This window comes from Aeromonas sobria, assembly GCF_006243315.1.
Taxonomy (GTDB): Bacteria; Pseudomonadota; Gammaproteobacteria; order Enterobacterales; family Aeromonadaceae; genus Aeromonas; species Aeromonas sobria_A.
In genome coordinates, this window is sequence record NZ_NKWE01000045.1 from 113,069 (window position 1) to 169,552 (window position 56,484).

Consider the following 56,484-nt stretch of genomic DNA (forward strand, 5'->3'; position numbering starts at 1 on the left):
CACTTGAGCCAGTCGGCCACGTCGCGGGTCGCATCGTCGGCACGGCGCTCGGTCATGGAGCAGTGTTCACCCATCGGGTCCACTTCTTCCAGCTGGTAGTGATAACCACCGCTCGGGGTCCACTTGTTGCGCAGGTTACCCTGTTGCTCCTTGGCCGTCTGATACTTGATCGCCCGGTGCAGGATCAGGTCTGGATAACGACGGATTGGCGAGGTGAAGTGCGCGTAGGACTTCAATGCCAGCCCGAAATGGCCGATGTTGTCAGCCTGATAGATGGCTTGACGCATGGAGCGCAGCAGCATGGTGGAGAGCAGCTCTGCATCCGGGCGCCCTTCAAACTTGGCGGCCAGCTCAGCAAAGTCTTTCGGCTCTGGCTCGAGGCCACCTTTGAGCTCCAGACCCAGTTCGGCCAGAAAATCACGGAAACCGGTCAGGCGCTCTTCGCCCGGACGATCGTGCACCCGGAACAGGGCTGAGGCTTCGTTCTTTTCGATGTAACGGGCAGCGGCAACGTTCGCCTGGATCATGCACTCTTCGATGATCTTGTGAGCATCGTTACGCACCAGTGGCACTATCTGGTCGATCTTGCGCTGGGCGTTGAAGATAAAGCGAGTCTCTTCGCTCTCGAACTCCACCGCTCCGCGCTGATGACGGGCATGCTTGAGCGCCTTGTAGAGCGTGTTGAGCTCTTCGATATGACCCACCAGCGGATCATATTGCTGACGCAGTTTCGCATCGCCATCCAAAATCGCGGCGACCTTGCTGTAAGTCAGCCGCGCGTGGGAGTTCATCACCGCTTCATAGAACTTGTAACCGGACATACGGCCAGATGCGGAGATAGTCATCTCGCACACCATGCACAGACGGTCAACTTGCGGGTTCAGGGAGCACAGACCGTTGGAGAGCACCTCCGGCAACATGGGCACCACGAACTCGGGGAAATAGACGGAGTTGCCGCGCTGATAGGCTTCGGCATCCAGCGCTGTGCCAGGCTTCACATACGCAGAGACATCGGCAATGGCAACCCACAGGCGCCAGCCGCCACTGCGTTTGGCTTTACAGAAGACCGCATCATCGAAGTCGCGGGCATCTTCACCATCTATGGTCACCAGCGGCAATGCACGCAGATCGATACGGCCCTCTTTGGCTTTCTCTGGCACCTGCTCGCCCAAGCCAGCAACCTCTTTGGTCACCTCTTCAGGCCAGGTATGCGGGATGCTGTGAGTGCGCAAGGCGATCTCAATCTCCATCCCCGGAGCCATATTTTCGCCCAGCACATCCAATACAGAACCGACTGCATTGCTGCGGGAGGTAGCGCGCTGGTTGATGCGCACCACCACCACCTGGCTCTGGCGAGCACCTTTATTCTCACCTTCCGGGATGATGATGTCCTGACCGATACGGCTGTCATCCGGCACCACGAAACCAACGCCATTCTCGACGAAGTAACGGCCGACAATGTCTGCCTCACGGGACTTGAGCAGACGCACCAGACGCGCTTCCTGACGACCCTTGCGGTCAATCTCGGTCGGTTGCACCAGCACATAGTCGCCATGCATCAGGCGCTGCATCTCGCGGTTGTTCAAAAAGAGATCAGGTCCACCACCTTCCGGGCGCAGAAAACCGAAACCATCTTTGTGGCCAAGTACAGTACCTTTGACCAGATTCAGACGATCCGGCAAGGCGTAGCATTGGTTACGAGTGAATACCAGTTGTCCATCACGCTCCATGGCACGCAGACGACGGCGCAACGCTTCCAGCGGCTCTTCATCGGTCAGTTTGAGGGCCTTGGCCAACTCTTCCCGAGACATGGGCTTTTCGTGGCCCTTGATGAGTTCCAGCAGCATCTCGCGACTGGCGATGGGATTTTCGTATTTTTCGGCCTCGCGTTGGAGGAAAGGATCTTTTTGAGACATAAGCAGGCCTTAGGGTAGGTAGTAACCCAGACATTATATCGAAGGGGGGGGCGAATGGCATCCATCGACTGCCTTTTGGCCAATCTCTCTGTCATACTGAATCAAGTTTGCTGGCATGATGAGACCAATAACTCATGAGTAAGGATACTTTTGCCCAATCAGCCGCCTATCTCAAACAGGCGGTTCCCTTGATGATCAAGTACCAGATACCCACGACACCGGACAATTACCACCTGTGGTACAGCTATGTTTCGGCCAGCATGCCCGAGCTAAATAAAGCCATTGATCTCGCCGTCAAACAGCAGGGTACCTGCTCTCTGGTCACCTGTGAGCGGCTCTATCATCAGCATCTCGCCGATCAGGATGAGAAACAAATCGAGGCGATAAAGCTCAATCTGGCTGCCATGACCAATGAAATCGGTCACTCCATGCAGGATGCCATCTCCGATACCGGGATGTTTCAGGAGATGCTCGACAAGAGTTTTGGCCGACTCAGCCAGATCGATGAGCAAGGGTTGAGCCTGGAAGACACCATGGCTATCCTGCGGGATCTGGTGCGCGAATCACGGGATGTGCGGATGTCGACCATGCACTTTCGCAACCAGATCAGTAATGCTGAAAAAGAGATCAAAGAGCTGCGCGAGGCACTCAACGAAACCCGCAAGCTGGCCAATGAAGATGCTCTGACCTCCCTGCTGAATCGGCGTGCTTTCGATCTCGAGATTGAGGGACTGATCCGCAGCCAGCAGCCTTTCTCGCTGATCCTCGCCGATATCGACCGCTTCAAAAATTTCAATGACGAATATGGCCACCTGCTGGGTGATCAGGTACTGCGTGCGTTTAGCAAGCGACTGCGAGATGCCTGCCAGGAGGGGGTTAGCGCTTATCGGATCGGCGGGGAGGAGTTTGCCATGCTGGTCCCCCATCGCACTCTTGCTCTGGCCAGACAGATGGCTGAGAGCATGCGCCGCGCCGTCGAGCGGATGTCGATCCTCGATCGTAAATCGGGCCGCCGCATCGATCACATTACAGCGTCATTCGGGGTAGGTGAGTTTAATCGCCAAGAGAACGCAGACTGTCTGGTGGAGCGCACCGATAAATTGCTCTACAAGGCCAAGGAGCTGGGGCGCAACCGGGTGATGCCGCTCCCCTCCTGATTTCATCCCCAGTCCGGCCACCATGCCGACGTAAAAAAGCCAGTCAGATCAACTGACTGGCTTTTTCGTATTCCCTGATCCAGCAGGGGCTGTTCATATCAGCCCCTGAGAAAATCAGCTCAGTACGAAGGATTACTGCTGTACCTCGCTGACACCTTCCACCTTCACATCCACGCGACGATCCGGTGCCAGGCAGACAATCAGCTCACGCTTAGACTTGCTGACGCAGCTGTCGCCGGTAACAGGTGAGGATTTACCACGCCCTTCAACATTGATCTTGGCTGCGGGGATCCCTTTACCAACCAGATAGTTGGCAACGGTCTGGGCACGCTGCTCGGACAATTTCTGGTTGTAGGCGTCAGAGCCGATACGGTCAGTGTGACCAATCACGGTTGCCACACCATCCTTGGGTCGCGCTTCTTCAATCTGGCTGTAAAGGGTATCCAGCGCCTGACTGGCCTGTGGCTTGAGGGTTGCCTTATTGAAATCGAACAGCACATCGGAGCTCAGGGTGAACTGCTTCTCAACCACCACCGGCTCGGGGGCCGGTACCGGAGCAGGCACAGCAGCAACCGGCGCGACCTGGCCAAAACGATAGACTGCAGCCAGTGACAGCAGGCCGTTATCCATTCTCACGCCGGTATCTTCACGGCTGCCGTACGGCGTTGAATACTGGTACTCAAAGCGAGCGGCCCAGTCGCGATTAAAGGCATACTCGGCACCCAGTGCGCCCACCACCACGAAACGACTGTCATCTTTGTAAGCATCGCTCTTGGTGTCAGCCCAGCCATAGCCGCCACCGACACGACCATAAAGATCCAGGCTCTCGGTAACCGGGAAACCCAGTTTCAGGGTCAATTGTGCCAGCTGTGCTTTCACTTCATCACTGAAAGCGCCTGCCGCCGTAGTCGCATCGTATTTGTAATTGCCTAGGTAGTCGTAACCCAGCTCCAGGCCCAGATTCTTGTTGATCTGATAGCCACCAAACACACCTGCGCCCAAGGCATCGTTGGTCTCATTGCCAAGGGTCAGCGCATTGCTTTCATCTACGCCATAAAAATTGGACCAACCCAGTTTGGCACCGCCATACCAGGTGTTATCTTGGCCGGCTGCCTGAGCATTGGCCGCCAGCAGACCGGTAACCAGCAAGGTAATCAATGATTTTTTCATATCTGAGCCTCTGCAATTTTTTATGTAGGAGGAAGTGAGTTGATACCACTTCGTCTTATAGCCACGACCACCAAACGCCATAGTGGCTTATCAAGATTAGCTTGCCTTCAAGCCAATGATATCAATTAACAAAAAACACTCTAACGCAACTTTATTGCAAAGGCAGCAATAAAAAGCCTGTTATTTGAACTGGCAGCGATTAAAAAACGGACACCAAAGGGGGTTGGATCGGGATTAGGGCCAGCGCAAGCTGGCCCTGAATGCTATCAGCGACGGATAAACTCGTAGTGCTGATCGATGAAATCAGCAACTCGCTGGCCCAATGCCTTATGCACCGTCCTGGTCGGATGCACCTGATCCCAGAACATATGCTCATCACAATTGAGCGCAGCTGCGTTGCGTATTGCCTGCGGGCTCACCACTGCCTGTGCCAGGATCGGGTTGCCAGCAATGGCCACCCGCTCGGACAGGCTCAGGGCGGGATCGGCTGCGATACCCGGAGCGCTACCAGAAAACGGCTTCCAGATATAACTGCCGCTATAACATGCTTGTTCTGTATTACTCAGGGCAAATTTCTGTGGCTCTTTCACCATTTCGTCAAACTGCTTGTCTACCTCGAACAACTTCACAATACCGAGGGGGGCCAGCTCACGAGTAAGGCTTTGCAGGCGCTGGTTGTGATAGCTGGCGACATGGCGCACCTTCTCGACGACCTTCATGCTGCGGGCTGACGGGGTCTGCCCCAAATCCGGAATGTTAAACAGCAGGATCTGCCGGGCACCGTTGAGCACCAAGCGGTTCGATGCCAGCCGGACGGTATCGATCACCCGATCCGCATCCCGCTCGGTATTCCAGCCATAGGCCAGATAGTCATTGGCGCCGACCCAGATCACCACCAGGTCATCGGGGCGGAACCTGTCTTTTTTCAGGAACTGATCGATCTCGTAATCGAGGTTGTTGATCACCTGATATTTGGGATCCCAGGACCAGAAACCGAGCCAGCCGTTCAGAGCGCCCTGATGGTTATAGGCCACCGCTGTCGCACCGCCTTCCGCCTCGTTGGCCAATACCAGCCCGGGAAAATGCTGGTCACGCAGCAGCTCCAGCCAGACCGGCCCGTTGCTGAAACGCCCATTGAAGTAGGGCGGGCTGGAGGGGAGATACCCCCTCATCTTCTTGTACATCTTGCCGGTGTCGGAGAGGCTGTCACCAAACATCACGATCCGGGAAAAAGGCTGACGCCCATCTGCCGCCTGAACGGTCAGCGCCATCAACCCCAATAAACAAACAAGCCATTTTTTCATATTGTTATTCTCTTCGATTAAGCAGGTTTGACCTGCGGACTTCCCCTCGAATGACGGCAAGCACGGGAAGAGTCTGCCGCCACTGACTTCTGGTGAAGGCGACAGATTACAGAGCCTGATAAAGTCCCACATGCCTCATCGGCGATGAAATCGCTTGCGCTCACAAAACAGACAATCACACCTGCGCATTTCTTTCACGCTTGTTTCACACCCATCCCTGCACAATGCCATCATACCAACGACAGGAGTATGAAATGAACAAGGCAAGCGCAAGCGTAATCGGACTGTTGACCCTGATGTCTGTCTCTTCTTTCGCCATGGCGGCCTATACCGGCCCGCAAGAGCAGAACAAGGTCTCGGTTGCTCAACTGAAAGATCTGGCCGATGACAGCTGGGCCACGCTGGAAGGAAAACTGGTCAAGCATCTTGGCGGCGAGAACTACCTGTTCCGTGATGCCAGTGGTGAAGTGGAGGTCGAAGTGGATCAGGATGTGTGGCGCGGTACCGAAGTCGGCCCGGATGATCAGATCCGCATCCGTGGTGAAGTGGACCACAGCTGGAACAAGACCGAAGTGGAAGTGAAAACTCTGGAGAAAGTGGGCGCAGCCCCGCAGAGCAAGGGTGGCTTTATCGCCAAATAAGGCGCAACAACCTGCAATTTGGCCAGACGTAAAAAGGGCGCTTGATATCAAGCGCCCTTTTGCATTGGCTCTGGTTAACCCGCACGTCCAACATAGGAGCGTTTGAAGCCTTTCTCGGCCTGATCAACCTTGTAAAGATAACGCCGCGCTTCTGCTTTCGGATGCTGCTCGGTCAGCACCTGGTAGACAGCTTCTGGCGAGAGCCGGTTTATCTTGCCAGGCGCAGCCTTGCGATCCCGCGAGAAGGTGTTGAGCACCCCGCCCGCCCCACCGTTGTAGGCTGAAATCACCGCATAGCGACGGGAACGGGGATCCTCGATATCCACCAGATAGACCGTCTGCAACAAATGCAGATAAGCGGTGCCGACATCAATGTTGTAGGCCGGATTAAACAAGTTCTCCCGGGTCGGTTGACCACTCTTGCCCTTGACCCGCTGGTAGACATCTCGTCCTGCTGTGGCAGGAATGACCTGCATCAGGCCATAGGCGTTAGCGTGGCTCACCGCATAGGGGTTGAAGCTGCTCTCTGTTTTGATCACCGCATAGATCAGGCTCTCGGGCACCTTATATTTACGGGATGCGTCACGAATGATGTTTGCATACTTGTAGCCCCGCTTATCCTCATGGTTTGCCACCATCGGAATATCCACGAAGAAGATGGTGCGGATCCCCAAGGTACGCTTTTTCATTGCCGTACTCAGCAGGTAGTCGGCATAACGCTCGGCACGCCAGTCAAAACGGATCGGCTGACCCAGATTGTCCAGCACCTGACCATACAGGAACGGCTCGCCACCGGGGACGATTTCACGGTCAGAGTAGAGATCCACTTCCGCCGGGTCATCCGGTGTCAGCAAGGTCTCAATGATGGCGCGGCGTAAATGAGCCCGCGGATCCACACTGGATACCGTCTCCACCATGATATGACCACTGGAAAAATCGATATGCGCCCGGCTTTTGTACTGATCCGTGTATTTGACGTAGTCAAACTTGCCGGCAAACAGCGCCTCCCGCCCCCATATTTCGTTCACGTTATGGGAGAGTGCACTAATCATGTGTTCAAAACCGCGAATGTCCTTGCCGTTGACCAGATCGTCATCCTCGCTCCCGTTGGGCTTGGGAGAAGACGAACAGGCAGAGAGAAACAACAAGGTACACAGCAGCCAAAAAATTCGGCCCATAAAATCCTCAAAACGGGCGGACATGCCGCCCATCATTCATTTGTTGCAAACAGGAAGAAGTGTCATCGCCAACAGTAACATCGGGCAATGCCTGCCCCTGTTCACATGTAGCACAGCTGGACGGCTTACTGGCTGGGAGGGGTATAACCGTCGATCTCTACTTCACCCGCATCAAACAGGTAGCTGACCATCTCTTTTTCCAGCAACTGACGATGCTCAAGATTCATCATGTTGAGCTTCTTCTCGTTGATCAGCATCACCTGCTTCTTCTGCCATTCGGCCCAGGCTTCCTTGCTGACGTTGTCAAAAATACGCTTGCCGAGCTCACCAGGATAGAGTTGAAAATCCAGGCCCGGGCCCTCTTTTTTCAAGCGTTGGCAAAATACAGTACGGCTCATGTTGACCTCTATTGTTGTAAGTCCGGATAGGCGAGCAGGCGGGCAGTGGCGGCCGCCAGCCCCACCTCGGCAGGATGGCGTAAGTTATACCAGAGTCGGTGATCGCCTTCCATGAGCCGCAGCGCCGGTGCGCTATCTATCTCGATCAGTAAAGGCTGAATATCGAGGTGGAAGTGACTGAACGTGTGGCGAAAACCGGCCAGTTCCCGATAACCGTGGTGCGCCAGCCCGAGATTTGCCAGCAGACCATCCACCTCGGCCAGCGAGGCCACCTGCGGGAAGCAGTAGAGCCCGCCCCAGATCCCCTGTGGCGGCCGCTTCTCCAGCAGCAGCTCATCGCCATGGCGGATCAGCAGCATGATGCCGTCGCGGGCAGGGATACTCTTCTTGGGCTTGCTGTTGGGATAGGCGGTGGGATTGCCTTGCGACAAGCCCTGGCAATCGGCCCGCACCGGACAGCGATCGCAAGCAGGCTTGCTGCGGGTGCAGATGGTGGCGCCGATATCCATCATCGCCTGGTTGTAGTGCGCCACGCCCAGCTTGGGAGTTAACCGGATGGCGATCTCCCACAGCTCGTTTTCTACCGGTTTCTGACCGGGCCAGCCCGGCAGGGCCAACCAACGAGTGAGCACCCGCTTCACGTTACCATCGAGAATGGCGTGGGGCTGACCGAGGGAGAGCGACAGCACGGCACCAGCGGTGGAGCGGCCAATCCCCGGCAAGGCCATCACCTCGTCAAAGCGCTCGGGGAAGAGGCCGTGGTGGTGATCGCGGATCTGCTGGGCCGCTTTGTGCAGGTTGCGGGCGCGGGCGTAGTAGCCAAGGCCGGTCCAGTGGTGCAGCACCTCGTCGACAGGGGCATCGGCCAGCGCCACCACATCAGGGAAGCGCGCCATAAAACGCTGGTAATAGGGGATCACGGTGGCGACCTGGGTCTGCTGCAGCATGATCTCTGAGACCCAGACTCGGTAAGGAGTCTTCTCCTGCTGCCAGGGCAGGCTCTTGCGACCATGGAGCTGGTACCACTCCAGCACCCGGCTGGCGAAGGTTGATTGATTCACGTTGTTCTCATGTCATTGATATAAAGGGGAACTCTGCGGTTCCTTCGATTCATGCTGGCTGTGCGCACGCCAACAGTGCCCGCAGTGCCGAGCATTGGATTGGGGGCATTGCATAGCACAATGGATTTGGAGCGGCAGCGTAAGGCCTCATCACGCCCAAGTCAAAGCCGCGCTGACCGGTACTGCGGACAGGTCGTGGTCAGGCTGCAAAGACGATATACTCGGCCCCATGATGAATGACGGGAGAGACGGTTTGCAGACTTATCTGGTTGGGGGCGCAGTGCGGGATCGCCTGTTGGGATTGCCGCAGGGCGACAGGGATCATCTGGTGGTCGGTGCCACTGTGGAACAGATGCTGGCGCTGGGTTTTACCCAGGTTGGCCGCGACTTCCCGGTGTTTCTCCACCCCAAAACCCAGCAGGAGTATGCCCTCGCCCGTACCGAACGCAAACAGGGGCAGGGCTACACCGGTTTTGTCTGTCATGCAGCCCCCGATGTGACCCTGGAGCAAGATCTGCTGCGCCGGGATCTCACCATCAACGCCATCGCCGAGGATGATCAGGGCCAGCTCCATGATCCCTACGGCGGCATTGATGACTTGAAAAAACGGCTGCTGCGCCACGTCTCCCCCGCCTTCGCCGAAGACCCGTTGCGCGTCCTGCGGGTAGCGCGCTTTGCCGCCCGCTTCCACGCCCAGGGCTTTGCCATCGCGCCACAAACCCTCACCCTGATGAGCGAGATGACGGCCGCTGGCGAGCTGGCCCACCTCACCCCGGAGCGGGTCTGGAAGGAACTGGAAAAAGTGCTGTTGGGGCCAACCCCGCAGATCTTCTTCGAGGTGCTGCGCCAGTGCGGCGCACTCAAGGCGCTGTTCCCCGAGATCGATGCCCTGTTTGGCGTCCCCGCCCCGGCCAAGTGGCACCCGGAGATCGACACCGGCATCCACACCCTGATGGTGCTGGAGCAGGCGTGCCGGATCTCCCCCGAGCTGACGGTGCGCTTTGCCGCCCTCTGCCACGACCTTGGCAAGGGGATCACCCCCAAAGAGTTCTGGCCGAGCCATCATGGGCACGGCCAGAAGGGGCTACCGCTGATCCGCGCCCTGTGCGAGCGGTTCCGGGTACCCAACGAGTGCCGGGATCTGGCGCTGCTGGTGAGCGATCTGCACACCCAACTCCATATCGCCTTTGAGCTCAAGCCAGCCACCCTGCTCAAGGTGTTCGACAAAGCCGACGCCTGGCGCAGACCGGAGCGTTTTGCGCAGTTACTTGATACCTGCCGCGCCGACTTCCATGGTCGCACCGGTTTTGAGGAGCGGGTCTACGCCGAACCCGATTATGTGGCCGAGGCGCTGGCCGCCGCTCAGGCGGTGCCGGTGAAAGAGATAGTGGCCGCCGGTTTTAAAGGGGAAGAGATCAAGGAACAGCTGGCCAAAAAACGCACCGACGCCATCAGTCGGGTCAAGGATGAGTGGACCTTTATCGAAGAGTAACATCGGCCCCAGAACAGACGGCCGCCCTGATGATGAGCTCCGCAAGGAGAACATCAACAGGGCGGCCGTTTTACATCCAGGTTTACATATCACGTTTACATATGAAGAGGCGCCCCTTGGGGCTGCCGTTATGCCGGACCAATGCGATCCAGCAGGCTCATATGAGATGAACCATCGTGGCGTTTCAGATTCTGGCGGTACTCAACCTGGCGCTGGCTCTCCTGCTTGAGCCCCAACATCAGCGAGTAACACATCGCCAGCATGATCACCGAGAACGGCAGCGCGGCGATAATACTGGCCGCCTGCAGGGCCGCCAATCCACCAGAGAGCAGCAAAATGGCGGCGACCAGCCCCTGCCCCAGACCCCAGATTGCCCGATGCAACACGGGTGGATCCTGATCACCAATGGAGAGCAAGGTGGTGATGACCAGGGTGCCCGAGTCACTGGAGGTAATGAAGTAGGTACAAATCAGCAAGGTCAGCACCCCTTTGGCAATCCAGCCCAAGGTCCCCCAGTGCAGCAACTCCACTGTCTGATAGAGCGCCAGGGTGACATCCTGATTAACCGCAGCGACCACGCCGCCACCGCCAAACAGCTCCAGATTCATCGCCGTACCACCGAATACGGTAAGCCAGAACATGCCGAGCAATGAAGGCACCAGCAACACGCCGAGCACGAACTCACGAATGGTTCGCCCCTTGGAAATGCGGGCAATAAACATGCCGACAAACGGCGCCCAGGCGATCCACCAGCCCCAATAAAAGGCGGTCCAGCTCGATTGCCAGGCCGAAGTGCCATTGGCTTCGGAGTTGGTCCAGAAGCTCAATTTGACGATGTTTTGCAGGTAATCACCGATGTTCTGCACATAGGAGTTGAGGATATAAATAGTGGGCCCCAGCACCAGAAAGAGCGCCAGGACGAACACACTCAGCCAGATGTTGAGCTCGGAGAGCAGCTTAACCCCGCGCCCCACACCAGAGACCGCCGACAGGGTAGCGATCAGACTGATCCCGCCAATCAACCAAAGCTGGTTCGACTGCGATATCGCCATGCCAAACATCTGATTCAGACCGGTATTCATCTGTGCCACGCCAAGGCCAAGAGAAGTCGCCACCCCGAATACAGTACCAAACACCGCCAGTACGTCGGCAGCATGGCCCCAGAAGCCGTAAATGCGATCGCCGAGGATCGGATAGAGCACCGAGCGGATCGCCAGCGGTAACTTGCGACGATAACTGAAGAAGGCCAGCGACAGGCCAACGATCACATAGATGGCCCAAGGGTGCAGCCCCCAATGAAAGAAGGTGAGGCGCATGGCAACCTGGGCCGCCTCGGGGGTCATTCCTTCGGTGATAAAGGGATTACCCTGCAGATGGTTCATGGGCTCGGCAATGCTCCAGAACACCAGACCGATCCCCATACCGGCACTAAAGAGCATGGAGAACCAGGCAAAGTAGCCGAACTCCGGTACCTGGTCGTCGTCACCCAACCGGATGCTGCCAAAACGGCTGAACATCAGGTAGATAGCGAAGAACAGGAACAGGGCGACCAGCAAAATGTAGTACCACTTGAACCCGGCAATAATCTGGTCCTTGGCACCGGTGAACCAGGCCGCGGCGGTCTCGGGAACAAATACGCCAAACAGCAGAAATAGAGTGATCACGGTGAGGGCCGTCATGGCCATAGTGGGGTTGAGGCCTTTCAGTAGCCCCTTGGTTGCTATCATCGAGCCTCCTTAGTCGTTGTTAAAAAACTCTTCGCCTACATGATCACCGGCACCACCAATGGCGCGATAGACCAGCTTGCCGGTGGCCAGCTCACGATGATCCACCAGGGTGACCGAAGGCTGGCCATTCACTGCGTGGCGCTTGCCAAGGAAGATGGCCATCGGCACGCCGACATTGGAGATGCCACTGGTGATCCAGAGCCGGTTGAAGTCATAAGAGCCACCGATAAACTCCAGTTGGGCCAGTCCGGTATCAAGACCGGTCAGGTAGAAGTTCATGGCACTCTCGTCAGGAAAGAGGTGAACCAGCACATAGGCATAGCGCAATTCGTTCACCAACTCCTTTAGGTTGAAATGACCTGTCTCACTACAGGAGAGCGGCAGCTCACCATCATAGTGGTGTACCTTAAGGGTGTTGGGATCTTCTTCATAAGCGGGTTGATAGCGTACAAAAGCCGAGGTATCTGGCAATTCATAGCGAACTCTTACTATTTTTAACCCATTAACCAGGGTCTTCATATCAAGCTCATTCATCATGGTCTATTCCTAAAATGTCAGGTTTCACACTGCGAAGAGTCGGCTAACCTAACACAAAATTACTTTGAACATAAACCATTAGAGTAATAACGACATTGACCTTTTGATCGGTCAGGAGCAAAATTTTGCTCCTTTCAATCCCCGCAATGATTCAGAACCCATGGAAAAACATGATGAAGTGCTGGTTGCGCTGCGCCAGATTATCCGAGCTATCGATATGCACTCCAAGCGCTTGATCAAAGAAGCTGGCCTCACCTCGCCCCAACTGTTATTGCTCAAAGGAATAAATGAGCTGGGGCAGATCTCCATGCGGCAACTGGCAGATCACACCAATATGAGCCAGGCCACCGCCACCACCATCATGGATCGACTGGAAAACCGTCAGCTGGTGCAACGCATTCGCAGCGAGACCGACAAACGCAAAGTGCATGCCACCCTGACCGATGCCGGTCGTGTGCTGCTGGCCCAGGCACCGACACCACTGCAGGAGCGTTTCGTCCAGCGTTTTCATGCTCTCGAGGCCTGGGAGCAAAGTCTGTTGCTCTCTTCACTACAGCGGATCTCCGTCATGATGAATGCCGATGAAATCGATGCAGCCCCCGTGCTGAGCGTCAGATCGCTCACCGAAGAGTAGTAAGCAGAGCACCTTTTTCAGGCACAAAAAAAGCTCCCGTTCGGGAGCTTTTTGATATCAGGTCGCGCTGAAGATTACTCTTCCAGACTGATCCCGATGTTGGAGACGCCATCCTGAGCGGCAAACACCTTGATCGCCAGGATACGATCGCTATCGCGTTCGTGGGCCACCCGCTTGAGCAGCTCAACCTGGAATTCCAGCTCGGCCTCCATGTACTCGTGTTCGTAGAGCTCCTCTTCGGTCAGATCTCGCTCTTCCAATAGCTCGATAAAACCGGCAACCGTGCCGACCGAAGCATGGCTGGCATCAAAGGCCTCTTCACCAATCCGGCAGATCACAGAGCTGTAAGCGCAACCCAGTGCGACGCAAGCGTCCAGCGCAGGGTAGGCGCCGTAGGATTCAAACTTGCGGGGATCCGGAATATGGGTTTCGAACTCTTCCAGAATGGCCCCCAGATTGACCCGGGATCCCTTGACGGTGAGGTAGGCCCACAGCTGATCCAGCGAGTGCCGGAAGGCGCCTGCATTGCCAAAGCCGGAGGCCTGACAGAACAGGGCATAGTTGGGGTACATGCGCTCTGCCAGCGCCAGGGTGTAGACGGTCTGTTGCCAAGGCTGTAGCTCGGCCAGTCGCTTATAAAACTTGTCACCAAACACTGGAGTCGGATCCTTTGCAAAATGTGGGGCAGATTGTAGCCCACGAGGGGCGCGGCGAAAACGAAAAAGCGCCCTGGTCAGCTATGTTGCGATATGAAGTCAGGTAAGATGGGGCGAGAGCGGCATCTTGTTGCGCCGCAAATTCTGATAAGGAACAAGAGTATGAGCCAACGTACCCTTCTTTTGCTCAGCCAGGATAATGCTCACTACGAACGTCTGCTCAAGGCCGCCAACCTTCCCCATCTACGTATTCTGCAGGCCAACAATCAGATCGATGCCGAAAAACTGATTGGTGAGGCTCACATTCTGATGGCAGAGCCAGCCCGCGCCAAACCGCTGCTGCCCAAGGCCAGCAAGCTGAGCTGGTTGCAGTCCACCTACGCCGGAGTCGATGTGCTGCTCGACCCTGACAGTCGCCGCGACTATCAGCTCACCAATGTGCGCGGTATCTTCGGCCCGTTGATGAGCGAGTATGTTTTTGGCCATCTGCTCAGCCTGATGCGTCAAATGCCCGTTTATCGGGAGCAGCAAAAGCAACGCCTGTGGCAAAGCCACCCCTATCAGGGACTCAAAGGCCGCACAATGTTAATCCTGGGTACCGGCAGCATTGGCCAGCATATTGCCCACACCGGCAAACATTTTGGCATGAAGGTGCTGGGCATCAGCCGTAGCGGCCGGGAACGCGCCGGTTTTGATCAGGTTTATCAGCTACCTGCGCTCAACAAAATGCTGGCCCAAGCCGATGTGATCGTCAGCGTGCTGCCTGCCACCCGCGATACCCGCCATCTGTTCAATGCCGCCCGGTTCGAACACTGCAAACCCGGCGCCATCCTGTTCAACGTCGGCCGTGGCAGCGCTGTTCACTCCGGCGATCTGCTCACCGCCCTGCGTACCGGCAAGCTGGCGATGGCAGTGCTGGATGTGTTTGAGCAAGAGCCCCTGCCTGCCGACAGCCCGCTGTGGGGCCAGCCCAACCTCATCGTCACCCCCCACAACAGTGGCTACAGCTTTCCAGAGGATGTCGCCCAGATTTTTATTCGCAATTACATCCGCTTTATCGATGGGCAACCGCTGGATAGCAAAATCGACTTCGACAAAGGTTACTGACCCTGCCGCTTGCTACCCATGTAAAAAGGCCCCGCCAGTCTGGCGGGGCCTTTCTATATCAGGATGGCTTACTCAGCATCAGCCAGCTGCCAGCTCCTTGCGATAACTCTTCACTTTAGCGAGGAACTGGCGACGCTCCTTGCCACTCAAGGGCTCAGCCATCGGCAGCTTGGCGGTCATGGCATTAACCGGACGGTTATTGATGCGCAGCTCATAGTGCAGATGTGCACCGGTAGAACGGCCAGTGTTACCGGAAAGGCCAATCTTGTCTCCCATCTTCACCCGTTGCCCCGGCTTGACCAGCAGCTTGCTCAGATGCAGATAGCGGGTCGCCAAGGTGCGGCCATGCTTGATAACAATGTAGGTACCCGCCAGCGGGTGCCTGGTCGCCTTCTGGACGACACCATCACCGGTCGCCAATACCGGCGTGCCCACCGGCAAGGCAAAGTCAGTCCCTTCATGAGGACGAATAGCGCCGGTCACCGGATGTTTGCGCGCCGGGTTGAAGTTGGAGCTGATCCGGTAGCGGCTATGAGTCGGATAACGGCGGAAACCGCGCTCCAGACTGTTGCCCTGAGCATCGTAATAGTTACCGTCTTCCGAGAGCCACGCCGAGGTACTCTGGCCCTGACTGATCACTTCCACCCCCAACAGCTGGCTATTGCCAGTGCTCTTTCCTTCTACCGTCTCTTGGCGCACCAGTACCTTGAACTTGTCGCCCTTTTGCAAATCTTTGGCAAAATTCATCCGCCACTGAAACAGGTTGGCAATTTTCTGGATATGGTTGGCCGGAATGCCTGCATTGCGGGCGCTGACATAGAAGCTGCCATTAATGACCCCGTTGTAACGCTGCGGTTGCCACTCCACCTTCTCGTTGATCATGGTGGAGCTATACGCCTCGCCCCCACGTTCCATCACCAAGGTCTGCTTGATGTTCAGGCGGATCTTCAGTTGCTGCAGGATATTGTCCTGATCAATCAACAGCTCGATATTCTGTCCCGGCTTGAGCCGCGCCAGATGGTTCTTGTTGTCTGCATCCAGCACCTTGTAGAGGGTGGTGGTAGAGAGCCCGAGGTTGTTGAAGATAGCGGTCAGGTTTTCGCCATTACGCACCCGATAATCCTGCCACTGGGGAGTGGCATCGACCGGGATATCGTCATCCGGCGCACTCTGATCAACCAGTTCGTGATCGGGGATTTCGTTAAAGTCGGTGTTGTTTTCATTGGTTGCCGTACCGGCGGTATCAATGGGCAACTCAAGACGCAGCGGCCGCTCCAGGATGTCACCTGGCGCTGGCAATAATGCCACTGCCGACAGCGTCATGGCCGTCAGCATCAGCATCGCATAAAAATGTTTGCGGGGAACCGGGGGTTCCCAATTGGCAGCCTGCACTACCAAGGGACGGAGACGTTTCATCCGCTATCCTGTATTTAGATCTAAAGAGTGTGAGTCGCGCGATCTGTTGTGACAAAACCGCATAAAACTGTTCTTTGGACAAAAACAAACACAGATAGTTCATCACAATCTGCATGAACTTCACATTTTATGCATAACCTGCCCTGATGGGCAGAAATGATCGTCTTTTTTAACTATTTTTTCCTATTTTTAAGAACCGGGTCGAATTCGACTCTGAATAGAAACCCAAAATGTTGCGATATCTTTTCCATGGAGTGGATATGACGTTATCAAAACTGTTGAGCCGGATAATTCTTGTACTGTTCTTGATCGGTGCTGTGCTGCTGTTTGCTCTGGAGGCCACGACCATCCGCCAGTCGATCCTCGATCAGATGTCCGCCAACCTGGAGACGGCAATTACCGCTCTGGGGCTGGTCTTGCAGGGCACCTTGCTCAATGACGACAAAGTGCTGGCTGAAACTATCGTCAACGCCATGTTTGATGGCGGCTTCGTCAGCTCGGTCACCCTGATCGACCCCGATGGCCAATTACTGTTTCAGAAAGTATTCCACGCTACCCAGCAGAATGTCCCAAGCTGGCTCCCCTCTGTTATCGGCATGCCCCCCGTCAAGATTGAGCAAGAGTTGACCGATGGTTGGCGCATGCTGGGCACCCTGACCCTGGAAGGACATAGCGGCTACGCCTATCAGCATCTGTGGAATGCCATCAGCCGCACCGGTCTGGCGCTGCTGGCAGGACTCGTCGTGTTTACCCTGATCATCTCTCTGGTTTGCAAACGCCTGCTGCAACCGCTGGAACAGATCAACCTGCAGTTGATCCGGGTCCGCAAACATCAGTTCAACAGCGCCCTGCCAACCCCCTGGTTGCAGGACCTCAAAGAGGTGTCGCTCTCCATCAATCAACTGGTATCCGAACGCAAACGGGATCTATTGCAACAACGGCTCAAAATTACCCAGCTGGGCAAACAGCTACCCCCACCAACGTCGCAACCACTGCAAGGGCTGGACCCGTTGCCAGAAGGCGGGCAACTACAAACTTTTGCTTCTACTCAGGGGGATATTGCACTCTATCAGCGTTTTTTACCCGGCCAGACTCTCTCTGCCAACACCGACCTGACGGTCATCCAAGCCACATTGCAGCAGTGGCAGCAACTGCACGTAGAGGGCATCTCCCTGCCACTCTCGCTGCTCAATCACCCGCAATGGACCGAGATCGCCCCTCTGCTGACCCAGGGCCGTGGCAAAACGCTGGATTGGCGTTGGGATGTGATCTCCTTCCCCTCCCACGGCCAGCCCGCATTAGCCGCGCTGCAGGAGCAGGGCTGTGAACTCGCGTTCAGTGCCATTCCCCTGAACGCAGACACGCTTAATCTGCTCGACCCACTCAATCCCATTTTTATCAGCTGCCAGCTGACCGATGCGCCGCTCTATTGGAACCTGCTCTCCCAGACCATGCATGCCGCCGGTTATACCCTGCTGGCAGAAGCGGGCGAGTGCAACGACAGAGACCAGCTGCGAAACTGGGGTATCGATGGTTATGCCAAGGAGGCTCAAGCATGAAAAAGCTCGCCATGTTATTGCCTCTGCTTTGGCAACCCGGCCTGATGGCCGAATCCATTACGATTGGCACCGGGGGTGAACAGGGAATTTATCACCAGATAACCAAAGAGTTTTGCCGCCTGGCCCATGAGGCCGATGAGCAACTAAAATGCGCACTGCAGGGAACATCAGGTTCAATAGAAAACCTGCTGCGGCTTAAGAGCGGCGAGTCTTCCTACGCCATGGTGCAGTCCGATTGGCTGTATCAGGCCAGCAAGGGCTTGGGCCCCTTTGCCACGCAGCCGCAACCTGAGCTGCGCGCCCTGTTTGCCACCCATGCCGAACCCTTCACCATAGTGATCCGTGCCGATGGCGATATCACCTCACTGGAACAGCTCAAGCTCGCCCCCATCGATATGGGGCTGAAGGGGTCTGGCACACGTCAGACGGCACTGACGCTGTTCAATCAACTGGGAGCACAAGAGCAGGATCTCGATTTGAAGAGCATGGCCAATCAGTCCGATGCACTTTGCAGCAAACAGATCGACGCGTTTGCGCTGGTGATGGGGCACCCGAACCGGATCGTGCTCGACACCGCCAAACGCTGCGCCGTCCGCTTCCTCCCCATCGAAGGGGCCACCCGGGATCAATTGCTCAAGGGGGTCAAATACTACCAACGCAGTCAGGTGCCCGCCCGCATCTACCCTGGCAATCTGAAAGCGACCCCCACCTTTGCCATCGCCGCGACCCTGGTGACCAATGCAGCCATGCCGGAAGAGTCTGTCTATCGGCTGACTAAAGCCATGCTGACCCAGCAGACTAAGTTCAATGAGCAGACGTACGGCTACGCCAATATGTTTCACCGGGCGCGCAATAAAATCGGCCCGGTGCTGAGTATTGAACAGCATCCGGGCGCGGCGAAATATTTCGAGGAGTTAAAAGCGGCGGGCAAGCTATAGCTGACGACGGGGAGAGCGCAGTTGCTCGCTGGAGAAACGGGTCTTCATCGATGTCCACTGCGCTAGCCTATCGGCACTCCCTGCCAGCGTCCCTTCCCGGCGCGACTTCATGATCCAGATACTTTTGGCATCGAAGCTGTAGACGGGTATCAGATCGGTACGCTTGCTACCCGGCAGGATCCGGCTGTTGATGTTGTCGAGCACCAGCGGATCAGCCTTGGGTGTGGGGAAGTAGAGCGTCACCATGTGGAACTGGTTGTAACGTACGGCCTTGACGTAAGCCAGCCGTAGCTTCTTCTCATCCACCCCCAGCTCCATCAGGGTGTAGTACTTGGAGATGCTGTAATCCTCGCAATCCCCGCCCCGGGCACCGATGAACTCCAGCGGATTGGCCCAGTAATCCTCATCACCCCACAGCTTGGGATCTTCACTGTAGGTCAGATTGTTGAAGTAGTTGTTCACCAGCTCGACCTTCTGCTGGTCGGTAGTGCCCGCTCTGGGGGTCAGCAGACGAGAAAATGCCTCGGCCCGCTGAATGGCGCGGCCACCATAAACCTCCTGCAGCTTGGCCCGTAGATCCGGGCTGGCAATGTACTCGGAAAGACGCGATGCCTGCACGCTGGCGCAACATAGCGCCAGGGTGCAGGCTGGGATCAACAACCATTTCATAGCAGACACTCCATGTCAGATGCTGGAGGTCAGTATAGTCCGTCCGGGTGAGAGGCTCAGCCGGTTATCAGCGGCACTGGGCGAATGCGTCAGCCAGTTGCTGCATGAACTGGGGATAACCATCCGGGCCAAGCGGCACCTGTTCACCCACCTCATCCAGCAACAACACCTTGGCACCGGTATTGCGCGCCACTGATTCGATCACTGCCGGTGAGAATTGCGGCTCGGCATAAATACAGCTTGCCTGCTGCTCTTCCAGTGCTTTGCGGATATCCACCAGCGTCTTGGCGCCGGGGCGACGCTCCGGGCTCACGGTGAAGTGACCTTTTGAACTCATGCCGTAGTGGCGTTCCCAGTAGCCATACGCCTCGTGGAATACAAAGTACCCCTTCTGGTTCACCGCCTTCATCTGGCCGGCAATCACCTTGTCCTTGGCATCCACCTTGGCATCAAATGCAGCGAGGTTGGCGTCATAGCGAGCCTGATTGGCCGGATCCAGTTTGCCCAATTCGCTTGCGATCGCCTTGGCAATCACCTTGGCCTGCGTCGGGCCAAGCCAGATGTGGGGATCGACCCCTTGGTGATGATGTCCCTCATGCCCTTCATCATGATCATGGTCACCGTGCTCGTGAGCCGCATGGTCATGATCGTGCGCATCATGATCATGGGAGTCATGGCTATCCTGAGTCGCGTAGTTGAACAGTGCCATCCCCTCAACCTGAGTCAGGGTCAATGCATGGGGATGATTGGCCAGCGGCTTGGCCATGAAGCCTTCCAGCTCGGGGCCGACCCACACCACCAAACCAGCGCTGTTGATGCTGCGGATATCAGAGGGGCGCAGGGAAAAGTCGTGGGGAGAAGCACCGGTCGGCAGCAACACCTTGGGCTCGCTCACCCCGTCGGTGATCGCCGCTGCGATGAAGCCAAGGGGCTTGATGGTGGTCAGCACCTCAAGGGCACGGACAGGCAAACTCACCGCCAGCAAGGCAGTGAAAAGCGCAATAATTCTCATTGATGAATCTCGTCAGGGGGTGAGTATGTGATAATATAACAGCCGCTTTTTGTTATATTATAACTCTCACTGGCTGTAAACCCCGGAGTTGTCATGAGCCAATTGGTGGAGCTGAAAGAGGTCTCTCTCTCGTTTGATGGGCACACAGTGCTCGAAAAGGTCTCCTTTACCCTCAATAAAGGCAAAATCACCACCCTGGTCGGCCCTAACGGGGCGGGCAAGAGTACCCTGAGCAAGCTGGTGCTGGGCCTGCTCAGGCCAGATTCTGGCACCATTATCCGCAACCGCGACCTGCGGGTTGGCTATGTGCCCCAGCGCCTCTATCTGGATCCCACCCTGCCGCTGACGGTGCGCCGCTTCCTGCAACTGGGCAAGAACAGCCGCCTCTCCATCGAGGAAGCGCTGGTTCGGGTTGGTGCAGAGGGATTGCTGGAGAACCGGATGCAGAAACTCTCCGGCGGTGAGATGCAGCGTGTGCTGCTGGCTCGCGCCCTGCTGGTGAAACCCGAGCTGCTGGTACTGGACGAGCCGGTACAAGGGGTCGATATCAACGGCCAGATCGAGCTCTATGCCCTGATCGGCAAACTGGCCGCCGAGTTCAATTGCGCCGTGCTGATGGTCTCCCACGACCTGCATCTGGTCATGGCCAGCACCCACGAGGTGATCTGCCTCAATCGCCACGTCTGCTGTCATGGCGCGCCGGAAAGTGTGGCCCGCCATCCCGAATTTGCCCGCCTGTTCGGGCGACCGGAGCAGGAGGTGCTGGCGGTCTATACCCATCATCACCACTGCGACGGCGAACACCATCATCATGAACCGCAGGCCCCCGTCATCCGCCTGCCCTCTCGCAACAACGCTCACAGCAAATAGCGCAAGCAACAGGACATTCAAGTGGACAGCTTTCTGTTATACGCCCTCGCGGCCGGTCTCGGCATCGCCCTGCTGGCCGGCCCCCTCGGCAGCTTCGTGGTCTGGCGCAAGATGGCCTATTTTGGCGACACCCTCTCCCATGCCTGTCTGTTCGGCATCGCGCTGGGCATCCTGCTGCAGGTCGATCTCACCCTGGCGGTGGTGGTCTGCTGCCTCGCCATGGCGATGCTATTGGTGATCATGAGCCGCAACCAGCAGGTCGCTACCGATACCCTGCTCGGCATTCTGGCCCACAGCGCCCTGTCCCTCGGTCTGGTTACCTTGAGTTTTATGGATAACGTCCGGGTAGATCTGATGGCCTACCTGTTTGGCGACCTGCTCTCGGTACAACCGATGGATCTGCTCTGGATCTACGGTGGTGGCGCGCTGGTGTTGCTCACCCTGTGGCGGTTGTGGGATCCCCTGCTCTCCATGACCATCTCGGAAGAGCTGGCGCGGGTAGAGGGGATCCGGGTTGATGTGCTGCGCTGCGTGCTGATGCTGCTGATTGGGTTGGTGATCGCCGTGGCGATGAAGTTTGTCGGTGCGCTGATCATCACCTCCTTGCTGATCATCCCCGCCGCCACCGCTCGCCGCTTCAGCCAGACACCCGAGCAGATGGCCGGCTTTGCCGCGCTGATTGGCTGTCTCGCCGTGCTCGGCGGGCTGACCCTCTCCTGGTATCAGGATACTCCGGCAGGCCCCTCAGTGGTGGTCTGCGCCACCAGCCTGTTTGTGCTGAGCCAGTTCAAGAAAGCCTGATAACCCGAGTAATTACAACGGCATGCTCTGGCGTGTCTCCATCATCAGCCACTGGCGCAACCGGCTGATGGCAGGCTCATGGGCCCGTGAGCGCTTGCAGGTAAAGTAGAAGGCATCCCCCGTCTCCAGCTGGTGTACCGGCAAGGCCACCAGCTGGGGATCATCGGGCCGCAGCATGTAATCATTCACGAACGCCACCCCCTGATCCCAGGCCGCCGCCTCCATCGCCAACAGCACATGGCTGAAGTGGTGCATCCGCGCCTCGTCCGGAATAACCAACCCACCCGCCTTGGCCCAGCGCTGCCAATCCTCACCCCGCGCCTTGTAGATGGACTGCACCGACAGCAACGGCAACTGCCAGATGGCCTCAGGCCACTCCCCACTGACCTGCTGCAACAGGCGGCGACTGCAGACCGGAAAGAGCCGCTCCTGATAGATAAGATCGTGACAATAGCCTCGCCCGTGGGGCGACACCGTAATAAAGCAGTCCGCCACCCGATCGGATAGCTCGGGATCTTCCGCCACCATCTCCAGACTCAAATCCAGCTCGGGGTAGAGCTGGCGCAATCCGGCCAACCGCGGGATCAACCACTTCACCGCAAACGAGCTGTAAACCGCGAGACGCAACCGCATCTCGCCGCCACCGCGCAGTTGCTCGCTGCTCTGGGCAATCTGGCTGAGCCCGGCGGCAATCCCCTCGAAGTAACTCTCCCCCTGCGCTGTCAGCGAGAGCAGCCGCCCCTGACGCAGCAACAAGCGCTCACCGAGAAAATCCTCCAGCAGGCGGATCTGGTGGCTGACCGCGCTCTGGCTGACGTTCAATTCAAGGGCGGCACGGGAGAAGCTGAGCAGGCGGGCGACCACTTCAAAATATTGTACGGCACGCAGGGGTGGCAGCTTCATTATCTAAATATCTCATGAGTGGTCATTTTTTATCATTTTACTGGATAACGGCCCTCGCGCTACCCTCCCCTCATCTGAAGTGGGAGGTGGTATGAATGCAGTAGGGATCGGCATCCTTTATCTGGTGCTGGGCAATATGGTGGCGGTCTTTTCCGATGCTCTAGTCAAGGTACTGGAGCCGGATCAGCCCGTCTTCCAGTTTGTCTTTTTTCGCCAGCTCTCGGCCGCCATTCTGCTGATGCCCTGGCTGCTCTGGTCATGGCGCCGCAACCCGCCGGTGGCCATCAAATGGCACCTGCTGCGGGCCCATATCTGGGCGGTCGGCGTCTGCCTGATGGTGGTCGCCCTCACCCGCTTGCCGCTCGCCACCGCCAATGCCCTCTTCTATGCCGCGCCCTTGATGATGGTGCCACTGGCGGTATGGATGTCGGGGGAAGCTATCTCGCGCCAGAAGGTACTGACCGCGCTGCTCGGCTTTATCGGGGTATTGATCGTGCTGCGCCCCACCGAAGTGAACTGGGCCGCGCTGGCGGCGCTCGGGGTGGCACTGTCGATGGCGCTCAACAACCTGCTGATCAAGCGGATCCCGCTCAAGCAGCCCATCGCCCAGACCCTGTTCTTCACCAACGTACTGAGCATGCCCTTCATTCTGGCGCTGGCACTGTGGGAAGGGGGCAACTGGCAGTGGCAGATGTGGTGGCCCGCCTTCGGCTCGTCGGCGCTGATCATGGTCTATGCGGGCTTGTGCGTGGTGGCCTATCGCCAGGCGGAGGCGAGCAAAATCGCCTCGGCGGAGTACACCGGCCTGTTGATGGCGGTTGCCATCGGGGTGTGGCTGTTTGACGAGCAGCCGGGCCTGCCGCTGCTGCTGGGGTGCCTCTGCATCATATTGCCGCTGGTCGCCATGGCCCGCAGCAAACCCAAACAGCTGGCCGAACCGGCTGTTTGACCACTCAGGGTCGCACCAGCAAAGGGGCGACCCTTTGCTGCAGATGGGGGACTATCTCCTGCTCGAACCAGGGATTCTTCCTGAGCCAGAGGGTGTTGCGCGGGGACGGGTGCGGCAACGGCAGCCAGCCGGGGCCATAGTCGGCCCAGCTGCGCACCGTCTCGGTCAGCGATCCCTTGGCCGCCCCCCGCAGGTAGTAGGCTTGTGAATATTGGCCGATCAGCAGGGTCAGCTCGATGTTGGGTAACAGCATCAATACCTTGTCGTGCCAGGTGGGCGCGCACTCGGGTCTGGGCGGCAGATCGCCAGATTTTCCCCTGCCGGGATAGCAGAGCCCCATCGGCATGATGGCGATGCGGGACTCGTCATAGAAGGTGGTTTTATCGACGCCGAGCCACTGGCGCAGCCTGTCACCTGAGGGGTCATCCCACGGGATACCGCTGGCATGCACCCGGGTGCCGGGCGCCTGACCGATGATCAGCAGCCGGGCACTCTCGGCCCCGCGGATCACCGGACGAAGCCCCAGCGGCAAATGAGCCTCGCACAAACGGCAGGCCCTGATTTGCTCAAACAAAGTATCGATTCGCTGCATGATGTTGATAGTACCAGCATTTCCCTGTTTTCCCTCTTGTGGAAACAAGGCACTCACCCTACTATCGCCATGGGTGTTTAATTTAATAAACGGACAATAATGAAAAACTGGCTAGGTACCGGCACCGCGACCCTCTCCTTCATCCTGTGGGGAATGCTGCCGCTCTATTATCAATTCATGCCCGAGGTCAACATGTGGGAGCTGATCTCTCACCGGGTGCTCTGGTCTGTGGTGCTGCTGGGCGCCCTGTTTCTGCTGCTTGGCCACAAGGTACCCTGGGCACGGTTGCGCAGTGAGCCGCGCCAGCTCGGCCTTATTTTGCTGGCGGGCCCGGTCATGTCCATCAGTTGGTGCATGTTCACCTGGTGCCTCACCACCGGGCAGGTGCTGACCACCAGCCTCGCCTTCTTTATGACTCCGCTGTTCAATATCGTATTCGCGGTCATCTTCCTCAAAGAGCGGCTCACCCCGCAAAAACATCTGGCGGTCGCGCTGGCACTGGCGGGGCTCGCCTACATGCTGTTCTGCTACGGCCAGCTCCCCTGGTTCTCCCTCATCATGGGGGCCAACTTCGCCTGCTACGGCCTTATCAAGAAGAAGATCCACTACGACACCGGCACCAGCCTCTATCTGGAAGCCATGGTGCAACTGCCCATCGCCCTGATCATCATCGGCACCCTGGCGTGGCACGGGGAAGGAGCATTCGTGCATGGGGATCTGGCTGACAAGCTGCTGCTGATGGGCAGTGCGCCCGCCACCCTGCTGCCGGTGGGGCTGTTCTGCTATGCAGTGGCGAGAACCCGGATGAGCACTGTGGGGTTGCTGCAATATATCGAGCCGAGCCTCGCCTTCCTGCTCGCCATCTACTGGTTTGGTGAGGCACCGGACCCCATCAAGACGGTCGGCTTTGCCTTCGTCTGGTCGGGTCTGCTGGTGAGCCTGCTGCCACTGCACCGACTCAAACGCCGTCCTCAGGGTGTGCCACGATAGGACTCCAGCACCTTGTGCCAACGGGGATCCCCGTCCATCTGCTCGGCAATGTTGTTGAGGCGGGGATGGAGATCGGCGCGGGATTTGGGAATCAGAATATGGCGGGTGTAGCTGGATTGGGGAAAGGGCGAGATAAACAGCTTACCCCGATAGTGGCTTGAGCCGATATAAAAGCCCAGTGCCGAGCCGCTCACCAGGGTCACATCGATGCGCCCGCGTACCAGCAGCTCGAGATTGGTCTTCACCTTTTTGGCATCGTGGCGCACCAGCTCGCCCTGGCTGGCCGCATCGTCGATGCCCTGATAGCGATAGCCCTCCACCCCGCCAAACACCAGCCCCTTGAGGGAGTCGGGCCCGCGATAGGTGATCGGATTGTCGATGCTCGAGATCAGCTCGTTGGTGTCGCGCATCACCGGGAAGGTCCAGAGATAGCGCTCCCGCTGGAGATCCCCCACCCAGGCGGGATTGACCCAGACCACCAGACCGTTGAAGGCGGGATCCGACATCTCCAGCGCCAACCGGGCACGATTGACCAGCCAAAGCTCGATCCTGGGTTCACCCCCCAGCTTTTCATTGAGATACTTGACCAGCTCGTGGCTCAGCCCTGCATCCCCACCGGTATTGAAAGGCGGATGCTGATGGTAATCGTAAAGACGGATCGTCTCCCCCTGAGCCGGGACCGACAACAGTAACCATAACCAGAACCAGACTCTCATCGCACCTCCTTGAGCTGCCTCTGAGTTTGGCACAGAGAATTTGAATGAGAAAAACCGTGACCACTCCACCAGCGCCACAACCATCAGAGCCTTCCCGCTGGTCTGTCTATATGGTGCGCACCGCCACCGGCCTGCTCTATACCGGGATCAGCACGGACCCGCTGCGCCGTCTGCGCCAGCACCAGAGTGGCAAGGGCTCCCGCGCCCTGCGCGGCAAGGGGCCACTGACGCTGGAGTGGCAGCAGGAAGTCGGCGAGAAGGGGGCGGCCCTGCGCATCGAATACCGCCTCAAGCAGCAGCCAAAATCCTTCAAGGAGCGGCTGATCCACAGCCTGGAACTCTGGCAGAGCTGGAGCCCGCAGTGGTTAGCTGTTCCCGCCAAAACCTGAGCCTGGCAGGCAAAAAAAGGCCACTCAATGAGTGGCCGAAAAGGGGAAATCAGGGAGCATCACACAACGTATTGCACAACTACAGGTAAGTTACAGGTAGGTATTGGAACGCTTGCTGCGATTGCTGATAAGCCAGCAGACCGCCAGCGCCAGCAGCAACCAGGGGGCCAGCTTGATGATCAGAGCAAGCATGCCGCCCAGTGCCCCCAGTAGCACAAACAGGCCGCTCACCAGCAACATGGCTACCAGGGTAAAACCGGTCAGTGCCATGACCAGCAGCACCACCAGCAATATGAAAAATTCCAGCATATCTTGCTCCTTATCAGTACCTTGTCTGCCAGCTAGTCAACCCCTCGGTCAATCCAGCCAGCGCTTCAATTCATAACGGGGCGGCATCACCAGCACCGCCAGCAGATAGGCGGCCAGTGCCAGCGGCGGTATCAGGATCAGGGCGAGCAGTGCCACCACCCGCACCGTGACTCTGGAGACCCCCAACCGCTTGGCAATACCGGCGCAGACCCCGGTCAACTTGCGATGCACCAGATCCTTGGGCCAGGGGCTCATGATTACACCTCCGCCTTCTGGCCTTTGAGGCGAGCCAGCTCGCGCTCGATCTCGTCATTGAGCTCCAGCTCGCGGAACTGGGCTTCCAACGAGGGATTCTGCCCCAGCGTGGCCGCCTCCAACTGGGCTTCCAGTTGATCGACTCGCCCCTGAAAACCATCAAAGCGGGCCATCAGCTCATGCATCCGCTGGTTGTCCACCTGAGCGCGGGCACGAATGCGGCTGTGGGCCGTCTGCTCGCGCAGGGTCAGCAGTTTCTGCTTCTCGCGCGCCTCGGTCAGCTTGGCCGCCAGTCGCTCGCTGTCGGCGGTGAGCTGGGCCAGCACTTCGGCCACCCGGGCCTTGTCCTGCTCCAGCTGTTCACATTTCCTGGCCTCCGCCAACTTTTCGGTGAGGGCGGCACGGGCCAGATCCTCACGCCCTTTATGGATGGCAAGCTCGGCCTTGGCCGACCACTCCAGGATCTGCGCCTGCAACGCCTGCTGGTGACGCTCCAGCTGTTTCTGTTCGGCAATCACCCGGGCAGCCTGGGTACGCATCTCGACCTGCACCTGTTCCATCTCTTCGATCATCAGGCGCAGCATCTTCTCCGGCTCTTCACTCTTGTCGAGCAGGCTGTGCAGGTTGGCATTAATCACGTCGGTCAGGCGGCTGAATACGCTCATGGTCTGGCTCCTTGTTGCTGGGATGGCTATCTCTTCCCTTTGCATTACAAGAGCCGTGCCAAGAAAAATTATCTTTGTTTTACAGACAGATGGGATTTTACGGGGAAATTCAAGAAGGGTTTATTGGTGAAAATAGCCAACCAGGTGGTTATTTTTACCAACAAAAAAGGGAGCTTGCTGCTCCCTTGTCGATTCATCTTCGATATCTATCAGGCTGCGCGGCTGTGGCCCAGCTTGCTGTCCAGTTCGGCCAGTTTGGCCTCCATCTGGTCTCGACAAATCGTAGAGAGTTCACGGATCCCGGCTGCGCCGTGCTCCTTGCTGCACAGTGGCGGCAACACCTCGACCAGTACCTCGCCATTGTCCCAGCGATTGAGATCGATCTGGCCAAAATAACTGGAGCAGACAATGGGCACCACCGGCACTTCAGCCTGCACCGCGGTATGGAAAGCGCCGACCTTGAACGGCAGCAGACCACGGCCCTGGGAGCGGGTTCCTTCCGGGAACATCCAGATGGAGGTGCCACGCTCCTTGATGCGGTTCACCACCTGACCAATGGTGCCGATGGCACGGGAGCGGTTGGAGCGGTCGATCAGCACGTTGCCGGAGAGCCAGAAAATGAGGCCGAAGAAGGGCAGCCAGAGCAGGCTCTTCTTGCCAACCGCCACCACGCCGGGCATGACGGCACCGGTCACGGTAAAGATATCGAAATTACTCTGATGGTTGCAGACGTATACCGATGGCCCCACCGATTTGGCCTCCTCGGCCACGGTCACCTTGATCCGCACCCCGATCAGCGGGCAGACCGCGTGATACATGCGAGCGAAGACATAGACGTTGTTGGGATGGCGCGGACGAACCAGACAGAGCAGCAGGCCGAACAGGAACCAGAAAATCAGCAGCAGACCAAGCAGCAGCACACGGGCAATTTTGAGCATCGAACACCTCGAGTTTTAACTCGGCGCAGTATACTGATCCCCCTTTTAGCGAACAAGCGTTCGCCAAACAGAACAGCCCCCTCCTCCCCATCCCACCGCCCACTGCGCCGCTCATACATGCGCCGCCGACTTGCCCCACCCGCCATTGGTCGTTAGGATGGCCCCATCTTGATGGACGGGGCGAACATGATTTTGCAACAACGGGTAGCGAAACATCTCTTGCTGCTGGTCTGCCTGCTGGTGCTCAATTGTGCGGCCCAGCCGCTGGCCCGGCTGGCCCTGCTCGATCACGCCCTCAGCTGTCAGGCACTGCCCGTGCCAAGCTCGGCGACAGATCAGGGGGATGCCAAACCGGCCAGCCCGCAGCCCACCAGTTGCCAGCTCAACGGCAAGTGGCTGAGCGCCGCCACCCTGCTCTGCGTCGAACAACTCTTCTTTGCCGTGGCCGTGCTGATCGCCCTGCTGGCCCCCCTTTGGCGCTATACACCGCCACTGCCCCCACCCAGAGTCATCTCGCCGCCCGAACGGCGTCTGCACCTCACCCTCTGCGTCTGGCGGGAATGAGTTCAGCTGCGTTCATTCGTTAGCTATCACTCATTTTTGCGAGACTAAAAAGATGTCGAATCTCTTCAAGGCAGCCCTGCTACTGGGCGGTCTGCTGTGGCAATCCATGGGATTGGCCAGCGACACGGGCTGGCTCACCAGCCCACAGAATGATCACGCCAAGGTACGGCTGCAGGCCGACCGCAGCACGGCAGATCAGACCCGCATCCTGCTCGATGTCGAGCTGGAGTCGGGCTGGAAGACTTACTGGCACAGCCCGGGCGAAGGGGGCATTGCCCCCCAGATCCTGTGGCATGAGCCGGTCGGTGACTTTCAGTGGCACTGGCCGGTGCCACGCCACTTCGAGGTGGCCGGACTCAGCACCCAGGGTTATCAGGGGGATGTGACCTTCCCTCTCAGCCTCAGCTATCCGGCAGAGAAGGCGCTCAAGGGCACCTTGCGCCTCTCCACCTGCAGCAATGTCTGCATCCTGACCGACTACCCCTTCACCCTGGCGGTGGATGATGCCGCCCCGGCCAACTTCGACTTTGCCTGGGCGAAGGCAATGAGCACCCTGCCCCAGCAACTGCCCGCCGAGACCCAGGTCGAGCTCGGTTATCAGCACAACCAGCTGCAACTGCGCGCCGAGCGGGCAGAGGGCTGGCAATCGCCTGCCCTCTTTATCGATGCGCTGGAAGGTGCCGAGTTTGGCAAACCAGCGCTTGAGGTGCAGGGCAACACCCTGATCGCCCGGGTGCCGGTGAGCGACGGCTGGCAGGGGGATGCGCCGGATCTGCGCGGCCAATCCCTCGGCCTGCTGCTCACCAGTGGCGCACAGGCGTGGCAGGGCAAAGGGACTATCGGCGCGCCGCTCGTGCTGCCCGGCCAGAGTCATTCGCTGCTCTGGTTGCTGGGGGCGGCGCTGCTCGGCGGCCTTATCCTCAACCTGATGCCCTGCGTGCTGCCGGTGCTGGCGCTCAAGCTGGGATCTGTGCTGCAACATCAGGCGCGTGAACAGGGAACGGTACGCAGGCAGTTCCTCGCCACCAGCGCCGGGATCATCGCCTCCTTCTGTGTGCTGGCGGCCATGAGCAGCCTGCTGCGCGCCACGCAAGGAGCGGTTGGCTGGGGCATCCAGTTCCAGAGCGCCGGTTTTATCGGCTTTATGGTGCTGGTCACCCTGCTGTTTTGCGCCAACCTACTGGGGTTGTTCGAGATCCGCCTGCCCAGCAACTTCAGCACCCGGCTGGCCACCAGCGGCGGCAACGGCCTCGGCGGTCACTTCCTGCAGGGGAGTTTTGCCACCCTGCTCGCCACCCCCTGTTCGGCCCCCTTCCTTGGCACTGCGGTGGCCTTTGCGCTGGCGGCGCCGCTCGGTCAGCTCTGGCTGATCTTCACCGCCCTCGGGATTGGCATGAGCCTGCCCTGGCTGCTGGTGGCGGCCCTGCCACGGCTCGCCCTCTGGTTGCCGAAACCGGGGCGCTGGATGAACCATCTGCGCATCCTGCTCGGTCTGATGATGCTGGGCTCCAGCCTCTGGCTCACCAGCCTGCTCGACAACCATCTCGGCAGCTATGCCACCAGCTGGCTGATGGTTGCCATGCTGCTGGCACTGCTGATTAGCATCATCTGGCGTTACGGCATGGGCGGCTTCACGCTGGCGATCGCCCTCGCCGCCCTGATTGGCAGCGCCCTGCTGCTGAGCGGCGCCTTTAGCGCGCAGGGCTCGGCCAGCGTTGACAAGGTGGCCTGGCAGCCGCTCTCTGAACGCGCCATCACAGATGCGCTGGCCCAGAACAAGCGGGTCTTTATTGATGTCACCGCCGACTGGTGCGTGACCTGCAAGGCCAACAAATACAATGTGTTGCTGCGCGATGAGGTGCAACAGGCCCTCTTGGCCCCCGATGTGGTGGCCCTGCGCGGTGACTGGAGCAAACCCAATGAGACCATCGCCGCCTTCCTGCGTAAGCGGGGCGCGGTTGCGGTCCCCTTCAACCAGATTTACGGCCCGGACTTGCCGCAGGGGGTCACGCTGTCACCCCTGCTCGACAAGGACGAGCTGCTCACCACCTTGCACCAGGCTGGCCTGCTTCAGGCTGGCACCACCCGATTTTAAGGAAAACACATGAAACCGACTCTGAGCGCCCTGACCCTGCTGGCCTCCCTCTCTGCCGCCCTGCTGGCTCCGGCTCTGCACGCAGCCCCCTTCACCCCGGAGCAGGAGGCGCGCATCAAGGAGCTGATCCGCGAGACCCTGATCGCCAACCCCAAGATCCTCGACGAGGCGGCCGAATCCTGGGAGAAGCAGAACGCGGCAGACCAACAGGCGCAGCTTGGCAACTTCATCAAGGGCAACAAGGATGTGCTGTTCAACAGCGCCACCAGCCCACGGCTCGGCGCCAAGAACCCCAAGCTGACGCTGGTGTTGTTCACCGACTACAACTGCCCCTACTGCAAGCAGTTCGATCCCCAGCTGACCAAGCTGCTCAAAGCCTATCCGGACGATCTGGGGCTGGTGATCAAGCTGCTGCCGTTCAAGGGGCAGACCTCAGCCAAGGCGGCCCAGTACAGCCTGACCCTGTGGCAGCAGGATCCCGCCCGCTTCCTCACCCTGCACGACAAGCTGATGAGCAAGCAGGGGATGCTGACCGAGGCGGACATCAACAAGGCGCTGGCAGCCACCGGCAATGTGGCGCTCAAACCAGAGGGCAAGGCGACCGAAGAGCTACGCAATAGCCTGCGCATCGGCACACTCTTGGGGGTACAGGGCACACCGGCGACCCTTATCGGCAACCAGCTGGTGCCGGGCGCCATCCCCTATGAGGAGCTGGAGCAGTTGGTGAAAGACGAACTGGCCAAGCAGGGGTAAGGGATGACAACCACCAATCCTCACCCCCGCTGGCGACGCTGGGGCAAGGAGGCACTCTGGCTGCTACTGATGGCGCTGGTCATCTCGACCCTGCTGGATCTGTGGCGCAGCCCGACCCTGCCTGAAGGGGCGATGCGCGCCCCCGTCACCCTGCAGGATGGCACAAGTACGGATCTCGCCACCTTAAGTCAGGGCAAGCCGCTGCTGGTCTACTACTGGGCCAGCTGGTGCGGCGTCTGCCGTTTCACCAGCCCGACCGTGCAGCAGCTCTGGCAAGAGGGTGAAAACGTGCTGACGGTGGCGCTGCGCTCCGGCAATTCTGAACAGTTAGGCAAGGGGATGAGCAAGAAGGGGCTCACCTTTCCAACCCACAACGACGAGTCGGGAGAGCTGGCCGCCAAGTGGCAGGTGGGAGTGACCCCGACTTTCCTCATCATCAAGGATGGCGAGCTGGTGAGCAGCACCACCGGCTGGAGCTCGAAGTGGGGCTTGCAACTGCGGCTCTGGTGGGCGTCGATCTAGCCACGCAGCATCGTTGCCTTCAACAGGGCCATCCCACCGGATGGCCCTTTTTTATGCCGAGATCAGGCGGGGAGCTGCATCCCGCGCACCTGCTCCAGCAGGGCGGTCACCGCCGCCGAGCGCAATGCATCGGGGGCGTAGCAGAGCCCCACTCGCCGCTTGAAGGAAGAGGCCGCCAGCTCGGCCACCCCACAACCGGGCGGACAGAGTGAGCGGGGCAACCAAGCAATGCCCGCTCCTGCCGCCACCATAGTCGCCGCCAGTCGCAACGACCCCGCTCGCCGCGGATAGAGCGGCGCCTGATTTCCGAGGATGGCGATCAACCGCAGGTGAGAGTCGTGACGCGGGCAGGTGACCCAGGGCTGGTCCGCCAGCACCGCCGGGGTGAGCGCCCCCTTGCCTGCCAGCGGGTGATCTGGCGGCAGCACCAGCACGAACTCCTCCTCCAGCAGGGGGATAAAGAGCTCGTCGCCACAGCGCAGGGATTCGCACCCCAGCCGCACATCGCCACAGCAGCCCTCCTCCAGAGTCAGCAGGATCTCCTCGTGGGCGAGCGCCCCTTGCACCAGCGCCCCCACCACGCCATCACCCAGATCCGCCTCAATCCCCACCGTCAGCTCGAGGCAGGGGGAGGTTTCACGAAACTCGCGGGCGAGGGAGTCGGTGTCGGCGATCAGCCGTTTGGCACGGGGATAGAGCCGGTGCGCCGCTTCGGTCCCCTCCACCCCGCGCGCCTGCCGGACAAACAGGTTTACCCCCAGCTCATCCTCCAGCGTCTTGATGGTGGTAGAGAGGGTGGGCTGGGTTATGAAGAGGCGGGCGGCGGCGGCCGTGATGTTGCGCTCCTCGAAGACAGCCACAAACGCCCGCAGGGCTCGCACATCCATAGAATTCACCTATACCAGACAGTCATAAAAGCCATTTTTCACGGCGACATGGGGGCAATATAGTGGCTCAGCTGCCACAAGGCATCTCAATTTTCTATATCAGCGTCTATCGATCAACTCAGCCAGGAGCCATCATGCGCCATCTCTCTGTCATCGGCCTCGGGGCCATGGGCTCCGCCCTCGCCACCACTTTGCTCAAGGCGGGCCATCCGGTCACCGTCTGGAATCGCAGCGCCGCCAAGGCCGCCCCGCTGCAGGCGCTGGGTGCGACACTCGCCCCCTCGGTTGGCGAGGCCATTGCTGCGGGCGACATCACCCTGATCTGTGTCGATAACTACGCCGTCAGCCAGCAGTTGCTGGACGAGGCGAGCGATGCCGTGGCGGGCAAGCTGTTGGTGCAGCTCTCCACTGGCAGCCCCCAGGGGGCCAGAGCGCTGGAGAGCTGGAGCCACGCCCGTGGTGCCCGTTATCTGGATGGCGCCATCCTCTGCTTCCCGGATCAGATCGGTACAGCCGATGCCAGCATCATCTGCTCGGGGGCCAGCGCCGCCTTTAGCGACGCCGAGCCGGTGCTGCGGCTGCTCGCCCCCACCCTCGACCATGTAGCCGAAGCGGTGGGCGCCGCCGCGGCGCAAGATTGCGCCGTCGCCGCCTACTTTGCCGGTGGCTTGCTCGGTGCCCTGCACGGCGCCCAGATCTGCGAGGCAGAAGGGTTGCCGGTGGCCAAGGTGTGCGCCCAGTTCAGCGAGCTTTCACCGATTTTGGGGGGCGATGTGGCCCACCTTGGCAAGACGCTGGCGAGCGGCGATTTCGATCACCCCTACGCCAGCCTGAAAACCTGGAGCGCCGCCATCAGCCGCCTCGCCGGTCATGCCACCGACGCCGGGATCGACAGCCGTTTCCCGCGCTTTGCCGCCGATCTGTTTGAGGAGGGTGTGGCGCAAGGGTTTGGCCAGCAAGAGGTGTCGGCCCTTATCAAGGTGTTGCGGACTCGCAATGGAGCGGCGCAATGAACGAGCTAACCAGCCAACCCCAGATTGCGCTGGTCACCGGCGCCGCTGGCGGGATTGGCCGCCAGCTCTGCAGCGGGCTGGTCGAGGCGGGTTATCGGGTGATTGCCACCGATCTGGCCCCCCACTCTTTTGACCATCCCGAGATCCACTTTCACCCCCTCGATCTGCGGGACGAGCAAGCCATCGCTCGGCTCTTTGCCGAGGTGCGCGCGCAGCATGGCGGCATCCACCTGCTGATCAACAACGGCGCCATCAGCAAGTTCCACACCCGCTTCGAGGATCTGAGCGCAGCCCAGTTCGATCAGGTGATGACGGTCAATGTGCGCGGCGCCATGCTCTGCGCCCGCGCCTTTGTGCAGGCCAATCGCGGGCTGCCCTATGGCCGCATCATCAATATTGCCTCCACCCGCTGGCAGCAGAACGAAGCGGGTTGGGATGCCTATGGTGCCTCCAAGGGGGCGCTGGTCGCCCTCACCCAGTCCCTCGCCAACTCGCTGGCCGACTACCCCATCACGGTCAATGCCATCAGTCCGGGCTGGATCCAGGCAGAGGATTACCACACCCTGACCGAGGCGGATCACCGCCAGCACCCGAGTGGCCGGGTCGGTCGTCCCGACGACATCACCCGCGCCTGCCTCTTTCTCGCCGATCCTCAGAACGACTTTATCAACGGCGCCAATCTGGTGGTCGATGGCGGGATGAGCAAGAAGATGATCTATCACACCTCCGCCTCCTTCTGGGAGCAGTAACCCCGGCGGCGGCACAGCGGCTGCCGCCCCCATTCCACCTTCCGATTACCCCCTGCCCATTTTTTCATCGCCTACCGCTAGATGGCCCTTGTACTGTCGTGGCCGACTGGCAACAATAGCCCTGCAACTGCCCCTCTTCACTCCGCCCCTTAACTCGTCGCTCAATTCATCGCTTTAGGGGGGCGTTTCCGTTAAAATGACGGGTTTTTACCGTGCCTGGGTTTCCAATCCCCACCCTCAGGCACCCGCAGTGTGAATCCTATGATGCCAGTGATGCAGGATCTGCCATGAACAACTACTTTCGGGTACTGGGCGTCAAGTCCAATGCCAACGAAAACGACATCAAAAAAGCCTATCGCCGGCTGTCGAACCAGTACCACCCCGATAAGCTGTTAGGGGCGAGCGAAGAAGAACGAGAACTGGCAGCAAGCAAGCTGCACCAGGTAAAGCAAGCCTATGAAGTGCTGTCAGACCCGCAACGACGGGCCGCTTTTATCAAAGATTTCAACAACGTCATCGTGACCGATCCCGCTGCTGCCATGCAGGATATGTGGGACCAGTTCTACCCCTGATGCACCAGCCAAAAGAGTGACTATGCAAAAAAAATGGGACCAGGCGCGGATTAAAGCGCTGATGAGTGATGCCAGCGAAAACATTGAATCCTATCGGGATCAAGATCAGCCCAAGGCACTTGAGCAGTTCACCGGCAAGATGAAGACCCTGCTGCTGGCCGACATGAGCATGCTGGAATTTATGCCGGAATACCTGCCGCTGGCCCTCTATGGTCGGGTGCAATTTGCGCCCCAGGCAAAACAGCAGTGGGTCACCTGGCTCACCAGCGGCGTACAACCCTCATGGGATGAGTTCAAGGTATCGGTGGCGTTCAACAATGCCGACCTGCCGCTGGTCAAGGCAGTTCGCGCCCAGAGCGAAGATCAACTGATCGAAGCCTGCGCCGTGCTGTTCCAGCTCGACAACCCGCTGCCACGCGGTGGCCGCCGTGCCGATGATGACTATGAGCTGCGTGACGAAGAAGATGAAGACGGGGAAGACGCTGACGCCGACTATAACGGTGATAGTGACGACGACGGCGATCAGGATATGCACGACGAAGTACGTTTCTAATTGGGGCAACGCATGAACAACAGTCTGATAGAAATTACCGCCATCGAGATCAAAGAGCTGGCCGTGGTCGAGCCGAAGCAGGCCAGCGAAAGGTTCGAACTGATCGCCCAAACCATGTCTGACGACCAGCTGGCAGAAGTGATTGAGCAGATTGATATCGTCACCCTGACCCAGATCAATGGCCAGCATGACATGTCATTCCCGTCGATCATCTGTGAACTGATGACCCCGGAGCGGATCCGCGACATCGTCTGCCAGCAGCCGCTCTACTGGGAAGAGGCGATCAAAAACAACGCCGACGAACTGCAACAGCATACCTTCGACTTTCTCAACTACCTGATCCGCACCCAGGATAGCGAAGCCAAGCAGACTGAAATTCTGGAGTGCATCGCCGACGATCCGGCCGGTCTTTTCTATCTCTCCATCCCCTTTATCGAGTTCTACCGCGGTGAGCGCATAGACGATGAAGAGGGCTCTCACGACGTGCTGCACGCCGAAGAGGAAGATCTGGAAGAGGCACTCTCCTACAGCGATCGCCAGCAGAGTGAAAATGCTCACGACTACTCACTCGATGATCCGCGCAGCCTGTTGATGCTGATCCGCGAGCTGACCCCTGAAGTGGAGAAGGCGATCAAGGCACTGCTGCGCAATGAACACTCCAGCTGGGAAGGGATCATCAGCAAGTTCGCCAGCGAGCTGGTGATGCAAGCCAAAGAGAAGAACAAGGTCGAGGACGAGTTCGCCGAAGTCGACGACATGTTCAGCTTTCTGGATTAAAGGACCCCGTCATGCAACTGGTTATACGCGATGTCAATCAGGGCCCATTCCTCACGCAGGTACTGCGCTTTGGCCGCGAAAACGAACGCTTGAGCGATCAGCAACTGGCCGCCATCAAGGGCAAGGCCGGACTGATGAGCCTGAAGTTTGCCGACAAGTACTACAACAAGTACAAGATGCACCTGCTGGAGCAGGCCGCCCACGACGTGATCGGGGTAGTGAGCCTGGGCCTGCTGGAGCTCTCCCAGCGCGACACTGACCGGGCACTCGCCCTGCTGCAGGCGCCGGAAGGGCCCATCAAACCGTTCCAGAAGGGCTGGTCGATGCTGATCTCGGTCAGCACCGGCGGCAACAGCCTCTATGGCGAGGTGGATGCCCGTCTGCTGGACAAGATCTCCAGCCCCCCCGATGTGGAGGAGTGGCAAGGGTGGCAAGAGTACGAAAAAGCCCAGGTGGAGCATAACAAGGTCCGGCTGATGAGCCTGATTGATCAGCACTTCTTCGCCTGTGAAAACGACCACCCGACCATGGAAGACAAGCTGGCCGAAGCGCTGCTCTACCGCATTCTGTGCGGCAATGGCAGCGGCGCGGCCCCACTGAAGGTGAAGCAGGATCTCAAGCGCAAACTGGCGCGGGAAATCGTGCTGCAAGAGGAGTGGTACGACACCGACTATCTGGCCACCCAGCTGACGTTGCTGCTGGCGGAGCTGCCCGGCGAGCTGATCGCCGGCCTGCGGCAGGAGCTCAGCAAGGGGTTTGTCGCCAACCTGCTGCACACCCTCGGCTTTGTGCGCCAGTACCAACTGCTGCAAAAAGAGCACGCCTCACCGGAGAAGCTCGACAACATCGAGATGCGCGCCGGTCTGCGCCACCCGCTGCTCGGCTGGCCGCTCTACCACGACTTCTAAGGCGCGTTTCGCCGCCCGTTCAGTCGTTGCCCAACGCCCGGCCCGCCGGGCGTTGTTATATCTGGCGACAAGCACATCCCCTCACCCTGGCCCTCTCCCAAAGGGAGAGGGAACAAATATCTGCCAGCGGCAAGCCATAGTTATCACGCCATAACCCGGAGCAAGTAGGGTGCAATAAGCGCAGCGCATTGCACCGGCAACCACGGGGAGCGCTGGCGGTGCAATTCACCTTGTTCATTGCACCCTACGGCTACCTCCCCTCCCTCCCCCAATATTTATTCACGCAACTCACTAAGGTGAATAAATAGCCAACTCCCTTGCTGTCAGACTGTGGCGACGAGACAGGATAAAAATCGGATATGGATCGCACAACTGGGCCGACCATAGTGCCAGATGGCTAGCAAAATCACATATAACCCGCGACTACCGAGCAGGCGACAAGGCAATAGCGACAGCATCAAGCGCATAAAAAGGCGAAATAGATCAATAAAAAGCAATTAATCTCACTCGATTAAATTTAAGAACTGGCAATTTAATCGCGCTGAACGCTAAATGACAAACCAGTCTTTAAAGCAGTATGGAAGCGCCAAAGGCTAGCCGGTCACTGACTGGCACACTCTCAGGATGAGTTGTGATTTTCTCTTCTCACAGGAGACAAACCGTGAGCGCTTCAGCACCACACCCTCATCACGCCGCCGTTCCCCCCGGCTCTGGCGCCCTGTTCTTTATCCAGACCTTTGCCACCCTGGGTTTTGCCGTGCTCTACTCCACTTTGGTGCTCTACGCCACCAAACGACTCGGCTTTAGCGAATCCCAGGCCAACGCCATGATGGGGATCTTCGGCGCCTTCAACTACGGCCTGCACCTGTTTGGCGGCTATCTGGGCGGACGCTTCCTCAGCAACCGCAACCTGTTTGTGATGGGGATGGTCTTGCAGGTGATCGGCTGCTACCTCATCGCCGAGATGGGCATCACCGGCCTCTACTGGGGGCTCGCCATGTTCCTCACCGGCAGCGGCCTCAACGTCACCTGCCTCAACATGATGCTGACCCAGCGCTTCGCCCCCGACGATCACCGTCGCGAGAGCGCCTTCCTGTGGAACTACGCCGGGATGAATCTGGGCTTCTTTATGGGCTTCTCGGTGGCGGGCTACTTCCAGCTCACCGAGGATTACCGCACCCTGTTCCTGTTCGCGACGCTGGGCAACGTGCTGGCCATCATCGCCACCCTGCTCTTCTGGCCGATTCTGGCGGATATCAACACCCCGCTGCGCCACATCAAGGGGCACGGCTTCTACCTGCGGATGCTCGGTGGCCTCGCCATTCTGGCGCTGCTGGTGCCCGCCCTGCGCCTGCTGCTGACCCACGCCAGCTTTAGCGGCAGCTTCATACTGATGCTGGGGGCCCTGGTGCTGGTGCTGCTCTGCGTGATGACCGCCCGCCATCCGGACGCCGCCGAGCGCAGCCGCATGGTGGCCTACCTGATCCTCGCCTTGGGCTCGCTGATCTTCTGGTCGCTCTACCAGCTGGCGCCCATGGGGCTGATGCTCTTCTCCGAGCACAACATCAACCTCAACGTGTTCGGGCTGCGGGTCGCCCCCCAGTGGATCCAGAACATCAACACCAGCGTCATCGTCATCGGCGGTCCGCTGATGGCGCTGCTGTTCAAGCGGCTGCGCGAGCAGGGCTGGAACATCGACATCCCCTCCCAGTTTGCCGCCTCGCTGTTCTGTATGGGGTTGGGGATGCTGGTACTGCCGATCGGCATCCATCTGGCGGGTGCCGACGGTCTGGTCGCCTTCAAGTGGATTGCCATCAGCTATGTGCTGCAGAGTCTGGGCGAACTGCTGATCTCCCCCATCGGCTACGCCATGATTGGCAAGCTGGCCCCCGCCAGCCTGCAAGGCTTGATGATGGGTTGCTGGATGATGGTGACCGGCGTTGCCTCGGTGCTGGCGGGGTATGTCTCCGGCGCCATGCCGCAAAATATCGGCAGCACCCCGCTCGCCACCAACCCGGGTTACAGCTCGGTATTCAATATGCTCGGCTGGGGCTCGCTGGCAGGGGGCGTGGTGTTGCTGCTGCTGGTGCCCCGCCTGCGTCAGCTAATCGCCTCCAAGATCACCCCGCCACCAGCAGGGGCTGCCATCCCCGTCTGATCGGGCTCGGGTCAGCCATTTGACCGGCCCCAACCAGACTGAGCGGTTGAATCAGCAACGCTGCTGATAATGCAAAGGGCCCCGCCATCATGGATGGCGGGGCTCTTCTCTTTTGGCGGGATGGATGGCTTCTTTAAGGCGGGCAGAGTGGCGCCCATGATGATTTTTGCATCAAATCGGCCAATCCATTTTTGGCTGTCGCATCAATGAAACAATCCATTATCTGGGACAAGCTGCGCAACCCATGGCCGCGGCAACCTCGCGGGGCACAACCTTGGTGTACGATTGTCTGCACCACATCCGAATACATATCGAGAGACACCATGAGTGAAGATCAATCTGCCGCCATGCCGGTATTGAATGACAAGGATTGCTATGGTTTCGAACGCAAAAGGGCTGGGGATTTTCCCTTTTATCGCGAGGGGCCCCATGCATTATCTGCTCGCCACTGGGTAGTGCTCCTGCTGGGTGCGGCGCTGGGTTTCTTGATGCTGACGGTGCCGATCGCATTTTTTAAAACCACCATGGGCGGCTTTATTCCCGCCATCCTGTTTCCACTAATTCCGCTGTCTGTACTCGCCATCATGGTGGGTAAAGGGTGGCGCGCACTGTTTCGCACACCGACATGGCGGGATGTTCTGTTGATGGTCGCCATTGCTGGCGCAAATATTCTGGTCTCCTTTACCGTTGCATTGTTGCTGCAGCTTGTTTTCAAGATGAATGCAAACCCGGCCAACGCCCTGCTGGCAGAGGCCTCAGATACAGCACTCATCCTCTTTTATTTAAAAACGGCCCCGCAGCTGTTCGGTGAGGAGGTGGTCTCCATCTTGCCGTTTCTGGCTGTGCTCTGGTGTTGTCACCAAAGACTCGCCATGACGCGCAAGCGAGCCATTATCACCGCCTGGATCTGTACTGCGCTTATCTTCGGTGCGTTGCATCTGCCCACTTATGAGTGGAATTTCGTGCAATGTTTTCTGGTTATCGGAACGGCCCGCATTGTGCTGCTCAGTGGCTACATCATTACCAAAAATATTTGGGTATCGACCGGCGCGCACATTATTAATGACTGGCTGCTGTTTACCATCATGGCGGCGTTTCTTGGCGCTCACGCCGCCGGGTAGCGGCAATTCATGCAATCCATTGCACCGGCAACCTCGCGGATTCAATAGCGGTGCAATTTCATTGCACCCTACGGTTACCTCCCCTCACCCTGACCCTCTCCCAAGGGGAGAGGGAACCAGTGCCTGCCAACCTATAGCCATAGCAGTCACCCTTAGCTATCACGCCATACCACGGTCACTATCAATGGCTGCGATCTCTGCTCCCTTCTCCCACTCTTTGCCATAGATAAGGGGAGAAGGGTCGGGGATGAAGGGGAACAAACCATCACAACAGAAGCCACCGACAAGCAGCAGAGCGTTAAATCAAGCAGGAACGCGTAGGGTCGATTAGCGAAGCGTAATCGTCCGCACCGCAATCTCGGTGGCTATAGACATAGAGAAGAGATCGGCTGGAGCACCAGCAGAATTAGGGTAACTGTTTTCGCGATCGTCTGATTACGCTGCGCTAATCAGACCTACGGTTCTGAAAACATTAATCCTCACACTGAATTAACATACAAAGCATTTTCTATAAAAAACAAATCGTATATAATTAAAATTCTCAAAAACTATGCAACGGACGCTGTTATGGATATTCAAGCCTTACACGATTCATATATCAAAATCAATCCTAAAGCGAATAGACTTTGTGATGCATTAGTATCAGAGATAGGTCATCTGCTCACTCAAAGTGGTATTACCCTAGGTGTACCAATAGAAGCTAGAGTTAAAGAGTGGCCGTCTATTTCAGAAAAAATTACTCGAAAATCATTATCTCTAGAAAACATTATTGAACTTGATGATTTGGTAGGCATTAGATTAATTTTGTTATTTCGACAAGATCTTGAAAAAATTGATACCTTGCTTAAGGGAAATCTATCAATTCAAAGTGCAGAAGATACATCACACCGTCTAGCCGAAGCCCAATTTGGATATCAATCATGTCATTACATCGTTCAGATCCCTGATTCTTGGAAAAAAATACCCAGCTTCATGGATCTCGGCGAGATCCGTGTAGAATTACAGGTCAGAACGCTCGCACAGCATATTTGGGCCGCAGTATCTCATAAACTACAGTATAAACATGAAGCAAGCGTACCACTCCCCCTTAGACGTTCTATATATAGAGCCTCTGCATTACTTGAAACAGTAGATCTTGAATTTGACCGCCTTCTTCAAGACCGCACAACATACGTAGAAGAACAACTTAAAAATGAATCTCCTGATACGTTACTAAACGTGGAAATTATTGGCTCGGCACTTTCTGAATTCCTACCAAATCAATATAAACACGCTGATGAATATTATGATGAACTGCTCGAAGACCTTAATAACTTTGGTATTTCAACAAAAGGAAAACTGAAAGAACTACTAACTTCACACTGGGATGAAATATTTAAGTCCGATGCAAAAGAATGTAAAGCACACCAAACTCAGCAATATTTTACAGATGTTGGGCTAGTTAGAGAGGGACTAAGAGCTGCATTTGGCAATGAAGTTGTAAATAGTTTTTTAATAGATAGAGCGAAGCTAAAAAACTATTAGACACTTAGTTACATATACATATATTTTTATCAGATGATAAGTATAGAAGGGCGCTTTCGCGCCCTTCTATATTAATTACCCTTCCTGATTTTCCCCGGCTACCGGTTCGGCACCGGCGGCGGGTTCAATCTCGATGCGATCGACCCGCTGCAAACCGCGGGGCAGCTTGGCGCCTCGGCGGCCGCGCTCACCACGGTAGTAGTCGAGATCAGAGGGTTTGAGGGTCAGCTTACGCTTGCCAGCAAACAGGGTGACATATTGCCCCTGCGGGATAATGGCGGCCATCACCATAAACTCTTCCCGCGCCTTGACGCGCGCCGAGGGGATGCTGATGAGCTTGTTGCCCTTGCCCTTGCCGAGTACCGGCAGGGTGTTGAGCGGGAACAGCAGCATGCGCCCTTCGTTGGAGATAGCCATGCAGAGATCGGTCTCCGGCGAGCCAATCTTCTGGGGCGCCATCACCTGACCCCCTTCCGGCACGGTGAGCAGTGCCTTGCCGTTCTTGTTCTTGCCAATGAGGTCGTCATAGGTGCAGACAAAGCCGTAACCGGCATCGCTCGCGATCAGATACGGCTCACCCTCGTTGCCCATCACCAGATGGCGCACTTCCTCCCCTGCCCCCAGCGCAAAGCGGCCAGTGAGCGGCTCGCCCTGACTGCGGGCGGATGGCAAGGTGTGGGATTCGAGGGCGTAGGTTCGACCCAGAGTAGAGAGGAACACCGCCTGCTGGTTGCTGCGGCCACAGGCGTGGGCCAGATAGTTATCCCCCGCCTTGTAGGAGAGCCCAGCCACATCGACATCGTGGCCCTTGGCGGCGCGCACCCAGCCCGCACCCGAGAGGATCACGGTGACCGGTTCGCTCGGCACCAGCTCTTTCTCGGTCAATGCCACCGCGGTGGCACGCTCCACCAGCGGGGTGCGGCGATCGTCGCCGTACTTCTCGGCATCCGCCAGCAGCTCTTTCTTGAGCAGGGTATTGAGGCGGCGCTCGGAGCCCAGGATCAGTTGCAGCTTGTCCCGTTCAATCGCCAGTTCATCCTGCTCGGCGCGCAGTTTGAACTCTTCGAGCTTGGCCAGATGGCGCAGTTTGATCTCGAGGATCGCTTCGGCCTGGGTTTCGCTGATATTGAAACGCTCCACCATCACCTTGCCCGGCTCATCCTCGGTGCGGATGATTTCGATCACCTCGTCGATGTTGAGGTAGGCCACCAGCAAGCCTTCAAGGATGTGCAGGCGCGCCAGCACCTTGTCGAGGCGATACTGCAGGCGACGGCGCACCGTCTCGCGGCGGAAGATGATCCACTCGGAGAGGATCATCTTGAGGGTCTTCACCTGCGGCCGGTTGTCGAGGCCGAGGATGTTGAGGTTGACCCGGTAGTTCTTCTCCAGATCCGTGGTGGCGAACAGGTGGGCCATCAGCCCCTCCACATCCACCCGGTTGGAGCGGGGGATGATCACCAGACGGGTCGGGTTCTCGTGGTCCGATTCATCGCGCAGATCACTGACCATCGGCAGCTTTTTGGCCACCATCTGGGCGGCGATCTGCTCCATGATCTTGGCGCCTGAGGCTTGATGGGGCAGCGCGGTGATGACGATGTCGCCATCCTCCTCGCTCCAGACCGCCCGCTGTTTGATGGAGCCCTTGCCGGTCTCGTAGATTTTACGAATATCGCCCTGCGGAGTGATGATCTCGGCGTTGGTCGGGTAATCCGGCCCCTTGATGTGCGCCATCAGCGCATCCAGCCCCGCATCGGGGTTGTCGAGCAGTTCGGCACAGGCGTAGGCCACTTCCCGCGCATTGTGGGGCGGGATGTCGGTCGCCATGCCCACCGCGATGCCGGTGATGCCGTTGAGCAGGATGTGTGGCAGGCGGGCCGGCAGCACCACCGGCTCTTTCATGGTGCCGTCAAAGTTCGGCGTCCACTCCACAGTGCCTTGGCCCAATTCCGAGAGCAGCAGCTCGGAGAAGCGCGACAGCCGCGCCTCGGTATAACGCATGGCGGCGAAGGATTTGGGATCGTCCGGCGCACCCCAGTTGCCCTGACCATCCACCAGCGGGTAGCGGTAGGAGAAGGGCTGGGCCATCAGCACCATGGCTTCATAACAGGCGCTGTCGCCGTGGGGGTGGTACTTACCCAGCACGTCACCCACGGTACGGGCGGATTTCTTGTGCTTGGAGAGGGCCGACAGCCCCAGCTCGCTCATGGCGTAGATGATGCGCCGCTGCACCGGTTTGAGACCATCGCCGATATGCGGCAAGGCCCGATCCATGATGACGTACATGGAGTAGTTCAAGTAAGCCTGTTCGGTAAAGGTGCGCATTGGCTGGCGCTCTACCCCGTCCAGACTGAGCTCGATAGCATCACTCATATGTTTTTCTCTTGCTATGGTGCGCCCTCACAGGACGCGCCTGAAATGCAGGTCGGCAGGTGGCCGACTGTTTGAAAGCAGGGACTATGGTGTCACCCCTCCCCCTCATCCCCAGCCCTTCTCCCGCGAGGGGAGAAGGGGGCAGAACGGCGTGCTGCGGATAAAGGGCGGATAACCTGCCAGCCACAGCTCCCCTGAACGGGGAGCAGATAGCCGTGGTTGCAGCCATCGGGTCACCACCTGCGCTAGATGATGGCAAGGTTGCCCTTCTCTTCCAGCCACTCACGGCGATCGCCGGAGCGTTTCTTGGCCAGCAGCATGTCCATCAGTTGCAGGGTCTCATCCCCCTCCTCCATCTCGCCCATGGTGAGTTGCACCAGACGGCGGGTGTTGGGATCCATGGTGGTTTCCCGCAGCTGTTTCGGGTTCATTTCACCCAGCCCCTTGAATCGGGTCACCATCACTTTGCCCTTCTTCTTCTCGGCCTCGACCCGCTGCAGCACGCCGTTCTTCTCGTCCTCGTCGAGGGCGTAGTAGACCTCTTTACCGATATCGATCCGGTAGAGCGGCGGCATGGCGACATAGACGTGGCCCTTGTTGACCAGGGTGCGGAAGTGCCTCACAAACAGGGCGCAGAGCAGGGTGGCGATGTGCAGACCGTCCGAGTCCGCATCCGCGAGGATGCACACCTTGCCGTAGCGCAAGCCGCTGAGATCTTCGGAGTCGGGATCGAGCCCGATGGCCACCGAGATATCGTGCACCTCTTGCGAGGCGAGCACCTGACCGGCCTCCACTTCCCAGGTGTTCAGGATCTTGCCGCGCAGCGGCATGATGGCCTGAAACTCGCGATCCCGCGCCTGCTTGGCACTGCCGCCCGCGGAGTCACCCTCCACCAGGAACAGCTCGCCCTGCATGGGGTCGGCACAGTTACAGTCGGTCAGCTTGCCGGGCAGCGCCGGGCCTTGCGTTATCTTCTTGCGCACCACCGTCTTGGCGGCGCGCAGTCGGCGCTGGGCGCTGCTGATGCAGATCTCGGCGATCTGCTCCGCCAGCTCAGTATTGCTGTTCAGGTAGAGGCTGAAGGCATCCTTCACCACGCCGGAAACAAAGGCAGAACTCTGACGGGAAGAGAGCCGCTCCTTGGTCTGACCGGCAAACTGCGGATCCTGCATCTTGACGGAGAGGATGTAGGCGCAGCGATCCCAGATATCTTCCGGGGTCAGCTTGACCCCGCGCGGCAGCAGGTTGCGGAACTCGCAGAACTCGCGCATGGCGTCGAGCAGGCCCTGACGCAGACCGTTGACGTGAGTACCGCCCTGCGCGGTGGGAATGAGGTTCACATAGGATTCGGCGAGGCATTCGCCCCCTTCCGGCAGCCAGCAGAGTGCCCAGTCCACCGCAGACTGTTCGGTGCTAAAGGCGCCGATAAAGGGCTGCTCCGGCAGGCAGGTGAACTGCTTGACCGCATCGACCAGATAATCCTTGAGGCCATCTTCGTAGCACCACTCCAGCTTGATGCCGGTGTTCTTGTCGAGGAACTTGATGGTGAGGCCGGGGCAGAGTACCGCCTTGGCCTTGAGCAGGTGCTCCAGCTTGGTGACCGAGAAGCGGGGCGAGTCAAAGTAGCTCGCCTGCGGCCAAAAGCGCACCCGGGTGCCGGTGTTGCGACGGCCGCAGGTGCCGGTGATGGTCAGCTCCTGCACCTTGTCGCCACGCTCGAAGGCAATGTCATAGACCTGACCGTCGCGACGCACCGTCACTTCGACCCGATCGGAGAGGGCGTTCACCACAGAGATACCCACCCCGTGCAGACCGCCGGAGAACTGGTAGTTCTTGTTGGAGAACTTGCCGCCCGCGTGCAGCTTGCAGAGGATCAGCTCCACACCGCACACCCCTTCCTCCGGGTGGATATCGACCGGCATACCGCGGCCGTCATCGATCACTTCGAGGGACTGGTCTTCAAACAGGGTCACCTCCAAGGTACGGGCATGACCCGCCAGCGCCTCGTCGACGCTGTTGTCGATGACCTCCTGACCGAGGTGATTGGGCCGGGTGGTGTCGGTATACATGCCGGGGCGACGGCGCACCGGTTCAAGGCCATTGAGGACCTCAATGGCATCCGCATTGTATTGAGTAGACATGGAGGGCCTTGCGAATTGACGTTTGGAGGGAATCTTAACTGCTAGGCGGGGGTAGAACAAACTCCCCGCGCCGAAAGCTTGATCTGGAGAGGGACAGCGCGAGGCTGCCCCACAATGCTACAACCCGAGAAAGCGAACAATCTGGGCGGGATAGCGCTCAAACGCCACAAAGGCGTGGTTGCCGCCGCACTCCAGCGACAGGCGAGCGAAGCGGTATTCATCCAGCGCCTTGCGGTAGTCGAGCACCTCATCTTCCTGCTGTTGCAGCACCCAGAGCCGCTCGGGGGCCGAGACCTGCACCGCCAACCCCCGCAGCTCATCGATGTGCGCAGGTAGCAGCTGGTACTGCTCGTTGGTATAGGGGTTGGTCTGGGGGCCAATATAGTCGCACAGCAACTCATGAGGGCGCACTGCCGGATTGATCAGCGCGGCGCGGCAACCGTATTGCTCGCTCACCCGGGTCGCCATAAAGCCGCCGAGGGAGCTGCCCACGGCACCGAGTTTGAACCCGCAATCATAACGGGTCGCAAGATCAGCGAGGGTCTGCTCGATTGCCGCCCAGGCCGCCGCTGGCGTATTGGGCTGGGCCGGGATGATCACCTCGATGTCAGGCCGGTTGGCTGCCACCCAAGCCGCCATCTGCTGCGCCTTGGCCGAGCCCGGTGAGGAGTTGAACCCATGCAAGTAAAGGAGAACCGACTTCATGCAATCCTCCTCAATAACCGGTGGCGTTGGGGTCGGGCACAAACTGCCCCACCGGCAGACGCCACACCTCGCTGGCCACCCGGCCATCCGGATAGAGGGTGAGATAGCGCCAGCCCGGGCCGGACTCGTCCAGCGCGAAGCCATCGCAGAGGGGTTTGAACTGGATGCAGGTGGAGGGGCTGGCAATCAGCCGCACCCCGTGGTGCACCTCGTCAAACTCCTGATGGACGTGGCCGAACAGGATGGTTTTTTGCTGCGGATGACGGGCCAGCACGGCAAACAGGTCATCGGCATTCTTGAGATTGTGCTGATCCAGCCAGGCGCAGCCCACCGGCACCGCCTGATGGTGCAGGGTGATAAGGGCATGGCGATCGGGATATTGGCGCAGTGCGCGGTCGAGGGCCGCCAGCTGGTGATCACCGAGCACGCCGTGGGGTTTGCCGCGCACCTGGGTATCGAGCAGGATCACCTGCCAGTGATCCCCCACCAGCTGCTTGGCTTCACTGATCCCGGCGGCATGGAGGTATTCGGTCATCAGCGGGCTGTCGTCGTGGTTGCCGGGCAACCAGTAGATAGGGCGGCCCAGTGGCGCCATCATGGAGGCAAAGCGCTGATAGGATTCCGGACTGTGATCCTGCGACAGATCGCCGGTAGCCAGGATCACGTCATAAGGATGCGGGTTGGTTTGCACCTGTTCCAGCACGGCGGCCAGACTCTCTGCGGTGCGCACAGCCAATAACCGTCCCTCTTGACTGGCAAAGAGGTGGGTATCGGTAATTTGCAACAGGCGCAGACTACCGTCCTGCGCCTGGGGGAGATCTGTTTCCAAAATCACGCTTCTTGTTATTTGTTCAACTGGAGATATTGATCGGGCTGGTACCATGTCTGAGACAAAATTTTAGCCATTCGGCCAGAAACAGATTTACCTGCTCCTTTTCATCCCGCTGGTGCATCTTTTTATTGGGATAATCATAACTTGGTTGCAAGCGGGAAATCTGTTGCGCTGCACACACTTCCGCCATCCGCACATCATGATACAAACGAATCTCGATTTGAGCCTGCAGGTATTCGGGCAATTCGGGATTGTGCTGGCTCAGGATCACCTGACTGGTGAAACGGCTCTCACCACTGATGGTGAGCTCAAATTGCAAATCGTTACCGACCCGATAGCGGCGCACCGCGCCCACCACCCCTTCCGGGGGTAGCAACTTCATCAAGGCCATATAATTAACCTCGCAAGTACGTTGCAAGGCCATCAAATCCGGCACATGGCGCTTGCGCTGTTGCAGGGTCAGCGCCATCTTAGCGATCTGCCAGCCAGCGGGCGCGTAGCTCACCGTGGTTGAGGGCCAGCCACTGCAGGGCGATGACCGAAGCGGCGTTGTCGATGCGCCCCTCTTTGAGCCAGGCATAGGCCTGCTCGCGGCTTACCACATGCACCCGGATATCCTCCCCCTCGTCCGCCAGACCGTGCAGCCCTTCGGCCTTGCTGGCATCCACCTCGCCGACATAGACCTCGATCCGCTCGGTGCTGCCGCCCGGGCTCACCAGATAGCTGATGGCGTGCTCACAACGCGCAACCTCGATCCCCGCCTCTTCCACCGCTTCCCGGCGCACCACCTCTTCAGCGACTTCGCCTGGGTCTATGATGCCGGCCACCAGCTCCAGCAGCCAGGGGGTCGGGCAGGTCTCCATGGCGCCGATCCGGAACTGCTCCACCAGCACTATCTGATCGCGCACCGGATCATAAGGCAGCAGTGCCGCAGCATGGCCGCGCTCGAACAGCTCGCGCACGATGGGCTCATTCCAGCCACCGGCAAATAACCTGTGCTGCAGCCGATAGACGTTCACCTTGAAGAAGCCGTTATATCCAGCTGATTTTTCGATGATTTTTACATCATCGGTGGCGTAGTGACGATCTTGTGGCAAGGGTTGCTGCGACATCCGGGACTCCCGTCAGCTTGACTTGTATCAGTTTGACCATAAAATCCGAGAAACATGAATGAACGTTCATTCACTCGGTATGCCATGGTAATGAGGGGTGGATTTTAGCAGCCACAGACCATTTGGCTAGGCGCGTGGGGAGAAAACTGCTTCCAGTTCTTGACGTTCCCGTTACCGGACCCGAGACTCTTCGCATTAAAATTTGCTTATAGTAGAGTGATTAAGCTGCAATTAAGCTTGGTCAGTGACAATATTTACCCTCTCCAGCAACCCGTTTGGATTACTACACAAGGTTAAATCGATCTATGAAAAGAACACTTTTGTCCGTCATGGTGTTGCTGGGCGTCAGTGCCGGAGCCCATGCTGAAAACCTGCTCGACATCTATCAACAAGCCCAGCTCAAAGACCCGCAGTTGCTGCAATCCAAAGCCCTGCGCGATAAGGCCTTCGAGCAGATCAATGAATCTCGTGCCTCATTGTTGCCGCAAATCAATCTGGGTGCTGGTCTGAACTACCTGCAAAACAAGGGTGATACCCAGACTGGCACCGCAGCTAGCGGCAACCTCTCACTGGATCAATCCATCTATCGCCGTAGCAACTGGATCAATCTGGACCTGACCGAGAAGAGCGCGACCCAATCTGACGTGAGCTACAACCTCGAAATCCAGAACCTGATGCTGCGCAGCGCCCAGGCCTATTTCAACGTGCTCAAGGCGATGGATACCCTGGAGTTTGTGCAGGCCAACAAAGTAGCCGTAGAGCGTCAGCTGGAACAGACCCAGCAGCGTTTTGAAGTGGGCCTGACCGCCATCACCGACGTTCATGAAGCCGAAGCCTCCCGTGACCAGGCGCTGGCCGACGAGATCAATGCAGAGAATGAACTGGCCAACAGCTACGAAACCCTGCGCGAGCTGACCGGTATCGATCACCGCAACCTGGATGTGCTGAACACCGATCGTTTCACCCCGCAAAAAACCACCTTTGGCTCCGACAAGTGGCTGGAGTTGGCGCTGGACAAGAACCTGCAACTGCACAACGCCCGCATCACCAAGGACATCGCCAAAGAGCAGATCGATCTGGCCAAGACAGGTCATGAGCCGACTCTGGATCTGGGTGCTGGTCTGCAAACCAGCAATACCGATTACAAGGATGAAGTGCGCAACCCCGAGAGCAACGCCAATCAGGCCAATATCGGTCTGACCTTCAAGCTGCCGATCTACAGTGGTGGTGCCACTACGTCCAAAGTGAAGCAGGCCCAATTCAACTACGTGGCCGCCAGCGAACTGCTGGAGAAAAACTTCCGCTCGGTACAGAGCACGGTGCGCTCCTCCTACAACAACGTGAACGCCAGCATCGGCTCGGTACGCGCCTACAGCCAGTCCGTGGTCTCCGCCGACAGCGCCCTGAAAGCGACCGAAGCCGGTTACGAAGTGGGCACCCGCACCATCGTCGATGTGCTGGACTCCACCCGCAAGCTGTACGATGCCAAGCAGAAACTCTCTGCCGCCCGTTACAACTACATCCTCAATATCCTCAGCCTGAAACAGGCTGCCGGTATTCTGGAAGCGCAGGATCTGGTGGAAGTGAACCAGGGCTTGATGCCTGCCACGGCAAAAACCAAAGCCTGATAGCCGTTATCGGGAATGAAAAAGGCGACCGCAAGGTCGCCTTTTTGTTATCCGGATGTCTGTCGGCTTGCTCTGGCCGATAGTCGTCGGCCCCGCCAGATTGCGGGGCCAGCGGAGCGGTTAGCCGCGCTCGCGAATTGTCTTGATGATGTCGGAGGTAGAGCAACCATCTTCAAAATTGAGCACTCGCACCTCACCGCCATTGGCGGTCACTTCGGCGTAACCGGCGATATCTTCCGGCTTGTAATCACCGCCCTTGACCAGCAGGTCCGGCAGGATCTCGGCGATCAGGCGCTGCGGGGTATCTTCACTGAAAGGCACTACCCATGCGACGGCACCAAGGGCCGCCAACACCGTCATGCGGCGCTCGGTCGGGTTGACCGGACGACCCGGCCCCTTGAGGCGGCGCACTGACTCATCGGTGTTGACCGCTACGATCAGGCGATCCCCCAGCTTGCCAGCGTTGGCCAGATAGGAGACGTGACCGGCATGCAGGATGTCAAAGCAGCCGTTGGTCATAACCACTTTCTCGCCGCGCAGACGGGCGGCGCGCACCGCCACTTTCAGCTGAGCTTCAGACATCACACCGAAACCTGTCTCTTGCTCGGTATAGAGGGCGTTGGCCAGCTCGACCGGACTGACGGTAGAGGTACCCAGTTTGCCGACCACGATACCGGCCGCGGTATTGGCCAGGGCGCAGGCTTCATCCAGGCTCTTGCCAGCCGCCAGTGAGGTGGCCAGGGTGGAGATCACGGTATCACCGGCACCGGTCACATCGTAAACCTCGTGAGCCTGAGCCGGCAGGTGCAGCTCGGGCTGCCCTTCGCGGATCAGGGTCATGCCATTCTCGGAACGGGTGACCAGCAGGGCATCCAGCTCGAAGCGCTTGACCAGCTCCAGTCCCTTGGCGACCAGATCGTCTTCGCTCTTCACCTTGCCAACTACCGCCTCGAACTCGGACATGTTGGGGGTCAGCAGGGTGGCGCCACGGTACTTCTCGAAATCAGTCCCCTTGGGATCGACCATCACCGGGATACCCGCAGCGCGGGCCCGCTTGATCATGCCGGGCACGTCGTTGAGCGCGCCTTTGCCATAATCGGAGAGGATCATCACGTCGCAGCTCGGCAACGCCTGCTCAACCTTGCTCATCAGCAGGCTGGCATCCACAGAGTGGAAGGGCTCTTCAAAATCCAGACGCAGCAGTTGCTGGTTGCGCGACAGCACTCGCAGCTTGGTGATGGTCGGGTAGTCAGCCAGACGAACGAAATCACAGGCGACTTTGACGCCAGCCATCTGACCAGCCAGCGCATCGGCCGCTTCATCCTGACCAGTCAGGCCAAGCAACACGGCGTGGGCGCCAAGAGCGGCGGAGTTGAGGGCCACGTTGGCGGCGCCACCCGGGCGCTCCTCAATGTGTTCAACCTTGACTACGGGCACCGGCGCCTCGGGGGAGATCCGGCCGGTAGGGCCATGCCAGTAACGATCCAACATGACATCGCCAACGACCAGAACGCGGGCTTTTTCAAAATCGGGCAGGGTGATCTTCATCTGTATCGACTCTCAAAACCTGAAAAATCAGCGGACGATTTTATCACACTCTTTTATTGGGTGGAGAAAAAGCCGACCGCCGTTGCAGCCGCTGTCACGCTAACCGGACGCAGGCTACCCCTCTGACCAGCACACAGCCATTCGCCCCCGCCCCCCCTTTTCGGCTAGAATCCCCCGATTGTGTTTGCGAACAAGAGATTATCCATGGCCCATGACAACGCTCCTCGCCTCGAGCCCCGCCTGTTTCATCCCCGTTACTGGGCAAGCTGGTTCGGCCTTTCCCTGCTCTGGCTGCTGACCCTGCTGCCGTGGCGCAGCCAGATGTTGCTGGGCCGCCAACTCGGCCGCCTCGCCGCCAAGATACTGAAATCACGGGTGAAGATTGCCCGTCGCAATCTGGAACTGGCCATGCCGGAGCTGACCCGGGATGAACGGGAAAAGCTGCTCAAAGCAAACTTCGAGAGCGTGGGCTGCGCCGTGTTCGAGGTGGGTATCGCCTGGTTCTGGCCAGACTGGCGGATGCGCAACCTGATGAAGGTGGAAGGGGAAGAGCACGTCATCGCCGCCATGGAAAAAGGTCAGGGCATGCTGCTGCTCTCCTGCCACTTCCTGACCCTGGAGCTCAACGCCCGCTGTTTCGGTCTGGTACGCCCCGGCGTCGGGGTCTATCGCCCCAACACCAATCCGGTGCTGGAGTATGCCCAGTACCACGGCCGCTGCGCCTCCAACAAATATCTGGTGGACCGGATGGACGTGAAGGGAATGATCAAAGCGCTGCGCAACGGTGACGCCCTCTGGTACGCGCCGGATCACGACTACGGCTCCCACGCCAGCGTGTTCGTGCCCTACTTCGCGGTCGAGCAGGCGGCGACCATCACCGGCACCGCTACTCTGGCGCGGGTGAAGAACACCGTCACCCTGCCCTGCTACAACATCCGCACCAGCGAGGGTTACACCCTGCATATCGGCGCGCCGCTCGCCGACTACCCCAGCGGTGACGAGATGGCTGATGCCGCCCGCGCCAACCGCGAGATTGAAGCCGCCGTGCGCAAGGCGCCGGAGCAGTACATGTGGCTCCATCGCCGCTTCAAGACCCGCCCCTCCCCCGAGGATGCCGGTTTCTACTAAGCGGCCACGCCCGACAGGGGCCAGATCGCAAAAACCGACAAACCGCCTGCTGGCGGTTTGTTTTTATCTGCTGTCAGCCCTGCGCAGCAAGCAAAACCCCCGAACGTCAGCCGCGCAATAACACCCGGCATGTTTGCGCCCATTCCCATCAGCCAGCGGCAAAATAGACCTCATCACCGACAGCAAAAACTGAAAGCGGGTTACAAATTTATTGATTCATTGATAACCAAGAGACTATTTCGATAGATCCATCGTCACTACCCGCTGATGAGTTGCAGTGCAGCCTGCTCCATTTGAATACAAAAACTTAGTTTGTGATAGAGATCACCTTCACAGCAAGGTGCAGCAAGATAACAAAGGTGATTTAGATCACAAAAACAGGTCACTCAAAACAGAAAGGATCGAAAAGTGGCCGAATTACAGCATCAGAATGTGATCCGGGTCACTGGTTAGGGAGGGGGTATGGCGGGATATCTGAGAGGTAGATCACAAGACACCCCGTTTTCAGCCTAATTTGATCGCAAGCTGGTAGATTGAAGTTGCTTAGACGACTGGGATGGCGGTTCGGCAAAACCGGACATCCCGACTACCACTTTTAATCAAACAGGCTTAAAACGGGGTCCCGACATGTTATCACCGGATACCAAAGTCAAGATACAGAATTTTGGACGCTTCCTGTCCAATATGGTCATGCCCAACATAGGCGCCTTCATCGCCTGGGGCTTTATCACCGCCCTCTTCATACCCACCGGCTGGCTGCCAAGCGAAACCTTGGCCAAGCTGGTCGGCCCCATGATCACCTACCTGCTGCCGCTGCTGATTGGCTACACCGGCGGCCAGCTGATGGGCGGTGAGCGCGGCGGCGTGGTCGGCGCCATCACCACCATGGGCGTCATCGTGGGGACCGACATCCCGATGTTTATGGGCGCCATGATGGTCGGCCCGCTCGGTGGCTGGGCCATCAAGCGCTTCGACAAGGCGATGGACGGTCGCGTCAAGAGCGGCTTCGAGATGCTGGTCAACAACTTCTCCGCTGGCATCATCGGCATGTTGCTGGCGATCCTCGCCTTCTTCGTGATTGGCCCCTTCGTCAAGGTGCTCTCCGGCCTGCTGGCCGGTGGCGTCGGCTTCCTGGTGGAAAACCACATGCTGCCGCTCACCTCCATCTTCGTCGAACCGGCGAAGATCCTGTTCCTCAACAACGCCATCAACCACGGCATCTTCTCGCCGCTGGGGATCCAGCAGGCGACCGAGCACGGCAGCTCCATCTTCTTCCTGATTGAAGCGAACCCGGGCCCTGGCATGGGCGTGCTGCTGGCCTACATGGTATTCGGCCGTGGCGCGGCCAAGCAGTCCGCGGCTGGCGCCTCCATCATTCACTTCTTCGGCGGCATCCACGAAATCTACTTCCCGTACGTGCTGATGAACCCGCGCCTCATTCTGGCGGTGATCGCCGGTGGCATGACCGGGGTCTTCACCCTGACCCTGTTCAACGCCGGTCTGGTCTCCCCCGCGTCGCCGGGCTCCATCTTCGCCGTGCTGTTGATGACGCCGAAAGCCTCCCTGATCGGGGTCGCCCTCTCCATCATCAGCGCCACTCTGGTCTCCTTCCTGGTAGCTGCCATATTCGTTCGCGCCCAGCAACCGGAAGCTGACGAGGCCGATGCCCTCGGTGAAGCCACTCGCAAAATGAAAGCCATGAAGGGCAGCAAGCCCGAAACCGCAGCGGCCAAAAAGCCGGGCGGTGAACTGATGGCAGTGCGCAATATCGTGGTTGCCTGCGATGCAGGGATGGGCTCCAGCGCCATGGGTGCTGGCATGCTGCGCAAGCGGGTGCAGGCCGCCGGGCTCGATATCAGCGTCACCAACCGCGCC

At 58.5% G+C, this 56,484-nt stretch carries 55 protein-coding genes (2 of these 55 only partly in view); 28 read left to right on the forward strand and 27 right to left on the reverse strand.

The genetic code is table 11. From position 1 onward, the window contains the following. Positions 1 to 1,916, reverse strand: partial view of a ribonuclease R gene (gene rnr, locus CF137_RS15325; protein WP_042019439.1) — the 5' portion only. 451 nt of this gene lie to the left of the window's left edge; 1,916 of the gene's 2,367 nt are visible here — the first part of the coding sequence; the start codon lies at positions 1,914 to 1,916; its stop codon lies beyond the left edge, outside the window. A gap of 134 nt (positions 1,917 to 2,050) precedes the next feature. On the opposite strand from rnr, the gene CF137_RS15330 reads away from it, so the two are divergent. Then, complete coding sequence (locus tag CF137_RS15330; protein ID WP_162515953.1) at positions 2,051 to 3,073, forward strand: GGDEF domain-containing protein; 1,023 nt, start codon at positions 2,051 to 2,053, stop codon at positions 3,071 to 3,073. A gap of 132 nt (positions 3,074 to 3,205) precedes the next feature. Here CF137_RS15330 and ompA read toward each other — a convergent pair whose 3' ends face one another. Together ompA and CF137_RS15340 are read right to left on the reverse strand one after the other, a co-directional pair. Beyond that, complete coding sequence (gene ompA, locus CF137_RS15335; protein ID WP_139720067.1) at positions 3,206 to 4,243, reverse strand: porin OmpA; 1,038 nt, start codon at positions 4,241 to 4,243, stop codon at positions 3,206 to 3,208. A gap of 266 nt (positions 4,244 to 4,509) precedes the next feature. Continuing rightward, on the reverse strand, positions 4,510 to 5,547 hold the full coding sequence (locus tag CF137_RS15340; RefSeq protein ID WP_139720070.1) for an SGNH/GDSL hydrolase family protein: 1,038 nt from the start codon (positions 5,545 to 5,547) through the stop codon (positions 4,510 to 4,512). Positions 5,548 to 5,801: 254 nt separating this feature from the next. Between CF137_RS15340 and CF137_RS15345 the strand changes: the two genes are divergently transcribed. After that, entirely contained in the window at positions 5,802 to 6,188 is a 387-nt protein-coding gene (locus CF137_RS15345; protein ID WP_101325909.1) for a YgiW/YdeI family stress tolerance OB fold protein, read from the forward strand. 74 nt (positions 6,189 to 6,262) lie between these two features. Here the strand turns inward: CF137_RS15345 and mltC are convergent, their stop codons facing one another. From mltC to mutY, 3 genes are all read right to left on the reverse strand, one after another. Further along, entirely contained in the window at positions 6,263 to 7,366 is a 1,104-nt protein-coding gene (gene mltC, locus CF137_RS15350) for a membrane-bound lytic murein transglycosylase MltC (RefSeq protein WP_101326007.1), read from the reverse strand. 125 nt (positions 7,367 to 7,491) lie between these two features. Next, the gene (locus CF137_RS15355) at positions 7,492 to 7,764 is read right to left on the reverse strand and encodes an oxidative damage protection protein (protein ID WP_042019433.1); all 273 of its coding nucleotides are present in this window, start codon (positions 7,762 to 7,764) and stop codon (positions 7,492 to 7,494) included. An 8-nt stretch (positions 7,765 to 7,772) separates the two neighbouring features. Further along, the gene (mutY, locus tag CF137_RS15360) at positions 7,773 to 8,825 is read right to left on the reverse strand and encodes an A/G-specific adenine glycosylase (RefSeq protein WP_139720073.1); all 1,053 of its coding nucleotides are present in this window, start codon (positions 8,823 to 8,825) and stop codon (positions 7,773 to 7,775) included. Positions 8,826 to 9,078: 253 nt separating this feature from the next. Between mutY and CF137_RS15365 the strand changes: the two genes are divergently transcribed. Continuing rightward, a complete protein-coding gene (locus CF137_RS15365) occupies positions 9,079 to 10,317 on the forward strand; it encodes a multifunctional CCA addition/repair protein (protein WP_139720075.1) in 1,239 nt (412 codons plus the stop codon). Between the two features lie 128 nt (positions 10,318 to 10,445). Here the strand turns inward: CF137_RS15365 and CF137_RS15370 are convergent, their stop codons facing one another. Next, the gene (locus tag CF137_RS15370) at positions 10,446 to 12,044 is read right to left on the reverse strand and encodes a BCCT family transporter (RefSeq protein WP_139720076.1); all 1,599 of its coding nucleotides are present in this window, start codon (positions 12,042 to 12,044) and stop codon (positions 10,446 to 10,448) included. 9 nt (positions 12,045 to 12,053) lie between these two features. Then, on the reverse strand, positions 12,054 to 12,581 hold the full coding sequence (locus tag CF137_RS15375; RefSeq protein ID WP_068977601.1) for a hypothetical protein: 528 nt from the start codon (positions 12,579 to 12,581) through the stop codon (positions 12,054 to 12,056). Positions 12,582 to 12,741: 160 nt separating this feature from the next. Here CF137_RS15375 and CF137_RS15380 point away from each other — a divergent pair, with 160 nt between their 5' ends. After that, entirely contained in the window at positions 12,742 to 13,215 is a 474-nt protein-coding gene (locus CF137_RS15380; protein WP_042019425.1) for a MarR family winged helix-turn-helix transcriptional regulator, read from the forward strand. A 74-nt stretch (positions 13,216 to 13,289) separates the two neighbouring features. Here the strand turns inward: CF137_RS15380 and CF137_RS15385 are convergent, their stop codons facing one another. Beyond that, the gene (locus CF137_RS15385; RefSeq protein WP_042019424.1) at positions 13,290 to 13,871 is read right to left on the reverse strand and encodes a YjaG family protein; all 582 of its coding nucleotides are present in this window, start codon (positions 13,869 to 13,871) and stop codon (positions 13,290 to 13,292) included. Between the two features lie 162 nt (positions 13,872 to 14,033). On the opposite strand from CF137_RS15385, the gene CF137_RS15390 reads away from it, so the two are divergent. Beyond that, complete coding sequence (locus CF137_RS15390) at positions 14,034 to 14,978, forward strand: D-2-hydroxyacid dehydrogenase (protein ID WP_101325918.1); 945 nt, start codon at positions 14,034 to 14,036, stop codon at positions 14,976 to 14,978. Between the two features lie 78 nt (positions 14,979 to 15,056). Here CF137_RS15390 and mepM read toward each other — a convergent pair whose 3' ends face one another. Continuing rightward, complete coding sequence (mepM, locus tag CF137_RS15395) at positions 15,057 to 16,394, reverse strand: murein DD-endopeptidase MepM (RefSeq protein WP_101348165.1); 1,338 nt, start codon at positions 16,392 to 16,394, stop codon at positions 15,057 to 15,059. A gap of 260 nt (positions 16,395 to 16,654) precedes the next feature. Between mepM and CF137_RS15400 the strand changes: the two genes are divergently transcribed. Next, entirely contained in the window at positions 16,655 to 17,953 is a 1,299-nt protein-coding gene (locus CF137_RS15400) for a LapD/MoxY N-terminal periplasmic domain-containing protein (protein WP_139720077.1), read from the forward strand. After that, positions 17,950 to 18,891: a TAXI family TRAP transporter solute-binding subunit gene (locus tag CF137_RS15405; RefSeq protein WP_139720078.1), complete on the forward strand. Its 942-nt coding sequence runs from the start codon at positions 17,950 to 17,952 to the stop codon at positions 18,889 to 18,891. Before CF137_RS15400 ends, CF137_RS15405 begins: the two co-directional genes overlap by 4 nt. Here CF137_RS15405 and CF137_RS15410 read toward each other — a convergent pair. Continuing rightward, a complete protein-coding gene (locus CF137_RS15410; protein WP_101315761.1) occupies positions 18,886 to 19,560 on the reverse strand; it encodes a transglutaminase-like cysteine peptidase in 675 nt (224 codons plus the stop codon). The genes CF137_RS15405 and CF137_RS15410 overlap by 6 nt on opposite strands. A 67-nt stretch (positions 19,561 to 19,627) precedes the next feature. After that, positions 19,628 to 20,572, reverse strand: coding sequence for a zinc ABC transporter substrate-binding protein ZnuA (znuA, locus tag CF137_RS15415; protein ID WP_139720080.1), 945 nt, complete (start codon positions 20,570 to 20,572; stop codon positions 19,628 to 19,630). Positions 20,573 to 20,665: 93 nt separating this feature from the next. On the opposite strand from znuA, the gene znuC reads away from it, so the two are divergent. Beyond that, entirely contained in the window at positions 20,666 to 21,442 is a 777-nt protein-coding gene (gene znuC, locus CF137_RS15420; RefSeq protein ID WP_101315765.1) for a zinc ABC transporter ATP-binding protein ZnuC, read from the forward strand. A gap of 21 nt (positions 21,443 to 21,463) precedes the next feature. Beyond that, positions 21,464 to 22,243, forward strand: a complete 780-nt coding sequence (gene znuB / locus CF137_RS15425) for a zinc ABC transporter permease subunit ZnuB (protein ID WP_033115078.1) — start codon at positions 21,464 to 21,466, stop codon at positions 22,241 to 22,243. Positions 22,244 to 22,255: 12 nt separating this feature from the next. Here the strand turns inward: znuB and CF137_RS15430 are convergent, their stop codons facing one another. Next, the gene (locus CF137_RS15430) at positions 22,256 to 23,146 is read right to left on the reverse strand and encodes a LysR substrate-binding domain-containing protein (protein ID WP_101348171.1); all 891 of its coding nucleotides are present in this window, start codon (positions 23,144 to 23,146) and stop codon (positions 22,256 to 22,258) included. 91 nt (positions 23,147 to 23,237) lie between these two features. Between CF137_RS15430 and CF137_RS15435 the strand changes: the two genes are divergently transcribed. Next, complete coding sequence (locus tag CF137_RS15435; protein WP_139720082.1) at positions 23,238 to 24,095, forward strand: DMT family transporter; 858 nt, start codon at positions 23,238 to 23,240, stop codon at positions 24,093 to 24,095. 4 nt (positions 24,096 to 24,099) lie between these two features. On the opposite strand, the gene CF137_RS15440 is transcribed toward CF137_RS15435, so the two are convergent. Next, complete coding sequence (locus CF137_RS15440; RefSeq protein WP_139720084.1) at positions 24,100 to 24,687, reverse strand: uracil-DNA glycosylase family protein; 588 nt, start codon at positions 24,685 to 24,687, stop codon at positions 24,100 to 24,102. 99 nt (positions 24,688 to 24,786) lie between these two features. Between CF137_RS15440 and rarD the strand changes: the two genes are divergently transcribed. Continuing rightward, positions 24,787 to 25,677: an EamA family transporter RarD gene (gene rarD / locus CF137_RS15445; RefSeq protein ID WP_139720086.1), complete on the forward strand. Its 891-nt coding sequence runs from the start codon at positions 24,787 to 24,789 to the stop codon at positions 25,675 to 25,677. Here the strand turns inward: rarD and CF137_RS15450 are convergent. Further along, entirely contained in the window at positions 25,659 to 26,393 is a 735-nt protein-coding gene (locus tag CF137_RS15450) for a substrate-binding periplasmic protein (protein WP_139720088.1), read from the reverse strand. The genes rarD and CF137_RS15450 overlap by 19 nt on opposite strands. Positions 26,394 to 26,437: 44 nt before the next feature. On the opposite strand from CF137_RS15450, the gene CF137_RS15455 reads away from it, so the two are divergent. After that, complete coding sequence (locus CF137_RS15455) at positions 26,438 to 26,782, forward strand: GIY-YIG nuclease family protein (RefSeq protein WP_139720090.1); 345 nt, start codon at positions 26,438 to 26,440, stop codon at positions 26,780 to 26,782. 90 nt (positions 26,783 to 26,872) lie between these two features. On the opposite strand, the gene pspG is transcribed toward CF137_RS15455, so the two are convergent. The 4 genes from pspG to CF137_RS15475 all read right to left on the reverse strand — a co-directional run bounded on the left by pspG (position 26,873) and on the right by CF137_RS15475 (position 28,949). Next, on the reverse strand, positions 26,873 to 27,091 hold the full coding sequence (gene pspG / locus CF137_RS15460) for an envelope stress response protein PspG (protein WP_068979014.1): 219 nt from the start codon (positions 27,089 to 27,091) through the stop codon (positions 26,873 to 26,875). A 48-nt stretch (positions 27,092 to 27,139) separates the two neighbouring features. After that, positions 27,140 to 27,346, reverse strand: coding sequence for a PspC domain-containing protein (locus tag CF137_RS15465; protein WP_101325943.1), 207 nt, complete (start codon positions 27,344 to 27,346; stop codon positions 27,140 to 27,142). 2 nt (positions 27,347 to 27,348) lie between these two features. Further along, positions 27,349 to 28,011: a phage shock protein PspA gene (pspA, locus tag CF137_RS15470; RefSeq protein WP_139720092.1), complete on the reverse strand. Its 663-nt coding sequence runs from the start codon at positions 28,009 to 28,011 to the stop codon at positions 27,349 to 27,351. Between the two features lie 209 nt (positions 28,012 to 28,220). Further along, positions 28,221 to 28,949, reverse strand: coding sequence for a 1-acylglycerol-3-phosphate O-acyltransferase (locus tag CF137_RS15475; RefSeq protein ID WP_068979017.1), 729 nt, complete (start codon positions 28,947 to 28,949; stop codon positions 28,221 to 28,223). A 186-nt stretch (positions 28,950 to 29,135) separates the two neighbouring features. Here CF137_RS15475 and CF137_RS15480 point away from each other — a divergent pair, with 186 nt between their 5' ends. From CF137_RS15480 to CF137_RS15495, 4 genes are read left to right on the forward strand one after another with little or no spacing between them, the layout of a single operon-like run. Continuing rightward, positions 29,136 to 29,513, forward strand: a complete 378-nt coding sequence (locus CF137_RS15480) for a hypothetical protein (protein WP_139720094.1) — start codon at positions 29,136 to 29,138, stop codon at positions 29,511 to 29,513. A 52-nt stretch (positions 29,514 to 29,565) separates the two neighbouring features. Next, positions 29,566 to 31,608, forward strand: coding sequence for a protein-disulfide reductase DsbD family protein (locus CF137_RS15485; protein ID WP_162515954.1), 2,043 nt, complete (start codon positions 29,566 to 29,568; stop codon positions 31,606 to 31,608). Positions 31,609 to 31,617: 9 nt separating this feature from the next. After that, on the forward strand, positions 31,618 to 32,361 hold the full coding sequence (locus CF137_RS15490) for a DsbA family protein (protein WP_139720099.1): 744 nt from the start codon (positions 31,618 to 31,620) through the stop codon (positions 32,359 to 32,361). A gap of 3 nt (positions 32,362 to 32,364) precedes the next feature. Continuing rightward, a complete protein-coding gene (locus CF137_RS15495) occupies positions 32,365 to 32,883 on the forward strand; it encodes a protein disulfide oxidoreductase (protein ID WP_139720101.1) in 519 nt (172 codons plus the stop codon). Positions 32,884 to 32,945: 62 nt separating this feature from the next. Here CF137_RS15495 and CF137_RS15500 read toward each other — a convergent pair whose 3' ends face one another. Continuing rightward, on the reverse strand, positions 32,946 to 33,770 hold the full coding sequence (locus CF137_RS15500) for a LysR family transcriptional regulator (protein WP_139720103.1): 825 nt from the start codon (positions 33,768 to 33,770) through the stop codon (positions 32,946 to 32,948). Positions 33,771 to 33,904: 134 nt separating this feature from the next. Between CF137_RS15500 and CF137_RS15505 the strand changes: the two genes are divergently transcribed. The 9 genes from CF137_RS15505 (at position 33,905) to CF137_RS15545 (ending at position 43,145) form a co-directional block, all read left to right on the forward strand. Beyond that, positions 33,905 to 34,783: an NAD(P)-dependent oxidoreductase gene (locus CF137_RS15505; RefSeq protein WP_139720105.1), complete on the forward strand. Its 879-nt coding sequence runs from the start codon at positions 33,905 to 33,907 to the stop codon at positions 34,781 to 34,783. Next, positions 34,780 to 35,532: an SDR family NAD(P)-dependent oxidoreductase gene (locus tag CF137_RS15510; protein ID WP_139720107.1), complete on the forward strand. Its 753-nt coding sequence runs from the start codon at positions 34,780 to 34,782 to the stop codon at positions 35,530 to 35,532. Before CF137_RS15505 ends, CF137_RS15510 begins: the two co-directional genes overlap by 4 nt. A 287-nt stretch (positions 35,533 to 35,819) precedes the next feature. Next, a complete protein-coding gene (atcJ, locus tag CF137_RS15515; RefSeq protein ID WP_042023047.1) occupies positions 35,820 to 36,104 on the forward strand; it encodes a cold adaptation protein ActJcold adaptation protein ActJ in 285 nt (94 codons plus the stop codon). 22 nt (positions 36,105 to 36,126) lie between these two features. Continuing rightward, positions 36,127 to 36,657: a cold adaptation protein AtcA gene (gene atcA, locus CF137_RS15520; RefSeq protein ID WP_101348180.1), complete on the forward strand. Its 531-nt coding sequence runs from the start codon at positions 36,127 to 36,129 to the stop codon at positions 36,655 to 36,657. A gap of 12 nt (positions 36,658 to 36,669) precedes the next feature. After that, complete coding sequence (atcB, locus tag CF137_RS15525; protein WP_101315944.1) at positions 36,670 to 37,434, forward strand: cold adaptation protein AtcB; 765 nt, start codon at positions 36,670 to 36,672, stop codon at positions 37,432 to 37,434. A gap of 11 nt (positions 37,435 to 37,445) precedes the next feature. Next, positions 37,446 to 38,342, forward strand: a complete 897-nt coding sequence (gene atcC / locus CF137_RS15530) for a cold adaptation protein AtcC (protein ID WP_139720109.1) — start codon at positions 37,446 to 37,448, stop codon at positions 38,340 to 38,342. 661 nt (positions 38,343 to 39,003) lie between these two features. Beyond that, positions 39,004 to 40,500, forward strand: coding sequence for a peptide MFS transporter (locus CF137_RS15535; RefSeq protein WP_139720111.1), 1,497 nt, complete (start codon positions 39,004 to 39,006; stop codon positions 40,498 to 40,500). 206 nt (positions 40,501 to 40,706) lie between these two features. After that, positions 40,707 to 41,621 carry a CPBP family intramembrane glutamic endopeptidase gene (locus CF137_RS15540; protein ID WP_204787379.1) on the forward strand — a complete coding sequence of 305 codons (915 nt, stop codon included), beginning with the start codon at positions 40,707 to 40,709 and terminating at the stop codon, positions 41,619 to 41,621. Positions 41,622 to 42,188: 567 nt separating this feature from the next. Continuing rightward, positions 42,189 to 43,145 carry a GTP pyrophosphokinase gene (locus CF137_RS15545; protein WP_139720113.1) on the forward strand — a complete coding sequence of 319 codons (957 nt, stop codon included), beginning with the start codon at positions 42,189 to 42,191 and terminating at the stop codon, positions 43,143 to 43,145. Positions 43,146 to 43,220: 75 nt separating this feature from the next. Here CF137_RS15545 and parC read toward each other — a convergent pair whose 3' ends face one another. The 6 genes from parC to nudF all read right to left on the reverse strand — a co-directional run bounded on the left by parC (position 43,221) and on the right by nudF (position 50,305). Continuing rightward, on the reverse strand, positions 43,221 to 45,515 hold the full coding sequence (parC, locus tag CF137_RS15550) for a DNA topoisomerase IV subunit A (protein WP_139720116.1): 2,295 nt from the start codon (positions 45,513 to 45,515) through the stop codon (positions 43,221 to 43,223). Between the two features lie 245 nt (positions 45,516 to 45,760). Next, positions 45,761 to 47,656 carry a DNA topoisomerase IV subunit B gene (parE, locus tag CF137_RS15555; RefSeq protein ID WP_101348186.1) on the reverse strand — a complete coding sequence of 632 codons (1,896 nt, stop codon included), beginning with the start codon at positions 47,654 to 47,656 and terminating at the stop codon, positions 45,761 to 45,763. 117 nt (positions 47,657 to 47,773) lie between these two features. Beyond that, positions 47,774 to 48,361: a YqiA/YcfP family alpha/beta fold hydrolase gene (locus tag CF137_RS15560; RefSeq protein ID WP_139720118.1), complete on the reverse strand. Its 588-nt coding sequence runs from the start codon at positions 48,359 to 48,361 to the stop codon at positions 47,774 to 47,776. A 10-nt stretch (positions 48,362 to 48,371) separates the two neighbouring features. Continuing rightward, positions 48,372 to 49,190, reverse strand: a complete 819-nt coding sequence (gene cpdA, locus CF137_RS15565; RefSeq protein ID WP_101315815.1) for a 3',5'-cyclic-AMP phosphodiesterase — start codon at positions 49,188 to 49,190, stop codon at positions 48,372 to 48,374. A gap of 22 nt (positions 49,191 to 49,212) precedes the next feature. After that, complete coding sequence (locus tag CF137_RS15570; RefSeq protein WP_068979034.1) at positions 49,213 to 49,662, reverse strand: DUF1249 domain-containing protein; 450 nt, start codon at positions 49,660 to 49,662, stop codon at positions 49,213 to 49,215. A 1-nt stretch (position 49,663) separates the two neighbouring features. Then, positions 49,664 to 50,305 (reverse strand): ADP-ribose diphosphatase, encoded by a 642-nt coding sequence (gene nudF / locus CF137_RS15575; RefSeq protein WP_068979035.1) that lies wholly within the window; start codon positions 50,303 to 50,305, stop codon positions 49,664 to 49,666. A 305-nt stretch (positions 50,306 to 50,610) separates the two neighbouring features. On the opposite strand from nudF, the gene tolC reads away from it, so the two are divergent. After that, a complete protein-coding gene (tolC, locus tag CF137_RS15580; RefSeq protein WP_101325976.1) occupies positions 50,611 to 51,933 on the forward strand; it encodes an outer membrane channel protein TolC in 1,323 nt (440 codons plus the stop codon). Between the two features lie 120 nt (positions 51,934 to 52,053). Here tolC and hldE read toward each other — a convergent pair whose 3' ends face one another. Beyond that, positions 52,054 to 53,481, reverse strand: coding sequence for a bifunctional D-glycero-beta-D-manno-heptose-7-phosphate kinase/D-glycero-beta-D-manno-heptose 1-phosphate adenylyltransferase HldE (gene hldE / locus CF137_RS15585; protein WP_139720120.1), 1,428 nt, complete (start codon positions 53,479 to 53,481; stop codon positions 52,054 to 52,056). A gap of 204 nt (positions 53,482 to 53,685) precedes the next feature. On the opposite strand from hldE, the gene lpxL reads away from it, so the two are divergent. Then, entirely contained in the window at positions 53,686 to 54,609 is a 924-nt protein-coding gene (gene lpxL, locus CF137_RS15590) for an LpxL/LpxP family Kdo(2)-lipid IV(A) lauroyl/palmitoleoyl acyltransferase (protein WP_139720123.1), read from the forward strand. Between the two features lie 627 nt (positions 54,610 to 55,236). Then, positions 55,237 to 56,484, forward strand: partial view of a PTS mannitol transporter subunit IICBA gene (locus CF137_RS15595; protein WP_139720126.1) — the 5' portion only. Its footprint extends 675 nt past the window's final position; 1,248 of the gene's 1,923 nt are visible here — the first part of the coding sequence; its start codon is at positions 55,237 to 55,239; its stop codon lies beyond the right edge, outside the window.

Excerpts from the sequence above, each read along its gene's own strand:
- CF137_RS15490 (WP_139720099.1), top strand. The coding sequence starts at position 31,618 with ATGAAACCGACTCTGAGCGCCCTGACCCTGCTGGCCTCCCTCTCTGCC.
- nudF (WP_068979035.1), bottom strand. The coding sequence starts at position 50,305 with ATGTCGCAGCAACCCTTGCCACAAGATCGTCACTACGCCACCGATGAT.
- ompA (WP_139720067.1), bottom strand. The coding sequence starts at position 4,243 with ATGAAAAAATCATTGATTACCTTGCTGGTTACCGGTCTGCTGGCGGCC.
- lpxL (WP_139720123.1), top strand. The coding sequence starts at position 53,686 with ATGGCCCATGACAACGCTCCTCGCCTCGAGCCCCGCCTGTTTCATCCC.
- atcJ (WP_042023047.1), top strand. The coding sequence starts at position 35,820 with ATGAACAACTACTTTCGGGTACTGGGCGTCAAGTCCAATGCCAACGAA.
- CF137_RS15370 (WP_139720076.1), bottom strand. The coding sequence starts at position 12,044 with ATGATAGCAACCAAGGGGCTACTGAAAGGCCTCAACCCCACTATGGCC.
- atcA (WP_101348180.1), top strand. The coding sequence starts at position 36,127 with ATGCAAAAAAAATGGGACCAGGCGCGGATTAAAGCGCTGATGAGTGAT.
- CF137_RS15340 (WP_139720070.1), bottom strand. The coding sequence starts at position 5,547 with ATGAAAAAATGGCTTGTTTGTTTATTGGGGTTGATGGCGCTGACCGTT.
- CF137_RS15380 (WP_042019425.1), top strand. The coding sequence starts at position 12,742 with ATGGAAAAACATGATGAAGTGCTGGTTGCGCTGCGCCAGATTATCCGA.
- CF137_RS15465 (WP_101325943.1), bottom strand. The coding sequence starts at position 27,346 with ATGAGCCCCTGGCCCAAGGATCTGGTGCATCGCAAGTTGACCGGGGTC.
- CF137_RS15355 (WP_042019433.1), bottom strand. The coding sequence starts at position 7,764 with ATGAGCCGTACTGTATTTTGCCAACGCTTGAAAAAAGAGGGCCCGGGC.
- CF137_RS15390 (WP_101325918.1), top strand. The coding sequence starts at position 14,034 with ATGAGCCAACGTACCCTTCTTTTGCTCAGCCAGGATAATGCTCACTAC.
- pspA (WP_139720092.1), bottom strand. The coding sequence starts at position 28,011 with ATGAGCGTATTCAGCCGCCTGACCGACGTGATTAATGCCAACCTGCAC.
- tolC (WP_101325976.1), top strand. The coding sequence starts at position 50,611 with ATGAAAAGAACACTTTTGTCCGTCATGGTGTTGCTGGGCGTCAGTGCC.
- CF137_RS15410 (WP_101315761.1), bottom strand. The coding sequence starts at position 19,560 with ATGAAATGGTTGTTGATCCCAGCCTGCACCCTGGCGCTATGTTGCGCC.
- mepM (WP_101348165.1), bottom strand. The coding sequence starts at position 16,394 with ATGAAACGTCTCCGTCCCTTGGTAGTGCAGGCTGCCAATTGGGAACCC.
- CF137_RS15455 (WP_139720090.1), top strand. The coding sequence starts at position 26,438 with ATGAGAAAAACCGTGACCACTCCACCAGCGCCACAACCATCAGAGCCT.
- CF137_RS15330 (WP_162515953.1), top strand. The coding sequence starts at position 2,051 with ATGAGTAAGGATACTTTTGCCCAATCAGCCGCCTATCTCAAACAGGCG.
- CF137_RS15440 (WP_139720084.1), bottom strand. The coding sequence starts at position 24,687 with ATGCAGCGAATCGATACTTTGTTTGAGCAAATCAGGGCCTGCCGTTTG.
- rarD (WP_139720086.1), top strand. The coding sequence starts at position 24,787 with ATGAAAAACTGGCTAGGTACCGGCACCGCGACCCTCTCCTTCATCCTG.
- parC (WP_139720116.1), bottom strand. The coding sequence starts at position 45,515 with ATGAGTGATGCTATCGAGCTCAGTCTGGACGGGGTAGAGCGCCAGCCA.
- CF137_RS15405 (WP_139720078.1), top strand. The coding sequence starts at position 17,950 with ATGAAAAAGCTCGCCATGTTATTGCCTCTGCTTTGGCAACCCGGCCTG.
- CF137_RS15485 (WP_162515954.1), top strand. The coding sequence starts at position 29,566 with ATGTCGAATCTCTTCAAGGCAGCCCTGCTACTGGGCGGTCTGCTGTGG.
- CF137_RS15545 (WP_139720113.1), top strand. The coding sequence starts at position 42,189 with ATGGATATTCAAGCCTTACACGATTCATATATCAAAATCAATCCTAAA.
- pspG (WP_068979014.1), bottom strand. The coding sequence starts at position 27,091 with ATGCTGGAATTTTTCATATTGCTGGTGGTGCTGCTGGTCATGGCACTG.
- mltC (WP_101326007.1), bottom strand. The coding sequence starts at position 7,366 with ATGGGCCGAATTTTTTGGCTGCTGTGTACCTTGTTGTTTCTCTCTGCC.
- CF137_RS15400 (WP_139720077.1), top strand. The coding sequence starts at position 16,655 with ATGACGTTATCAAAACTGTTGAGCCGGATAATTCTTGTACTGTTCTTG.
- znuA (WP_139720080.1), bottom strand. The coding sequence starts at position 20,572 with ATGAGAATTATTGCGCTTTTCACTGCCTTGCTGGCGGTGAGTTTGCCT.
- CF137_RS15345 (WP_101325909.1), top strand. The coding sequence starts at position 5,802 with ATGAACAAGGCAAGCGCAAGCGTAATCGGACTGTTGACCCTGATGTCT.
- atcB (WP_101315944.1), top strand. The coding sequence starts at position 36,670 with ATGAACAACAGTCTGATAGAAATTACCGCCATCGAGATCAAAGAGCTG.
- CF137_RS15430 (WP_101348171.1), bottom strand. The coding sequence starts at position 23,146 with ATGAAGCTGCCACCCCTGCGTGCCGTACAATATTTTGAAGTGGTCGCC.
- CF137_RS15500 (WP_139720103.1), bottom strand. The coding sequence starts at position 33,770 with ATGGATGTGCGAGCCCTGCGGGCGTTTGTGGCTGTCTTCGAGGAGCGC.
- atcC (WP_139720109.1), top strand. The coding sequence starts at position 37,446 with ATGCAACTGGTTATACGCGATGTCAATCAGGGCCCATTCCTCACGCAG.
- CF137_RS15450 (WP_139720088.1), bottom strand. The coding sequence starts at position 26,393 with ATGAGAGTCTGGTTCTGGTTATGGTTACTGTTGTCGGTCCCGGCTCAG.
- CF137_RS15435 (WP_139720082.1), top strand. The coding sequence starts at position 23,238 with ATGAATGCAGTAGGGATCGGCATCCTTTATCTGGTGCTGGGCAATATG.
- CF137_RS15480 (WP_139720094.1), top strand. The coding sequence starts at position 29,136 with ATGATTTTGCAACAACGGGTAGCGAAACATCTCTTGCTGCTGGTCTGC.
- CF137_RS15510 (WP_139720107.1), top strand. The coding sequence starts at position 34,780 with ATGAACGAGCTAACCAGCCAACCCCAGATTGCGCTGGTCACCGGCGCC.
- CF137_RS15495 (WP_139720101.1), top strand. The coding sequence starts at position 32,365 with ATGACAACCACCAATCCTCACCCCCGCTGGCGACGCTGGGGCAAGGAG.
- CF137_RS15375 (WP_068977601.1), bottom strand. The coding sequence starts at position 12,581 with ATGATGAATGAGCTTGATATGAAGACCCTGGTTAATGGGTTAAAAATA.
- CF137_RS15560 (WP_139720118.1), bottom strand. The coding sequence starts at position 48,361 with ATGAAGTCGGTTCTCCTTTACTTGCATGGGTTCAACTCCTCACCGGGC.
- CF137_RS15540 (WP_204787379.1), top strand. The coding sequence starts at position 40,707 with ATGAAACAATCCATTATCTGGGACAAGCTGCGCAACCCATGGCCGCGG.
- parE (WP_101348186.1), bottom strand. The coding sequence starts at position 47,656 with ATGTCTACTCAATACAATGCGGATGCCATTGAGGTCCTCAATGGCCTT.
- znuC (WP_101315765.1), top strand. The coding sequence starts at position 20,666 with ATGAGCCAATTGGTGGAGCTGAAAGAGGTCTCTCTCTCGTTTGATGGG.
- hldE (WP_139720120.1), bottom strand. The coding sequence starts at position 53,481 with ATGAAGATCACCCTGCCCGATTTTGAAAAAGCCCGCGTTCTGGTCGTT.
- CF137_RS15505 (WP_139720105.1), top strand. The coding sequence starts at position 33,905 with ATGCGCCATCTCTCTGTCATCGGCCTCGGGGCCATGGGCTCCGCCCTC.
- CF137_RS15475 (WP_068979017.1), bottom strand. The coding sequence starts at position 28,949 with ATGCTCAAAATTGCCCGTGTGCTGCTGCTTGGTCTGCTGCTGATTTTC.
- CF137_RS15570 (WP_068979034.1), bottom strand. The coding sequence starts at position 49,662 with ATGGCGCTGACCCTGCAACAGCGCAAGCGCCATGTGCCGGATTTGATG.